The sequence below is a fragment of the Chryseobacterium salviniae genome (assembly GCF_035819015.1).
Classification (GTDB): Bacteria; Bacteroidota; Bacteroidia; order Flavobacteriales; family Weeksellaceae; genus Chryseobacterium; species Chryseobacterium salviniae.
This window is the reverse complement of sequence record NZ_JAYLAA010000017.1, coordinates 1-47972: the sequence shown is the minus strand read 5'-3', so window position 1 is coordinate 47972 and position 47972 is coordinate 1. Positions and strand designations below refer to the sequence as shown.

General features: G+C 37.1%; 49 protein-coding genes and 1 riboswitch. Of the genes, 25 read left to right on the top strand and 24 right to left on the bottom strand.

Translation table 11 applies throughout. The annotated features are described in order from the left end of the window. Positions 1-2353, top strand: a 2353-nt coding sequence (locus SOP96_RS03850; protein ID WP_326319870.1) for a T9SS type A sorting domain-containing protein, incomplete at its 5' end; no start/stop codon positions are given. A 290-nt stretch (positions 2354-2643) separates the two neighbouring features. On the opposite strand, the gene SOP96_RS03845 is transcribed toward SOP96_RS03850, so the two are convergent. The 3 genes from SOP96_RS03845 to SOP96_RS03835 are packed head-to-tail and all read right to left on the bottom strand — an operon-like array spanning position 2644 to position 3627. After that, positions 2644-3039, bottom strand: coding sequence for a DUF7674 family protein (locus SOP96_RS03845; RefSeq protein WP_326319869.1), 396 nt, complete (start codon positions 3037-3039; stop codon positions 2644-2646). Positions 3040-3083: 44 nt separating this feature from the next. Further along, positions 3084-3215: a hypothetical protein gene (locus SOP96_RS03840; RefSeq protein ID WP_326319868.1), complete on the bottom strand. Its 132-nt coding sequence runs from the start codon at positions 3213-3215 to the stop codon at positions 3084-3086. A 55-nt stretch (positions 3216-3270) separates the two neighbouring features. Next, positions 3271-3627 carry a DUF7674 family protein gene (locus SOP96_RS03835; RefSeq protein ID WP_326319867.1) on the bottom strand — a complete coding sequence of 119 codons (357 nt, stop codon included), beginning with the start codon at positions 3625-3627 and terminating at the stop codon, positions 3271-3273. A gap of 378 nt (positions 3628-4005) precedes the next feature. Here SOP96_RS03835 and SOP96_RS03830 point away from each other — a divergent pair, with 378 nt between their 5' ends. The 4 genes from SOP96_RS03830 (at position 4006) to SOP96_RS03815 (ending at position 9151) form a co-directional block, all read left to right on the top strand. Then, entirely contained in the window at positions 4006-5019 is a 1014-nt protein-coding gene (locus tag SOP96_RS03830) for a nucleoid-associated protein (RefSeq protein ID WP_326319866.1), read from the top strand. Between the two features lie 254 nt (positions 5020-5273). Beyond that, complete coding sequence (locus tag SOP96_RS03825) at positions 5274-7466, top strand: ATP-binding protein (RefSeq protein ID WP_326319865.1); 2193 nt, start codon at positions 5274-5276, stop codon at positions 7464-7466. Positions 7467-7494: 28 nt separating this feature from the next. Then, positions 7495-8046 (top strand): biliverdin-producing heme oxygenase, encoded by a 552-nt coding sequence (locus SOP96_RS03820; RefSeq protein ID WP_326319864.1) that lies wholly within the window; start codon positions 7495-7497, stop codon positions 8044-8046. 178 nt (positions 8047-8224) lie between these two features. Beyond that, a complete protein-coding gene (locus SOP96_RS03815) occupies positions 8225-9151 on the top strand; it encodes a malate dehydrogenase (protein ID WP_029294870.1) in 927 nt (308 codons plus the stop codon). Between the two features lie 149 nt (positions 9152-9300). Here the strand turns inward: SOP96_RS03815 and SOP96_RS03810 are convergent, their stop codons facing one another. Next, positions 9301-9840, bottom strand: coding sequence for a GNAT family N-acetyltransferase (locus SOP96_RS03810; RefSeq protein WP_326319863.1), 540 nt, complete (start codon positions 9838-9840; stop codon positions 9301-9303). A 42-nt stretch (positions 9841-9882) separates the two neighbouring features. Further along, positions 9883-10206: a hypothetical protein gene (locus SOP96_RS03805; protein ID WP_326319862.1), complete on the bottom strand. Its 324-nt coding sequence runs from the start codon at positions 10204-10206 to the stop codon at positions 9883-9885. A gap of 441 nt (positions 10207-10647) precedes the next feature. Here SOP96_RS03805 and pafA point away from each other — a divergent pair, with 441 nt between their 5' ends. After that, positions 10648-12294 (top strand): alkaline phosphatase PafA, encoded by a 1647-nt coding sequence (gene pafA / locus SOP96_RS03800; protein ID WP_326319861.1) that lies wholly within the window; start codon positions 10648-10650, stop codon positions 12292-12294. 194 nt (positions 12295-12488) lie between these two features. Here pafA and SOP96_RS03795 read toward each other — a convergent pair whose 3' ends face one another. The 7 genes from SOP96_RS03795 to SOP96_RS03765 all read right to left on the bottom strand — a co-directional run bounded on the left by SOP96_RS03795 (position 12489) and on the right by SOP96_RS03765 (position 16968). Further along, positions 12489-13085, bottom strand: coding sequence for a Crp/Fnr family transcriptional regulator (locus SOP96_RS03795; RefSeq protein ID WP_326319860.1), 597 nt, complete (start codon positions 13083-13085; stop codon positions 12489-12491). 246 nt (positions 13086-13331) lie between these two features. Continuing rightward, the gene (locus SOP96_RS03790) at positions 13332-13643 is read right to left on the bottom strand and encodes a barstar family protein (RefSeq protein WP_326319859.1); all 312 of its coding nucleotides are present in this window, start codon (positions 13641-13643) and stop codon (positions 13332-13334) included. A 2-nt stretch (positions 13644-13645) separates the two neighbouring features. Beyond that, a complete protein-coding gene (locus tag SOP96_RS03785; RefSeq protein WP_326319858.1) occupies positions 13646-14281 on the bottom strand; it encodes a matrixin family metalloprotease in 636 nt (211 codons plus the stop codon). Then, a complete protein-coding gene (locus tag SOP96_RS03780) occupies positions 14281-14784 on the bottom strand; it encodes a ribonuclease domain-containing protein (RefSeq protein WP_326319857.1) in 504 nt (167 codons plus the stop codon). The genes SOP96_RS03785 and SOP96_RS03780 overlap by 1 nt, the downstream gene beginning before the upstream one ends. Positions 14785-14948: 164 nt before the next feature. Then, a complete protein-coding gene (nadE, locus tag SOP96_RS03775) occupies positions 14949-15740 on the bottom strand; it encodes an NAD(+) synthase (protein ID WP_326319856.1) in 792 nt (263 codons plus the stop codon). Between the two features lie 56 nt (positions 15741-15796). Then, entirely contained in the window at positions 15797-16324 is a 528-nt protein-coding gene (locus SOP96_RS03770) for a GNAT family N-acetyltransferase (protein ID WP_326319855.1), read from the bottom strand. A 5-nt stretch (positions 16325-16329) separates the two neighbouring features. Further along, a complete protein-coding gene (locus SOP96_RS03765; RefSeq protein WP_326319854.1) occupies positions 16330-16968 on the bottom strand; it encodes a leucine-rich repeat domain-containing protein in 639 nt (212 codons plus the stop codon). A gap of 50 nt (positions 16969-17018) precedes the next feature. Here SOP96_RS03765 and gldB point away from each other — a divergent pair, with 50 nt between their 5' ends. The 8 genes from gldB (at position 17019) to SOP96_RS03725 (ending at position 23560) form a co-directional block, all read left to right on the top strand. After that, the gene (gene gldB / locus SOP96_RS03760; RefSeq protein ID WP_326319853.1) at positions 17019-17999 is read left to right on the top strand and encodes a gliding motility lipoprotein GldB; all 981 of its coding nucleotides are present in this window, start codon (positions 17019-17021) and stop codon (positions 17997-17999) included. Between the two features lie 62 nt (positions 18000-18061). After that, positions 18062-18388: a gliding motility protein GldC gene (gldC, locus tag SOP96_RS03755; protein WP_072885393.1), complete on the top strand. Its 327-nt coding sequence runs from the start codon at positions 18062-18064 to the stop codon at positions 18386-18388. A 123-nt stretch (positions 18389-18511) separates the two neighbouring features. Next, positions 18512-19651, top strand: a complete 1140-nt coding sequence (locus SOP96_RS03750) for a cystathionine gamma-synthase (RefSeq protein ID WP_326319852.1) — start codon at positions 18512-18514, stop codon at positions 19649-19651. Positions 19652-19737: 86 nt separating this feature from the next. Continuing rightward, entirely contained in the window at positions 19738-20178 is a 441-nt protein-coding gene (locus tag SOP96_RS03745; RefSeq protein ID WP_326319851.1) for a GNAT family N-acetyltransferase, read from the top strand. A gap of 74 nt (positions 20179-20252) precedes the next feature. After that, entirely contained in the window at positions 20253-20756 is a 504-nt protein-coding gene (locus tag SOP96_RS03740; RefSeq protein ID WP_326319850.1) for a DinB family protein, read from the top strand. A 188-nt stretch (positions 20757-20944) separates the two neighbouring features. Continuing rightward, positions 20945-21370 (top strand): IS200/IS605 family transposase, encoded by a 426-nt coding sequence (tnpA, locus tag SOP96_RS03735; RefSeq protein ID WP_326319849.1) that lies wholly within the window; start codon positions 20945-20947, stop codon positions 21368-21370. A 66-nt stretch (positions 21371-21436) separates the two neighbouring features. After that, entirely contained in the window at positions 21437-21985 is a 549-nt protein-coding gene (locus SOP96_RS03730; protein WP_326319848.1) for an L-threonylcarbamoyladenylate synthase, read from the top strand. 153 nt (positions 21986-22138) lie between these two features. Then, positions 22139-23560: a CCA tRNA nucleotidyltransferase gene (locus tag SOP96_RS03725; RefSeq protein ID WP_326319847.1), complete on the top strand. Its 1422-nt coding sequence runs from the start codon at positions 22139-22141 to the stop codon at positions 23558-23560. Positions 23561-23936: 376 nt separating this feature from the next. Here the strand turns inward: SOP96_RS03725 and SOP96_RS03720 are convergent, their stop codons facing one another. The 3 genes from SOP96_RS03720 to SOP96_RS03710 form a co-directional block, all read right to left on the bottom strand. After that, positions 23937-24977, bottom strand: a complete 1041-nt coding sequence (locus SOP96_RS03720) for a YncE family protein (RefSeq protein ID WP_326319846.1) — start codon at positions 24975-24977, stop codon at positions 23937-23939. A 13-nt stretch (positions 24978-24990) separates the two neighbouring features. Further along, a complete protein-coding gene (locus SOP96_RS03715; RefSeq protein ID WP_326319845.1) occupies positions 24991-26817 on the bottom strand; it encodes a TonB-dependent receptor plug domain-containing protein in 1827 nt (608 codons plus the stop codon). Between the two features lie 29 nt (positions 26818-26846). After that, positions 26847-27023, bottom strand: a riboswitch (cobalamin riboswitch). A gap of 401 nt (positions 27024-27424) precedes the next feature. Continuing rightward, positions 27425-27907, bottom strand: coding sequence for a cytidine deaminase (locus SOP96_RS03710; protein WP_326319844.1), 483 nt, complete (start codon positions 27905-27907; stop codon positions 27425-27427). 105 nt (positions 27908-28012) lie between these two features. Between SOP96_RS03710 and SOP96_RS03705 the strand changes: the two genes are divergently transcribed. From SOP96_RS03705 to SOP96_RS03695, 3 genes are read left to right on the top strand one after another with little or no spacing between them, the layout of a single operon-like run. Further along, complete coding sequence (locus SOP96_RS03705; RefSeq protein ID WP_326319871.1) at positions 28013-29065, top strand: NADH:flavin oxidoreductase/NADH oxidase; 1053 nt, start codon at positions 28013-28015, stop codon at positions 29063-29065. A 33-nt stretch (positions 29066-29098) separates the two neighbouring features. Beyond that, entirely contained in the window at positions 29099-29392 is a 294-nt protein-coding gene (locus SOP96_RS03700) for a DUF2752 domain-containing protein (RefSeq protein WP_326319843.1), read from the top strand. Between the two features lie 14 nt (positions 29393-29406). Next, positions 29407-29739 (top strand): CCC motif membrane protein, encoded by a 333-nt coding sequence (locus tag SOP96_RS03695; protein WP_326319842.1) that lies wholly within the window; start codon positions 29407-29409, stop codon positions 29737-29739. 76 nt (positions 29740-29815) lie between these two features. Here SOP96_RS03695 and SOP96_RS03690 read toward each other — a convergent pair whose 3' ends face one another. The 3 genes from SOP96_RS03690 to SOP96_RS03680 all read right to left on the bottom strand — a co-directional run bounded on the left by SOP96_RS03690 (position 29816) and on the right by SOP96_RS03680 (position 32594). Beyond that, positions 29816-31351: an endonuclease gene (locus SOP96_RS03690; protein ID WP_326319841.1), complete on the bottom strand. Its 1536-nt coding sequence runs from the start codon at positions 31349-31351 to the stop codon at positions 29816-29818. Between the two features lie 531 nt (positions 31352-31882). Continuing rightward, entirely contained in the window at positions 31883-32410 is a 528-nt protein-coding gene (locus SOP96_RS03685; RefSeq protein WP_326319840.1) for a DUF4136 domain-containing protein, read from the bottom strand. 1 nt (position 32411) lies between these two features. Continuing rightward, positions 32412-32594, bottom strand: coding sequence for a DUF5522 domain-containing protein (locus tag SOP96_RS03680; protein WP_029294953.1), 183 nt, complete (start codon positions 32592-32594; stop codon positions 32412-32414). 40 nt (positions 32595-32634) lie between these two features. Here SOP96_RS03680 and SOP96_RS03675 point away from each other — a divergent pair, with 40 nt between their 5' ends. From SOP96_RS03675 to hemL, 4 genes are all read left to right on the top strand, one after another. Continuing rightward, a complete protein-coding gene (locus SOP96_RS03675; protein WP_326319839.1) occupies positions 32635-32961 on the top strand; it encodes a hypothetical protein in 327 nt (108 codons plus the stop codon). Between the two features lie 139 nt (positions 32962-33100). Further along, complete coding sequence (locus SOP96_RS03670; protein WP_326319838.1) at positions 33101-34009, top strand: 1-aminocyclopropane-1-carboxylate deaminase/D-cysteine desulfhydrase; 909 nt, start codon at positions 33101-33103, stop codon at positions 34007-34009. A 67-nt stretch (positions 34010-34076) separates the two neighbouring features. Then, positions 34077-35135 (top strand): glucosaminidase domain-containing protein, encoded by a 1059-nt coding sequence (locus tag SOP96_RS03665; protein WP_326319837.1) that lies wholly within the window; start codon positions 34077-34079, stop codon positions 35133-35135. Positions 35136-35205: 70 nt separating this feature from the next. After that, positions 35206-36492: a glutamate-1-semialdehyde 2,1-aminomutase gene (hemL, locus tag SOP96_RS03660; protein ID WP_326319836.1), complete on the top strand. Its 1287-nt coding sequence runs from the start codon at positions 35206-35208 to the stop codon at positions 36490-36492. 43 nt (positions 36493-36535) lie between these two features. On the opposite strand, the gene SOP96_RS03655 is transcribed toward hemL, so the two are convergent. The 3 genes from SOP96_RS03655 to SOP96_RS03645 are packed head-to-tail and all read right to left on the bottom strand — an operon-like array spanning position 36536 to position 38310. After that, on the bottom strand, positions 36536-37018 hold the full coding sequence (locus SOP96_RS03655; RefSeq protein ID WP_326319835.1) for a hypothetical protein: 483 nt from the start codon (positions 37016-37018) through the stop codon (positions 36536-36538). An 11-nt stretch (positions 37019-37029) separates the two neighbouring features. Beyond that, positions 37030-37860, bottom strand: coding sequence for a GLPGLI family protein (locus SOP96_RS03650; protein ID WP_326319834.1), 831 nt, complete (start codon positions 37858-37860; stop codon positions 37030-37032). Beyond that, complete coding sequence (locus tag SOP96_RS03645; protein WP_326319833.1) at positions 37861-38310, bottom strand: hypothetical protein; 450 nt, start codon at positions 38308-38310, stop codon at positions 37861-37863. Positions 38311-38505: 195 nt separating this feature from the next. Here SOP96_RS03645 and SOP96_RS03640 point away from each other — a divergent pair, with 195 nt between their 5' ends. After that, a complete protein-coding gene (locus SOP96_RS03640; RefSeq protein ID WP_326319832.1) occupies positions 38506-38877 on the top strand; it encodes a helix-turn-helix domain-containing protein in 372 nt (123 codons plus the stop codon). Positions 38878-39895: 1018 nt separating this feature from the next. Here SOP96_RS03640 and SOP96_RS03635 read toward each other — a convergent pair. From SOP96_RS03635 to SOP96_RS03625, 3 genes are all read right to left on the bottom strand, one after another. Then, positions 39896-41062, bottom strand: a complete 1167-nt coding sequence (locus tag SOP96_RS03635) for a hypothetical protein (protein ID WP_326319831.1) — start codon at positions 41060-41062, stop codon at positions 39896-39898. 195 nt (positions 41063-41257) lie between these two features. Then, positions 41258-42475, bottom strand: coding sequence for a hypothetical protein (locus SOP96_RS03630; RefSeq protein WP_326319830.1), 1218 nt, complete (start codon positions 42473-42475; stop codon positions 41258-41260). A 30-nt stretch (positions 42476-42505) separates the two neighbouring features. Beyond that, a complete protein-coding gene (locus SOP96_RS03625) occupies positions 42506-45115 on the bottom strand; it encodes a TonB-dependent receptor plug domain-containing protein (protein WP_326319829.1) in 2610 nt (869 codons plus the stop codon). 185 nt (positions 45116-45300) lie between these two features. Here SOP96_RS03625 and SOP96_RS03620 point away from each other — a divergent pair, with 185 nt between their 5' ends. From SOP96_RS03620 to SOP96_RS03610, 3 genes are all read left to right on the top strand, one after another. Continuing rightward, the gene (locus SOP96_RS03620; protein ID WP_042719758.1) at positions 45301-45978 is read left to right on the top strand and encodes a response regulator transcription factor; all 678 of its coding nucleotides are present in this window, start codon (positions 45301-45303) and stop codon (positions 45976-45978) included. Positions 45979-46028: 50 nt separating this feature from the next. Further along, entirely contained in the window at positions 46029-47060 is a 1032-nt protein-coding gene (locus SOP96_RS03615; RefSeq protein WP_326319828.1) for a sensor histidine kinase, read from the top strand. A 131-nt stretch (positions 47061-47191) separates the two neighbouring features. Further along, positions 47192-47785 (top strand): IS1096 element passenger TnpR family protein, encoded by a 594-nt coding sequence (locus SOP96_RS03610; RefSeq protein ID WP_326319827.1) that lies wholly within the window; start codon positions 47192-47194, stop codon positions 47783-47785. Positions 47786-47972 lie beyond the last annotated feature (187 nt).

Genomic DNA, 47972 nt, shown 5'->3' with positions numbered 1-47972 from the left:
AACCAGAACATTCATTATTACGCAGCCTGCCAGTGCAGTAAGCGGGACAACGGTAGTAACCAACGTAGTATGTAACGGCGCTTCCAATGGAGCAATCAATTTAACACCAGCAGGAGGAACAGCACCTTACACCTTTAACTGGGGTGGCGGAATCACAACCGAAGACAGAACAGGGTTAGCAGCTGGAACGTACACCGTAACCATCACTGATGCAAACGGATGTACCGCAACAGTTAACGCCACAGTAACGCAGCCTACGGCTCTAAGTGCGACTACTTCCCAGACGAATATCGCATGTAATGGCGGATCTACAGGAGTAGCAACTGTTAACGTTTCAGGAGGAACAGCACCTTACACGTATTCATGGTCTCCATCAGGAGGAACTGCAGCAACGGCTACAGGACTATCCGCCGGAACCTATACTGTGACTGTTACAGATGCCAATGCATGTACATTAACCAGAACATTCACTATTACGCAGCCTGCCAGTGCAGTAAGCGGCACAACGGTAGTAACGAATGTAGCATGTAACGGCGCTTCCAATGGTGCGATCAATTTAACACCAGCAGGAGGAACAGCACCTTACACCTTTAACTGGGGTGGTGGAATCACAACCGAAGACAGAACAGGGTTAGCAGCTGGAACGTACACCGTAACCATCACGGATGCAAACGGATGTACCGCAACAGTAAGCAGAACGGTAACACAGCCTACGGCTCTAAGTGCGACTACTTCCCAAACGAATATCGCATGTAATGGCGGATCTACAGGAGTAGCAACTGTTAACGTTTCAGGCGGAACAGCACCTTATACATATTCATGGTCTCCATCAGGAGGAACTGCAGCAACGGCTACAGGACTATCTGCCGGAACCTATACTGTGACTGTTACAGATACTAATGCATGTACATTAACCAGAACATTCATTATTACGCAGCCTGCCAGTGCAGTAAGCGGGACAACGGTAGTAACCAACGTAGTATGTAACGGCGCTTCCAATGGAGCAATCAATTTAACACCAGCAGGAGGAACAGCACCTTACACCTTTAACTGGGGTGGCGGAATCACAACCGAAGACAGAACAGGGTTAGCAGCTGGAACGTACACCGTAACCATCACGGATGCAAACGGATGTACCGCAACAGTTAACGCCACAGTAACGCAGCCTACGGCTCTAAGTGCGACTACTTCCCAGACGAATATCGCATGTAATGGCGGATCTACAGGAGTAGCAACTGTTAACGTTTCAGGAGGAACAGCACCTTACACGTATTCATGGTCTCCATCAGGAGGAACTGCAGCAACGGCTACAGGACTATCCGCCGGAACCTATACTGTGACTGTTACAGATGCCAATGCATGTACATTAACCAGAACATTCACTATTACGCAGCCTGCCAGCGCAGTAAGCGGCACAACGGTAGTAACGAATGTAGCATGTAACGGCGCTTCCAATGGTGCGATCAATTTAACACCAGCAGGAGGAACAGCACCTTACACCTTTAACTGGGGTGGCGGAATCACAACCGAAGACAGAACAGGGTTAGCAGCCGGAACGTACACCGTAACCATCACGGATGCGAACGGATGTACAGGAACAGTTAACGCAACAGTAACGCAGCCAACAGCTCTAAGTGCTACAACTTCCCAGACGAATATCGCATGTAATGGCGGATCTACAGGAGTAGCAACTGTTAACGTTTCAGGAGGAACAGCACCTTACACGTATTCATGGTCTCCATCAGGAGGAACTGCAGCAACGGCTACAGGACTATCCGCCGGAACCTATACTGTGACTGTTACAGATGCCAATGCATGTACATTAACCAGAACATTCACTATTACGCAATCTGCTCCGATAGCTGCTCCGACAGGAGTATCACCTCAGAATTTTGCTCCGGGAAGTACTCTGAGTGCTTTGGTGGTAACCGGTCAGAATATCAAATGGTATGCTTCGTCTTCAGACGCACAGAACCATGTAAACAGTCTCCCACTCAGTACAGCTTTGGTAAATAATACCACTTACTATGCGACGCAGACAGTAGGTTCTTGTGAGTCTACGGTTTCTCTGGCAGTGTTGGCAATCAACAGTACGCTTGGTGTAGCTGATAATACAAAATCAAAATCTCAACTTCAGATTTATCCTAATCCTGTGAGAGATATTTTGAATATCAGCGGACAGGAAGTGATTACCAAAGCAGTAATTATTGCTGCTGACGGAAGAAAAGTAACTGAAAAGAAAATGCAGTCAGGAGAAAGAAGTATTGATGTTCAAGCTTTGCCTCAGGGAATGTATCTGATTCAGGTATTTACAGAAAGCGGTATGCAAACTTTCAAATTCATTAAGAAATAATTTTCATACTTCTTAGATCATTTTAATAAATGATTAAAAAAAGGGATTGTCTATTAATTTAGGCAATCCTTTTTATTTTCTAAGATAAAGTCTATTGAATATGAAATTTATTAATAGAGAATAACTTGTTGTTAATAGTGTTTTCAGCTGCTTTTTCAGGATAAAAATACATGAGAATTAATTATATAGTTTAATCTAAAGCTTTTCATACATGAATTTCAGATAATCAAAGGTTAATTTAAATAATTACGGCGAAACCAAAGGTTTCGCTGTAATTATTTTGGAATATTTTATTTACCAAAAAATATTTTATCCTGCTGTTGCTGATCTTCATAGATAAATTGGAAGCTTACCGGCATATTTTGATACAGAAGTTCCCAATGCTGAATTTTAGTATGTTTTTTAAAGCTTTCAAAGGATCTTACAAAAAGATTTTCAATAATATCCCTTATATAAGAATTGCCGTTTCGGTAGATCAGGTGCATAAGCTTCATGTGATGGGAAATGATATTTATCTTTGCCTCCAACAGAAGACTTTTTAAATAATTGATAGTTGCCTGAATAATACCTGCGAAATTATCCTGAATGGAAAGTTGTGAAATTTCGGTGCGTAAAGGCGGATAAAAAAACTTTAAATATTCAACAGCTATTTTTTGATCAATAGTTTGCATCGTAGCATTCATCATAATTAATTTCAAGTACTTTACTTACACGAAAATCGTACCAAAGTTTATAGAAACGCTACAAAAATAAAAGCCCCGATAATCACGGCAATATGTGTGGCAAGAATTCCGATATCATGTCTTTTTACTGAGTTTTTATATGTTTTCCAATCTGATATTCTTCTTATTTTTGATTTCATAAATGTTGTTTTAATTTTTTAATGTCTTGTATAAAAAAGCTGGGAATGTACTGAATCAGATACTATGACTATAAATCTGTCTGGCATACACTTTTTGAAGCATAGGGGAAAGATGGGAAAAAATCATATCGCGGTATTCTTTACTACAGAAAGCGGTGCAGCTGTCCAGTGAATACACAAAAGAATTTTCAATTGCGCTTTTCATCATGGTATCACCATTGCTATACAATTCGTTCATTTTTTCAACACATTTCAGTAAGCAGCTTGTATCATTCTGCCGGATCATAGTTTTCATCTTTTCCGTTAAAAAACCTATGATGTGATACGAGTTTTGGATTTTTGTTTCCTTAAGGTCGTTGCATATTTCGGGTATTGCAGCGGTTATTTCCTGAGTGGCCTGTAAATAGTTCATATATTTTGTGATTTGGTTACAATATTTTAATTAATGCACTTATAATGACAACCACCGGAAATATAATAAGAAGCAGATGGTATGTTTTTATGCAATCCTGGGCTTTGGACTTTCTGCTTTTGATTCGTTTTGAGGGATTGATCCGGTCTAAAGTCTTTAAGTTCATTGTCTTGATTTAAATATTCACAATCATAATGCCAAATTCCGGGCCTGTGTGGGATGTTGTTTTATATTGTTTTGATAATCAAAATATTATTTTATAGGCAGAGCGTCCGGCCAACAGAAAAACCATATCAAACTGATAAGGTTTTTGTCAAAATGAAATACTGTTAATTGTATGATATTATTAATATCTTTGCAGTCCAAAATATTCAGGAGATGTTTTCAAAAATCGTAATGCACAGAGTAGGAAATAAAATCAACGGAGAATCTTTAATGCTTTCTCAGGAAGAGCTGCAGTTGGATGAAGGAATGGCAGAGCTGCTGGAAAATTATTTTCTGGGTTCTTTTAAATCAGAAGAGACATTCCATTTTTACAGCGATTCTTATCTGGTGAATAATCCCGTGTACAGCTCTGTATCTGAAATTTTTGATGACAAAGCCAAGTTTCTCTGGGAAGCGGAAAATATTGCCAAACACCTTTTTGAAGCAGCCGAAAACCCAAGAGTTCAGGGAGGAGAATTATTCATTGTTTATTTTGAAGACGAAAGAGAAGGCACTGAAAAAGTGGACAAAATCGGAATCTTTAAAATGGAAAAAAGAGAATCTTTCCTTAAAATTTCTCCGCAGGAAGACCGTTTCGTGATAGAAAAAGACCAGGGAATCGGGCTCTCCAAAATTGATAAGGCTGCCCTTATTTACAACAACGATAAAGAAACAGGATATGTGCTTTCAGTAGTCGATAACAACAAAAATGGGGATATGTACTACTGGTTTGAAGATTTCCTGAAGGTAAAACAACGCGATGATGAATACTTTCATACTCAGGAAGCGCTTATGGTTTACAAAGATTACATCACCAAGCAGCTCCCGCAGGAATTTGAAGTTTCCAGGGCAGACCAGGCAGATTTTCTGAATAAATCCATCAATTTCTTCAAAGAAAAAGAAGAGTTTAATCTGGATGATTTTAATAAGGAAGTACTTCAGGATGAGCATGTAATAGAAAGCTTCGTGAATTTTAAAACCGATTATGAGCAGGATATGCAGATCAATATTGCAGAAGAATTCCCTATCAATGAAACCGCTGTAAAAAAGACCCAGAGGCATTTTAAAAGCATTATAAAATTAGATAAGAATTTCCATATTTACATCCATGGCGACCGCCAGAAAATCGCACAGGGAGAAGATGAAAAAGGGAAATATTACATGCTGTACTTCGAAAAAGAAGTGTAAGTATCTTTCTTGTTGGCCGATGTATTTCAGCAGCAGGCATGGCTATTTTAAAATAAGTCTAAATAAAAAAATGTATTTAACTGAAAATAAAGTATTTAAACTGAAATTAAAAGACGCGATTTTCTTATTTTAATCTTATTTATCCAATTTATAGTAAGAAAAATTCAATTTTTTTTATCGTGTGGTATGTCTTTCATTTAAAAAAGTATTTCAGCTTTAAAATTTTCTTTATATTTGGTTAGTCAAAGTATTATATGAATTTTGTAGAGTGTCATGAAGAGCCTATCCATATTCCGGGCTATATACAAAGTTTTGGCTATCTGATTGGCATTGACGCAGAATCTCATTCCATCACTTTTTTCAGCAAGAATATCGAGGATATTTTTACAATCGGAAGTTCCGAAGAACTTTTTGATAAAAAGCTTACGGATTTTCCGGAAATTTTCGGCAGTATTATTAACTCCGATATTTATAAATCCCTACCTGATTTTACAAGAAGAGATAACGAAACATTTTTCGATAAAGTCTTGATAGGTAAAGAACAGTATCATTTTTTTGCCTTTAGAAACAGGGGGAATATTTTTCTTGAATTTGAAAAAGTTCTTGTAAATCCCAACAAGCAGATTACCAATAAATACGATAATTTTTACATTGTTGAAAATGAACACGAAATTTGGGATCAGCTTCTTAATATATTATCAAAAATTGTGAATTATGACCGTATGATGGTCTATAAATTCATGATGGACGGTTCGGGAAAAGTTGTGGCTGAAAAAAACAACAATAATCTCGAAAGCTATCTTGGGCTTCACTATCCTGAATCCGATATCCCTATCCAGGCAAGGGAACTTTACCTTAAAAAAAGAAAAAGAATTTTCAGCAATGTGCATGCAGAACCGGTACCGCTGTTAAGCAAAAAGAAGGAAAATATAGACCTTACGTATTCAACCTCACGGGCAATGTCTCCCATTCACGGGCAGTACATCAAAAATTCGGGTGCTTCTTCAAGCTTCAGTGTTTCCATTATTATTGATGATTATCTTTGGGGCCTTGTCACCTGCCAGAATTCGGAGCCGAAGCATATTGACCTTGAAGACCGGGTTCAGGCCGGGATTTTCACGGCACTGGCATCCAATGCATTTTCATCCTTTAAAGCAAAAAGTGAGCTGAATTACCGCCTGGAGCTTAATGAAGAGGTGCTTCGCTTAAAATCTGAATTTTTAAAATACGATACTTTACTTGAATCTTTAACGGAGAATAAGACAGAGATCAGGAAGCTTCTTGAAGCCGATGGACTGGCAGTTGTTGCAGATGAACAAATCATTAAGGACGGAAGCACGCCGGATGAATCTGCTATCAGTAAAATTGCAAAATGGGCTCATGAAAATATTGAAGACAACATTTACCTCAGCAGAACTTTCCTGAAAGACTACGGCCAACAGCTTGGTCTGGATGAAAAGACTGCCGGTGTTATCATTTATTTCATGGAACGAAATAAAAATAATATACTGATCTGGTTCCGTAAAGAATTTGATGAACATATCAACTGGGCAGGAAATCCGGAAAAGAAAATTCAGGTAGTCAATGAAAACGGCGAAGAAAAAATGGTGGTTTCCCCAAGAAACTCTTTCAAAATATTTACCGAAGATATTAAAGGAAGCTCAACCAGATGGAATTCCAGGAATATCCTGGCGCTCCAGGCGGTACGGGATCTTATTTTAGAAGCATTACACAAAGATTATAATACGATTAAAAGGCTCAACGACGAGCTTAAAAAAGTAAATGAAGAACTCGACAGTTTTTCATACACCATTTCCCATGACCTGGGAACGCCGCTCACGGTAATGAAGCTGAACGCACAGATGCTTCTTAAAACTCTGATAGACGAATCTGAGAAAAGCCGCAACAAAATCAATTCCATTATTGAAGAGATCGACAGTATGGCGGAAATGATGCACGACGTTTTACAATTAAGCCGTGCCAAACACAGCGAAATTCAGCTTGAAAAGCTTGCAACGCTTCAAACCATAGAAAAGATTTGTGAGAACGCTAAAATTACTTTCGGCACTCCGAAAAGTGAAGTTATCATTAAAGCTTGTCCGGAAGTACTTGCTGATAAGACCATGCTCCATCAGGTATTTTTAAACATCATCAACAACGCAATAAAATACTCTTCCCAACAGGAAAAACCGGTGGTGGAGATTGAAGGTTCCGAACAGGGCGAGATGGTAATCTACAGAATCTCAGACAACGGAATCGGTATTCCTGAAGAAAACAAACATAAAATGTTTAAAATCTTTAACAGGATGGATAATGCCAAAAAATTCAAAGGTAACGGAGTAGGGCTATCTATTGTGCACAGAATTATGAAGAGAATCGGCGGTGATGTCGAATACGAAAGTTCGCCGGAAGGCACTTCATTTATCCTAACATTTAAAAAACCTTAATTATTATTTAGGGGAATATCAAATCCTTATGACTGTATCAGAATATCTAAAACAGCATACGGCATCTTACCACATTGCTGCCGAAAAGCTTTTCAACTCGCAAAAAATTTTCAATAAAACATTTACTCTTGAAGATTACAAAAAAATTATTCACACCAATTACCTGATGCTTCTGCATTCTGAAAATAAGATTTTCAAAGAACTTGATAAATATTCAGAAAAACTGCAGCTCAGCGACAGAAAAAAGCTTCCTTTAATTGAAAAAGACCTTAAAAGTCTTTTGCTGGAAAAAACTGCTGCAGGAAATGAATTGGAATTGACCAGCCTGCACGAAGCACTCGGAGCGATGTATGTCATAGAAGGCTCTACTTTGGGTGGGAATGTCATTGCCAGACAGCTTTCCAAAACAGAAGGCTTTGATGATGTTACCTTTAATTTCTTCGGCTGCTACCATGAAAATACCGGAGCGATGTGGAAAAATTTTAAAGAAACCCTTGATGCCGAAGTTCACGAAAACAAATACGATGAGGTGTTATCCGGGGCCAGAAAGCTTTATACATTCCTGCTCAACGTCAATTAAGCAGCTTTTATACGCTAAATAACATTTTAAAGATAATTAAATTCCTGAAAGATTGCTCAATTTTTCAGGAATTGTTAAATTTGGGAGCTTTCAATATAATGACAAAGCAATTCAGGAAATAAATCAGAATGAAGCCGCAAGGTTTTGCAATAACAAATTAATAAAAAATAAATAAATTATGAAAGTAACTGTAGTAGGTGCAGGCGCTGTAGGAGCAAGCTGTGCAGAATACATCGCAATGAAAAACTTCTGTTCGGAAGTGGTTTTGGTAGATATTAAAGAAGGATTTGCCGAAGGTAAGGCAATGGATCTGATGCAGACGGCATCTCTTAACGGATTCGATACGAAAATTACCGGAACAACAGGAGATTACAGCAAAACTGCAGGTTCTCACGTAGCGGTTATTACATCCGGTATTCCAAGAAAACCTGGGATGACAAGAGAAGAACTCATCGGAATCAACGCAGGAATCGTAAAAGAAGTTACTGAAAATTTAGTAAAGCATTCTCCGGAGGTAATCATCATCGTAGTTTCCAATCCTATGGATACAATGGCGTATCTTGTACACAAAACTTCCGGTCTTCCTAAGCACAAAATTATTGGGATGGGGGGTGCGCTGGATTCTGCAAGATTCAAATACAGACTGGCGGAAGCATTGGAAGCTCCTATTTCCGACGTAGACGGAATGGTAATCGCGGCGCACAGTGATACGGGAATGCTCCCTTTATTGAGCAAGGCTACAAGAAACGGGGTTCCTGTAACGGAATTCCTTGATGCTGAACAACAAAAATATGTAATCGAAGAAACAAAAGTAGGAGGTGCTACCCTTACTAAATTATTGGGAACTTCTGCATGGTACGCTCCGGGAGCTGCTGTTTCGGTAATGGTTCAGGCTATTGCGTGCGACCAGAAGAAAATGATCCCTTGTTCTTTAATGCTTGAAGGGGAATATGGACAAAACGACATTTGCCTTGGTGTTCCGGCAATCATCGGTGCAAACGGTGTTGAAAAAATCGTAAACGTAACCCTTACTGCCGAAGAACAATTGAAATTCGCTGAAGCTGCCAATGCAGTAAGAGAAGTAAATGGCGATCTTAAATTTTAATAGATAACTTTTTATATATCTTGTAGAAACTCCGCGCCCGAAGGGCGCGGAGTTTCTTTTGTTACTTATAAATTTTAATCAAAATCAAATTTTAAAACCAATAAATCTCTGTTATTTTATTTGGTGCGCTATCAGAAACTTGATCAAAGCTACATCATCAAATCATAGCTCATAAAAATCGCCGTTTCCACAGAGTCATTATACAATTTCGTGTTGATTCCGGTTATGATAAATCCTGCTTTCTGAAAAAATTTGATTGCGTGGTAATTGGTGTTCTGGGTTTCAGCTTCTACCATTCGGCATTGCAGATCACGGGCTTCACGGTTGATTGCTTTAATGAGCATCCTTCCTATATTCTGACCTCTGAACGATTCATGTACCAGAATATCTTTGATACAAAAGCTGTTATTCCACTTTCTGAAATCACATACAGCCCAAGCTATAAGCTCATCATCATGAAATGCACCAAAAGAATAGCCTTTATTTATGATGGAATTTAACCTTTCAAAATCTTCATCGCTGAAATTCCGGATTTTGGTGTAATGCTGTTTTTTTTCTCTTACACTGAATTCAAATGTATTTCCCGCTCCGATGGCTGAAACAACATATATTTTTTCGGTAGTATAGCCGCTTAAGCCCCATTCCAAAACGGGATTGCCGGAAAGATGCCCAAGTTTTCGGATTTCCATTGATAAAATAAAATATTGTTTTGATTTATATGAAATGAATATTTAGCGTGCAGCTTTTGTGCTGAACATATTACCGCCCGTTGCGTAAAGCAAAACCTGCAAAATGATGAGAACCGAAATTACCGCCACTCTGATCATGGCGTTTTCAGCAAACCGGTTTCTGATGGTTTCCATATAGTTGATTTTTTCAATGGCAAATTCCTTAAGTCGGTCAATATCCGTAAATTCATTTACCTTTTTGATCTCCGAACTGATTTCAGCTTCGTTGAGCGTGGTGGCAACATTGATCAGGTTGATATTGCTTATAAAAAGCCATGCGAACAAAAGGATGGAAACTGATAAAAGAAGTGGGCGGAGAAGTTTCATTTTTTCTGTTTATTATTAAGGATTTGATATTTCCCAAATTTAAGTAATTTGAAACAAACTCCATACAAATAATGTACCTTAAAGTTTTTGAAACAATTAGAGCCTGTTTAAATTTTATTAAATACATTTTATAGCTTCGTTTTAATTTTTTAAATTAAAACAACCTCTGTTTATTCTTAAATTTAACATTAAGAATTTCAGTAAGTTAAATTTATTCTGATTAAGGAATCAATAGATTGATTTTTATTAAGTTTTTTAAGCTAAAAGAGCTTAATTTCTTAATGGTAAAAAATAAATTTAACAGGCTCTTATTTACCGCTTTATATTTTAATCCATATCAGATAATACATAGTATCCGTAATCTGAAACTTAAATTTAAACAAAATTTCATACACCAACATTTCAAAACCCGTAAATTTGCTCACAATAAAATGTAATTCAATGCTTAGGAAAATTTCGATTGCTGCGGCAGTGATTCTGTCTGTTTCGGCAATCAATGCGCAGAAGATTAAAAATTCCGGACTGGAAAGGCCGAAATTGGTGGTAGGACTGGTGGTAGACCAGATGAGATGGGATTATTTGTACCGTTATTATAACAAATACGGCAATGATGGTTTTAAGAGATTACTGAATACCGGATATTCTCTGAATAATGTTCATATTCCTTATGTGCCCACGGTTACAGCATTGGGACATGCCTGCATTTATACAGGATCTGTTCCGGCCATTCACGGGATTGCGGGAAATGACTGGACAGACAAGGAAACGGGTAAAAATGTATACTGTACCACGGATGAATCAGTAAAACCAGTCGGCACTACCAATGCAAAAGTGGGAAGCCACTCTCCGAAAAACTTATGGTCAACCACAATCAGCGATGAATTGAAAATAGCTACCAATTTTCAGGGAAAAGTAGTAGGTGTTTCTCTTAAAGACAGGGCTTCCATCTTACCGGCAGGCCATACCCCGAATGGTGCTTTCTGGTTTGACGACTCCACGGGAGATTTTATTACGAGCAGCTGGTATATGAATGATCTTCCACAATGGTTAAAAGCTTTCAATGCCCGGAAAATGCCCGAAAAACTCATTGCTAATGGCTGGAATACACTTCTTCCTATTAATGAATACACAGAAAGTTCACCGGATAATTCTTCGTGGGAAGGATTATTGGGAAGTGCAAAAACACCTGTTTTTCCATACAGCAATTTAGCTGCGGATTATAAAGATAAAAAAGATAATATCCGTTATACACCATTCGGGAATACATTAACCCTGAAGCTTGCCGAAGCAGCAGTGGAGGGAGAAAAGCTGGGAAGCGACGATGTGGTGGATATGCTGGCGGTAAATCTGGCTTCAACAGATTATGCAGGCCATAAGTTTGGGCCTAATTCTATTGAAGTTGAAGATGTATATTTAAGGCTGGATCAGGATCTTGCACAGTTTTTCAACTATCTTGATGCTAAAGTAGGAAAAGGGAAATACACTGTTTTTCTTTCTGCAGACCATGGCGGGGCGCACTCTGTAGGCTTTTTGCAGGAACATAAAATTACTACCGGATTTTTTGGCGACGGAATGGAAAAAAATATGAATGAAAAGCTGAAAGAAAAATTCGGAGTTGACAAGCTTATTAACGCAATTGATAACTACCAGATCTATTTCGACAGAAAGCTTCTTAAAGAACATCAACTTGATCTGGATGCAGTAAGAGATTTTACCATTGAAGAAATTGAAAATGATCCGAATGATCTTTATGCCGTTTCGGTAACAAAGGTACAGCAATCTACTATTCCGGAACCTATTAAACAAAGAATTATCAACGGGATCAACAGACAGCGAAGCGGTGATATCCAGCTGATTTCGCACGATTCAATGCTTCCCCCATATTCCAAAACCGGAACGACGCACAGTGTATGGAATTCCTATGATTCACATATTCCTTTAATTTTTATGGGATGGGGAATTCAGCATGGTGAGAGCAATAAGGCATATTCTATGACGGATATTGCGCCTACGGTTTCTTCTTTACTGAGAATGCAGTTCCCAAGCGGAAACATAGGAAATCCAATCACAGAAGTAATTGGAAAGTAATCTTAAAAAACTGTCTTAATTTTTTACCGTAAAAGGTACAAAAGAATAAAAGAATCTCAAAGTCTTAAAATTTTTTGATTTTTATTCTTTTGAAAGCCTTACTGTTACGGAGGTTTGTAATAACTTTTATCTCTTTTGCGGTTACAATAAATTAGCATAAAAAATCCTTAGCAATTTTGTTAAGGATTTTTTATTCAGACAAATATTTTGGTGCCGTCTATTTTCAGCATGTTCTGTTTTTCCATCTTTTTAATTGCACGGATAACGGTCTCTATCCGCATTCCGGTGAGTGAAGCAAGCTGTTGCCTTGTATATGGAATATGGAAAGAAAACTGATCATTAAATCCGAAATGGGTTTTTACATGGTTTAAAATAAGATTGAGTTTCGTAACGGGATCCTGAAAAGAAAACGGAGCAGCAGTAATATGCTTATAACGCATGCGGTCTGCGGTGTAAGAATACATGCTGAAGATCAGCTGAGGTTTTCTCAGAAGAAGCTCAATCAGCTTGTTTTTTTCCAGTTTTATAATTTCGCAGTAGGTAACGGCAATAGCATTCACCGCATATTTTTTATCGTGAAAGAGGTAGGTCTCTGCAAGACAATGACCATCGAAAGGTATCCCGTGGATAAACTCTTTGCCGTCTTCCAGGAAGCTGCTTATTTTTACAGTGCCGGTTTTTATTTGCAAATAATACTTCGGAGTGCTCTCTTCTTCAAAGATATATTCACCGGAATTATAATTTTGTTGCTCAGCGCCATGGGAAAACAAGAGGTTTTCGCATATGATCATAATCTAACTGTTATTTGTTTGAGATAAAATTAACAAATAAACATGTTGATTAAAAATTTATTAATACCACATACATGCCTTATACAGGGAGATACAGAGAATAACTCTAAAAATTACATTGTCTATTATTAACGGTATAATAACAACCTTTTTGCTTATGATTGATCAGTTGATGCCAAACGGTAAAATTAAAAGGCAGCACACCAATCCGTATACTGCCATTATATTTTATGAAATTATAAGTAATTATTCATCATCATTTTCCGGTTCTTCGTCATCATCATCGTATTGCTCCAGAAAATAAGTAAAGGTAAACTCATCCATTTCATCTTCCGCATCTTCAAGTACGGTAAGAAGATCTTCAAAAAGTTCGAGCTGATCTACCGTCATATTAACGAACTCAACATGAAGCGGCATTTCAAGTCCGCCTGTGATCACATCCGAAAGGGCATCCAGGTTATCTCCGAAATGCTCGGGAAGCGGAAGCTTTTCCTTTAGTTGTGCATAGAAGTCATCATAATCTCCTATATCTGTAAAATCTATATATACTGTTTTCATATTCACCTGAATTTCCAGTTTTTATTAATTAAAATTTGCCTGCATTTTTTACAAAATTCCGTTTCTTCATTGGTGAGGTTTTTACCTTCCGCATCCCTCATAAAACAGCTTTTTTCAGGACAATGTTTCAGCCCCTGCGTGTGCCCAAGCTCATGTATTGCAACTTTAAAGAGCTGTTCATTCCGGTTTTCTTTATTGAGCCTGAAACTTGATGCAATGCAGGCCGTTCCCGGCCTGAACCCCAATCCCAAAATCCCGAAATCTTTTATATTTCCTTTTGTCGCACTAATGTCTTTAGTTGTTAAACCAATGGTTACAAAATTCTTCTTTGTATTCTTGCTCAGAAAAGAAATGATAGAATCTGCACGGTAACGATCTCTCGGTTGATAATAACTGTTTTTTGGTAAATCAATCGGTTTAAGTTCTTTTACTTGCGGATACACCTTTTTGATTTCTTTCACCAACAATTCTATATCTCCGGAATTCATGTCTTTAAAAGGCTGTACTAAAATCGTAATGGGTTCTTTCTCTAGTATGGCTTTTTCCTTTTTTTCCGAACACGAAGATAAAACATATAAAAGCAATATATAAAATAGAATAATCCTGAATCTGAGAAATTCTTTAATTATCTCTTTCATTACTGCTTTTCAAAACTTTTGTAATGGTTCTTTGTGAGATAAACATCGCCGTTTTCTGTGAAAATAATACGGTCTGCATTCCTGTTTCCGCAGTGATAATTGACATCTGCCTCAAAATAGATCTGCCCTTCGGGTAAGGCTTTTTCCCTGTTCCCGAACCGGTCTCCGCCGATTGCTTTTCCCTGCAATATTTCGCAAAGATTTCCTTCAGAAGGTTTCCATCCCAATTTTCTGGCTTCATTTTTAGTAATGTAATATTCAGGAAGCGTATGGTTTTTCTTAACAAACCGGATAACGGTATTTTGCTCCGTAAGCTGTTCTATGGATTGCTGCTTTACGGAAGAATTGTCTTTTACTGAAGATCCGGCGCTGCTGTATTCTACAACAGGTTTTGAATTCCCCGTTTTCTTATCCTCAATAAAATTCCGGTAAATATACATCACAGACATCCCGAAAAGAAGTCCGATACAGATGAAAAACAGAGATCTTATTTTACTGTTCATAGTTTTAATTTAAAAAAATATAACAATCTAAGAATGGAACAATGTAACAATTAAAAGATGTAATAATATTTAATAAAATAACTAAAGATCCTCAGAGCCTGAAAACTCACTTTATCACATTGGTAAACTGCTACATTGTTACATTATCAAACTGTTCCACTAAATTACCCTCTCCATTCTTCCGGGATATCACAAATCGGAATAGGAACCATTTTATGTTTTGCGGCCTTATGCATTCTGTCGAAAATCATGAATACTTCTTTATCGCGGCCTTCATATTCTTCCACTGCTTTAGTGCCATATTCTTTCTGAATTTTTTCAAGCTCGGGATACGTGGCTCCGATCTGGTCTTCATCAGTTCTGTCTGCGTCCCAAAGCCCGTCTGTAGGAATGGCATTCTGAATGCTTTCAATCAGGTTCAAGGCTTTCGCAAGCTCATATACTTCAGTTTTATAAAGATCGGCAATGGGTGAAACATCTACACCGCCGTCTCCGTATTTTGTGTAAAAACCGATTCCGAAATCCTCCACTTTATTTCCCGTACCGCAAACCAGAAGTCCGTGAAGCTGCCCGAAATAATAAAGCGTAAGCATTCTGAAACGAGATCTGGTATTTGCCAGCGCCAGATTATTGCTCCATCTTCCTTCCACATGATCGTGAACAATATCTTCAAAGCTTTCAAAAACAGGAGTCAGGTTGATGGTTTTTCCCTGTACATTAGGAAATTTTTTCTTCAGGTCTTCAATATGATCCTGAGCACGGTTTACCTGGTCTTCTTTTTGGCGGATAGGCATTTCCAAGAGTAAAACCTCAAGTCCCGTCATTGCGCAAAGCGTAGAAACCACTCCGGAATCCACACCTCCCGAAACACCGATTACATATCCTTTTACATTAGCATTTACGGCATATTCTTTCAGCCAGCTGACAATATGGTCGATTACTTTTTGTGTCTGCATTGTCTATTTTTTAATATGTTGATATTTTAATTTTAAAATTAAATGTTTTGAAAAGATTATTGAATATAATTTTTACGATTCAGTTCGTACCAGAAGCAGATGCCATCCGGTTCGGAAAACTCTCCGGTTTTTATGAAGCCCAGTTTTTTCAGAATATGGTTGGAAGCCTGGTTTTCAAAATGAGCATGAGCGTAAATAACATCAATTTTTAAACCATTAAAACCAAAATCAAGAGAAGCCTTTGCAGATTCTGAAGCAAACCCTTTTCCCCAGTATTCAGGCATGAAACGATAACCGAGATCATAAACGTTTTCGTAGCCGTTCACTTCCTGCGTAAGAAACTTCAACCCGCTCCATCCAATCAGCAGTCCGCTTTCCTTTTCAATCACGGCAAGTCTTCCTACGCCATAATCTGCATATTGCTGCCGGATCACGGTGATAATGTTTTCAGTTTCACGGATGTCGGTAAGTGGAGGCATTCCGATGTATTTCATTACTTCAGGATGAGAATCCATGAGAAACATGCGTTCTGCATCGATTTCTTCAAATTTTCTAAGGATCAGTCTTTCGGTTTCCAGATACATGATGATTACTGTTGTTGAAACCCAAAAATGGTCACGTCTTTAGCTCCTTTTTTAATGTCGGCTTCCCGGATGGGATTTTGTTTTACATTCAGAGTTTCTAAATTCAGATTTTGAGAAATGTCCAGTTTTTGGATAAGATTATGTTCCAGGTTTATATTTTTGAGTTTTTTAAGGCCGCTGATATCAATGGCTTTAATTTTATTTAAAGATACGGTTAATTGGCTAATTGCGGGGGTTGATCTGAACAAAATATTTTCAATGCCATTGTCATCAAGATACAGTGAGGTTAGGTTTTTGAGGTTTTCAGCACTGAAGGAAGAAGTCTTGCACCGGGTACAGGAAAACAGCTGAAGGTGATCGGCATTTTTCAGTGAAAGTATTGGAATAGCATTGTCATCCAGCACAATCATTTTTGCATTTTTAAAATACCTGAGATCTTCTGCTGTTGTAATGCCTTTTCCAACCAGAAAAAGGTTTTCAACACGGTCGGCTTCAAACTGAATGATATTCCCGTCTTTATTAAGATCAAAATTTTCGATCACGGCTTTCTCAAAGTTTTTGTCTTTGAAAACAAGATTCTGACCATTGAGAAACGGGAATGCCGAAATCAATAGCAATGCGGATATTATTTTATTTTTCATCATCGTTTTATGTTTAAATCATTATTTTTGTAGACTTAATTTCATGTAAAAATATGAAGATTTTCAGAATTACTGCACTTTCAATACTGATCTTTTTAGGATTAAATTCCTGCACAAAAGAACCTGAAAATAAATGGAAGGTTGAAGTGAAAAATCCTGCGGAAAAAGTAGAAATTACCGATATTTCTAAAAAATTTTATGACCAGAATTTTCCATTGGCGCAATTTAAATCAGAATTTCCGTGGTTCCAGGGTACGGTAAGTGATGCCGATTTTGTAAAGCGCAGAGCAGATCAGGAAGAAATAAAAATTTACAAGGAAGCTATTGCTAAAATAGATGAAAAAAAGCTTCATGCAGACCTTCAGGATCTTTTTTCCCATATAAAATATTATTTCCCCGCATTCAAAAGCCCTAAAGTATTTCTCTTTTCATCGGCTTTACAGATGGTTCAGGATCCTATTTTTTATGATCCGAAAGGAAATCTGCTGTTTATTGATGTTACCGGCTTTATGGGAGAAGGAAACCCCAATTATAAAGGACTTGAAATGTATTTTCAGAAATCGATGAACCCCAATAATATCGTTCCTAAAGTAGCGCAGATCTTCGCAGAAGGCTTTGTAAAAGAATCTCCCGATCATCAGAAATTTATTGATATGATGGTTCTAAACGGAAAAATTATGATTCTTAAAGATGCATTTCTGCCGACTTATCCGGACTACCTGAAAATGAACTATACCCAGAAGCAATACGAATGGGCGATAGCCAATGAAGCCAATATCTGGAATTATTTTGTGGAAAATAATATCATTTTCGGGGACGATCACAGGCTGGAAGACCGTTTTATCGCTCCCGGGCCCTTCTCAAAGTTTTATACGGAAATTGATAATGAATCTTCACCGCAGGTCGGGATTTTTACAGGATGGCAGATCTGTAAGGCTTATCTTAATCAAAAGCCGGACGTAAAACTTCAGGATTTCCTGAATACCGATGCAACGGTTATTTTTAATCAGTCGGGATATAAGCCGAAATTATAAAAAATGAAGCCGACAGAAATATACGGCTTATACATATAGAAATTTAGAACAAATAAAATGTTATGAGAAAAACTCAGATTACCATAGATGTGGAATTGGACGAAAACCATATCCCAGAAAATATAACCTGGAACGCTCAGGACGGAGGAATCGAGAAGGAGGCAACAAAAGCAACGATGATTTCGGTTTGGGACGACAAAGCCATGGAAGCTTTGAGAATCGATCTTTGGACCAAAGAAATGCCGGTAGACCAGATGAAAATGTTTATCCACCAGATTTTAGTTTCTCTTGGAAATACCTACCAGAGAGCAACTGGTGAGGAAGATGTAGCACAATGGATGGAGGAAATGGCGGAAGAATTTGCTGTAAAATCGGCGATAAAAATGTAAAAAAGCTATTAGCATTTGGCAATCGGCAATTGGCTTTACTAAATGCTTATAAAATAATTATAAATTTTTGGTTTTTGGTTTAATGCTAAATGCCAAAAGCAATAAGCTTAAAGCAAAATTATTATGAATTTCAATACAAAAGTAATACACGGTGGGCAACACCACGAATCGGCAACAGGTTCTGTAAATGTTCCTGTATTTTTAACATCAACATTCGCACAGAAAAGCCCGGGTGTACATTCCGGGTACGAATATTCAAGAGCAGCAAATCCTACAAGGCAGGCTTTGGAAGATTCTTTGGCAAGCATTGAAAATGGAGCAAGAGGGCTGGCCTTCGGGTCAGGTTTGGCAGCCATCGACTGTGTTTTAAAATTATTAAATCCCGGAGATGAAGTTATTGCAGTAGATGATCTATACGGAGGAACCTACAGAATGTTTACCAGGCTTTTCGAAAAATATCAGCTGAAATTTACCTTTGTAAGCTTTGATGATGCTGCAAAAATTGCTGATATTATTACTGATAAAACAAAGCTGATCTGGGTAGAAACGCCAACCAATCCTCTGATGAAACTTGTTGACATTAAGGCTGTGGTAGAAATAGCAAAAGGAAAAGATATTCTGGTTGCTGTTGATAATACCTTTGCGACACCTTATCTTCAGCGGCCTATAGATTTAGGAGCGGATATTGTAATGCACTCTGCAACAAAATATTTGGGAGGGCACTCCGATGTTATCGCAGGTGCTTTGGTTGCAAAAGATGCAGAGCTGGGAGAAAAACTTCACTTCATTCAGTTTGCCAGTGGCGGAATTTTAGGGCCTCACGACTCTTATCTTGTATTAAGAGGAATTAAAACATTGGCATTAAGAGTTCAGAGACACTCGGAAAACGGAATGGCTGTTGCCCAATATCTTGAATCTCATCCTGTCGTTGACAAGGTGATCTACCCGGGTCTGGAATCTCATCCGCAATATGAGCTTGCCAAATCCCAGATGAAAGATTTTGGAGGAATGGTTTCTTTTACCTTTAAATCCGGTAAAAAAGAAGATGCCATTAAGTTTTTAGAAAGAGTAAAAGTATTCACCCTGGCTGAATCATTGGGTGGAGTAGAATCTCTGGCGAATCACCCGGCTTTGATGACCCACGCTTCCATCCCTGCGGAAAAACGGGCAGAGCTGGGAATTACCGATGATCTGGTACGTTTAAGTGTTGGAATTGAAGATGCAGAAGACCTTATTGCAGATCTTGAAAGAGCTTTTTCTTAAATTAAACTTGATTTTATAAAACACTTTATCAAAGCTATTTCTTACAGCTTTTATCTTTGACAAAGTATTTCAAATTCAAATAAAAAATGACAAGAAAAGCAACCAACACAGATGTACAGCAACTGGCTGAGCTGTTTGATCAGTACAGGATATTTTACCACAAAGCATCTGATATTCCGGCAGCAGAAAAATTTTTAAAAGAAAGAATCGAAAATAATGATTCCGAAATTTTTGTCGCTGAATATAACGGAAAACTGGTAGGTTTCGTACAGCTTTATCCGCTGTTTTCTTCTACAAGGATGAAGCGTTACTGGCTGCTGAATGATTTATTTGTCAATGAACAACATCGCGGAAAGGGATATTCAAAAGAACTGATTGAGGAAGCCAAGAAAATGGCAAGATTTACCAATTCATGCGGAATTCTTCTGGAAACCGGGAAATCCAACGATATCGGAAATAAATTATATCCTGCCTGTGGATTTGAAATCTATGATGAGGTAAATTTCTACGAATGGACGAATGAATAAATGAATATAACAATGAAATAATGTAACAGTTTACCAATAATTAATTGCTACACTGTTAAGATAAATTATTAACGATGACTGATTTTCAAAAATATATACAAAGATATTTAGACTTAATTCCATCCGAAAACTGGTTGGAAGAATTAAAAAAAAACGGAGAACAAACGGTTGAGCTCTATGCGCAGCTTTCGGAAGAACAATCACTGTTTGCTTATGCAGAAGGAAAATGGACATTGAAAGAACTGCTTTTGCATTTATCAGATACCGAAAGAGTATTTCAATACCGAATTCTTGCATTCTTAAGAGGCGATGAAAATGAGTTGCCGGGCTTTGATGAAGAGCTGTATGCGAGCCAGTCTTTTGCCAATGAAAGAAGTCTTGATTCTTTGGTGGAGGAATTTCAGTTAGTTAGAAAATCTTCTCAGATTTTACTGGAAAGTGCCCAATCTTCAGCCTTACAAAATATTGGTACCGCAAACGGGAATCAGATTTACGCAGAAACAGTAGGGAAGTTGATTGTCGGGCATAATCAGCATCATCTTAATATTATAAGGGAAAGATATTTGCCGGAGTTGTGATATTCAAAGTAAATAATGAAATTTCTTCGGTTTTAGCTTGTTATTTCTTGCTTTTGATTTCAAATTTGAATAACGTGGTCAAAGATATCAATAGAGACGGGCTTTAGCCCGTTTCTCATTTTATTACATTCATTTGGGCTTTAGCTTAAACTTAAAATAAATCTTTATTTTTGGCAAAACAAACACAAATGGCCTTTATTAAAGTTTATATCCACGTCGTTTTCTCAACAAAAAATAGAATTCCCTATTTAAATACTTCGGCATTAAGAGTAAAAGTATGGAAGCATATTAAAGAAAATGCTTCAGAAAAAAGAATTTTTGTGGATGTTGTTAACGGTTATTCTGATCATTGTCACTGTTTAATTTCTTTAGGCTCAGATCAAAATATCGGAAAAGTTATCCAATTGCTGAAAGGAGAATCTTCTTTTTGGATCAATAAAAACCAACTCACAAAAATTAAATTTGCCTGGCAGGAAGAGTATTTTGCCGTTTCTGTTTCAGAATCCATGGTTGATACAGTAAGGAACTATATAATCAATCAGGAAAAGCATCATCAACAGAAAACATTTGCTGACGAATGTAAGGAGTTTTTAGACAAATTTAATTTTAAATAAGCTTTGGCTGAAGCCAATTGAATTTTTTATCTTTGAAAGACGGGCTAAAGTCCGCCTCTATTCATTATGGAAAACATTGTACAAATACTAAAATCCGGCGGCATCATTGTATATCCCACAGATACCATCTGGGGAATCGGTTGTGACGCTACCAATATAGAAGCGGTCAACAAAATTTTTGAAATCAAAAAACGGGAAAAAAATAAATCCATGATCATTTTGGTTGAATCTGAAAAAAGACTGCAGGATCTCGTCGATGTTCCGGAAATGGCTTGGGAAATCATCGATTTGAGCGAAAAACCGGTTACGATCGTCTATGAAAATCCGAGAGGGCTTCCAAAAGAACTGTTGGCAGAAGACGGAAGCATCGGAATCCGGCTGGTAAAAAATGATTTTTGTAAGAGACTCATCACCAAACTTAATAAGCCATTGGTTTCCACTTCTGCGAATTTCAGCGGCGAAAAAAGTCCTTTGAAATTCTCTGATATTTCACAGGAGATTATTGATCTGGTAGATTATGCGGTAGAAGAAGACAGGGAAAAAGTATCTCAATATTCCGGTTCTTCAGTCATTAAAATCTGGAGTGACAACAGAATAAAAGTACTGCGCGAATAAGAAAAAAGATTTATTTATCTTTGCAAAATCATTCAACCATTAAGAAGTCGGAAATTAAGTTTTACACTAAAATCTGATTTCTTAGTGGTTTTAAGTTAAATAATAGTTGAGCTTTAATTTATTATTTAACAGTATCATTTAACATCTAAAAAAATGTTCATCAACCTAAATCAAAATAAAAACCTTAAACTTTTTAAAATAATTTCTGAAGTCGCAGAAAGAAACGGCCAGTCGGTGTACATCGTAGGCGGCTACGTTCGTGATTTGCTGATGAAAAGAAAAGCTTCCACAGATATTGATTTTGTAACCGAGCAAAGCGGTATTGAGCTGGCCCAAAACGTAGGAAAAGAAATTGATCCGAAGATGAAAGTTTCCATATTTAAAACGTATGGTACGGCCATGATCAGGTACAAAGACCTTGAGCTTGAATTTGTAGGCGCCAGAAAAGAAAGCTACACGGAAGACAGCCGCAAACCTGAAGTGGAAGGCGGTACCATTGAAGACGATCAGAAAAGACGCGACTTCACCATCAATGCAATGGCTATTTCTTTAAATAAAGAAAATTTCGGTGAATTAATCGATCCTTTCAACGGAATGGAAGATCTCGAAAAAGAAATTCTCAGGACACCGTTGGAACCAGCTCAAACCTATTCTGATGATCCGTTGCGTATGATGAGAGCTATTCGTTTTGCTTCTACATTACAGTTTCAGATTGAAGAAAAATCCCTGGAAGCTATTAAGCAGGAAGCGGAGCGTATTAAAATCGTTTCCATGGAAAGAATTATGGTGGAATTCAATAAAATCATGCTTTCCCAAAAGCCCTCTGTTGGGCTAAGGCTGATGGAAGAAACGGGCTTAATGAAACTGATTATCCCTGAGTTAATCGATCTTAAAGGAATTGAAGAAATAGAAGGGCAAACCCATAAAGATAATTTTTACCATACCCTGGAAGTGGTAGACAATATTTCAGAAAATACCGATAAGCTCTGGCTTCGCTGGGCAGCATTGCTTCATGATATCGGGAAAGCACCAACTAAAAAATTTGTGGAAGGAACAGGCTGGACGTTTCACGGACATGAGTTTTTAGGCGCAAAAATGGTAAAAACTTTATTTCAAAGACTGAAGCTCCCTTTAGGCCCGGATATGAAATATGTTCAGAAGATGGTAAAGCTTTCTTCACGTCCGATTGCTCTTATTACTGATGATGCTTCAGATTCGGCATTGAGAAGGCTTTTATTTGATTCCGGGGAAGACCTGGAAGATCTTTTTACGCTTTGTAAAGCAGATATCACCACCAAAAATTCCAAGAAGCAGGAAAAATTTAAAAAGAATTTTGAATATGTAGCGGTAAAAATTAAAGAAGTGGAAGAAAAAGACCAGGTACGAAACTTTCAGCCGCCGATTTCAGGAGAAGAAATTATGGCAATGTTTAATTTAAAACCAGGTCGCGAAATAGGAATTTTAAAGGAAAAAGTGAAAGAAGCCATCCTGGAAGGTGAAATTGGAAATGACAGTGAAGAAGCAAAACAATTCGTTATTGCAGAAGGAGAAAAGCTGGGCTTAACACTTGTTTAAATGTATTTCGGGCCATTCGATTATATTATCCTGACAATCATTGCAATTTTCAATGTTGTAGTGTTGAAATATGAAATCATAAAAAAACGCAATTGGATATTGTATCTGGTTGCGTTTTTGCTTTTCGGCATTATCATTCCCTTTTTTTCTATTTATTCCGAGGTTCAGAAAGCCATAAAAGGCCAGCTGTTTGTTGATAATTTTACATTGCTATATACCTATTTCAGATTTCCAATCTGGTGGCTGATAGGCTTGGTTGAATTATTTTGGTTAAAGTATACTTTTAGAAACAAAAATCCGGGCGGTTTCGAAGAAACCGCCCGGAAAAAACACAAATGATGAAAAAATAAATTGTATTAAATAAATACAAAAGTTGTTAGTTCCAGTATGCTCCATTAGTACCTTTACCGGCAGTAAAAGTTTTCAGGAGAGATCCGTTGGTTGCATACACGCTGATCTTGCTGTCTTGGGTAAATCCGTTCGCATCCGAAACAAAAATTCTATCGTTTACCACGCTGAAACCATATAAGTTAGAATAAGGATCAACACTGTTGTTTACAATAAACAGAGGGCCAGAAGGGACAGTGGTAGCTGTTAAATCCATTGCGTATACCTTTAGTCCTGAAGTGAAGTAAAATTTACCTTTTTCAATTTCAAGATTCGTAGCATCGCTAATTCCTGTCAACGTAAAAGTTTTGGTGATGCTTCCTGTGTTAGAAATCTGGTAAATATAAGAATCCGCAGTTCCTGCGGCAATTGCATATACCGTTCCGTTGCTGGCAATCATTTTATTGATGTTTCCGTTTGGCACTGTGATGGTAGACTGCACTTCATTATTAGATGTCGTGATATAAGTAATCTTATTTCCGAAACCGAAAGACGCATTTTGTACAAAAATATTATTTCCGGCTTCCACCACTCTTTCAACAGTATCTGTAAAGTTGATTTTTTTAACAAAAGATAAGTCGGAAGCTTTATAAATACTTACAAATTTATCGCCTCCGTATTTATCATTCGTTACATAAATATTATTGTTCGCAAAAGCCATATACCGCGGCGAATTCAACTGAGCAGTAATTTCCCCGGATCTTTTAAAGTTGAATCTGTTGACAACCTGAATTTTATTGGAATTATTCAGCAAAAGATAAGCATTATCGCCACTAAAACTGATCATCTGCAAAACGTCACCAAGATTAGAATCTCCGTTGTTGGCAGAAAAAATATTATCCTGCTTCATATTCAGGTCAGAAGAAATATACGTTACATCAGCATTAGGCTTACCGAAATTTCCCTCGTTGCTTAGTAAAAATCCGTTTCCGTAGTACGTTTCATCAATTACATTGTCATCACTGCTACAAGAAGTGGTAAATAGCAATGCAAACGCAAAAGCAAGGGTCAGAAGTTTAGTTATTTTCATAATATGTTAAATGTTAAAAATTAATATTGATATAGATGCTGTAATTTCTTTTAGGCAAAGGATAATAAGAAACAGTCTGATAAACAATGTCTGTAATATTATTTACCTTAAATCCTAAAGTGTAATGGTTTAAAAAATTTGCGGAGACTCCGGTGTTCAGAACAAAATAAGGATCAATGGCATCTGCTCTTTTCTCATCGGTAGTGGTATAAGTAAGCCCATTGAAAAGCCCTTGAACATACACACTCAGGAAACGGTAACGGTAATCAATATTTCCGGTAGCTTTATGCAGCGGAACGTACATCATCTGCAATCCCGTAACTTTATTGGTAGATTTGGAGTACGTATATCCGCCATTAAATGTAAAATGATGATCCCTAAAATTTTTCTGATAAGTAACCCGAGAATCAAGCCCGTAAATTTCTACACTGTAGGTATTAAATGCAGCCCAGTATCCTGCAGCCGTCGGAAGCCAGTTGATATAATTTTTAATATCCATATAATATGGACTCACGGTTAATTTCAAATCTCCGAATGTAAATTCATGATCCATGTCCACATTGGTTGAGGTTTCCGGAACCAGATCCGGATTTCCTCCCTTTTGCCAGTATAAATCATTAAAGGTGGGGAACTTAAAATTTCTTGAAAAGCTTGCCCCAACCTGATACCATTTCACAGGCTGCCATTTTCCTGAAAAAGAATATAAAAAAGGAGAAGATATATTTTCTACAAAATCTTTTTTAATACCGGCTTCAAAACGGAGATCAGGAGTCACAAAATATCGGATAAGGCCCGCTGCAGAGCCAATATTTCTGCTGATGTCGCCGATGCCTGATTGATAGCCCGATCCTTTATTCACCTGAAATTCTCCAATCGCATTCACGTTAAGTTTCGGCGTGATAAAATAATTAAAATCATTTCTGAAAATATAATTCTTACCTTCTGCGCCACTTTCCTTCGGTTTGTCAATGTCTCCGAAATACTGGAAATTATCCTCCGTGTAAGCCGCTTTCAGGCTGTTGGAAAAATCATTTTTTGTAATATCCCAGGAAAGAAGGCTGCGTAAAGTCTGGGCTTTATACTTTGTTTTGTTGCCATTTTCCGTGAATATCGGATAATGCTGGGAACCGTCAAATATTTGGTTTTGCCACGAGATCGTTTGATGCGGCGCAATTTTATATGAAGCTCCGATGTTGATCGACGAATTGTAAAATCTACCGTTTCTGTTGATATACTCCTTCTCCGGAACCTCATAATCATTCTGGCTGATAACATAATTCCCCGAAACCTTTACGCTGAATTTCTCATTGCTGAAAGAAGTTCTCAGGAAATTATTAAAGGTCCCGAAAGACGCTGCTTCAGAAAATAGGGAGGTGTGAAATCCTTTATTAAATTCAAGATTATTGTTAAGGTGAATACTTCCTCCAATCGCCGAACTTCCATACTGCACGCTTCCGCCGCCGGCTTTCACCTCAAGTTCATCGTACCCGAAAAGCGGAATATTATTCACATCACCCTGCCCCAAAAACGCTGAGTTAATATTGATTCCGTTCCATACAAAAGCGGTATGGCCTGCACTCGTTCCCCTGAAAGAAGGCGATGAAACTGCACCGCGCCCATTTTCTTTAATATAAAGCTGAGACTGGAACCGCAAAAGTTCAGAAAGATTGGTGGCATTTTTTTCGAAATCTTTCGGACGGATCGTATTGACATTATGAAAAAGCTTTACTTTATTCATTTGATTGTCAAATATATACACCGTATCAATGGCTTTCTCCTGTGCAGAAAGAAAGCAGCCGTAAGCCGAAAAAATCAGTACTAAAGATTTTTTTATATCCATTCTATTTTACTTTTCCTCCGAAAGCAATGTATTTAGTTATAATTCTGGCAGGTCTCCTGACTTTCGCGTTTCTACACCTTCCCGTTTGCACAGTGGTTTGTCGTAGAAACTTTTTTTGCGATCTACAGTTGCGGGGACAGTCCGGGATTTACACCCGATTCCCTTTTCATTCCAAATGATTGGAAACCAAAATTTTTTGCAAAGATAAACTTATTCGTCAGAAATGCAAAAAGAGAGAAATAAATAAAGTACAGGATGAAGTTTAGCCTGTCTTATCTAATTTTCAGGAGCCGGGAACCTGCTTTCCACTGCAATTCCTCATTCCGCGGCTTCGCCGCTCCATTCCGGGATTTTCGTTTCAATCAGGGCTAGGGTAGCAGGACAGGTGGCTTCGACAGGCTCAGCCACCATAGAAATCCCAGTCTTTGTAAGTAATAGTTTTACGGCAAGAATTCCCCTCCTCTGGAGGGGTGGCAAAAATTCAAAGAATTTTTGACGGGGTGGTTAATATGCTAATTCCAAAAAGCCAATGGTAAACTGTCAATTGTCAATTTTTAAAATTCATCATTCACTAGCCAAGCGAAACTCATCATTCATCCAAAAAAATCTACAAAAATGTACCATCAAAATAAAAAGGCAGCAGATCCTTAATCGAATGCACCTTTAACACTTCCTCATTCATGCTCGAGAAATAAAGATCAATATTTTCATTCTGTTTCGTCTCAAACTCTATTAAGCTTTGCCTGCACGCTCCGCATGGAGGAATGGGCGGATTTTTTTCCGGAAATTCCCTGTGTCCTCCCACGACAAATATTTTTTTAATCTTAACGTCAGGAAAATTGGCAGCAACCCAGAATAAAGTTGTTCTTTCAGCACAAAGTCCCGATGGAAACGCCGCATTTTCCTGGTTGTTCCCGGAATACATTTCGCCATTTTCAAGCAGCACAGAACATCCTACCAGAAAGTTGGAATAGGGAGCGTATGCATTTTCGCGCGCTTGTTTTGCTTTTTTAAACAATTCTTTTTCTATATCGTTCAGTTCACTGCTATTCTTAAAATATTCGTAACTGATCTGAGTTTCTTTTTTCATATATTGTGGGTTAAAAAAAGGGGGATAAAATTACTTCTTTTTCATGAGGTGGGCAATAAAGGCCTGTTCTTTGCAATTCTCAATTTTTAAAAAAATAAAATGAACATGTTATATACTCCAGTTACATTCAGAAATGTTGAATTGAAAAACCGTTGGGTGATGTCGCCGATGTGCATGTATTCCAGTGAAGACGGACTTCCGAATGACTTCCATTTTGTTCATTACGGAAGTCGGGCACAGGGTGGGGCAGGACTTCTTATATTAGAAGCAACCGGTGTGGAACCACGTGGAAGAATTACCAATCACTGTATGGGATTATGGAATGATGAGCAGGCAAAGCAGCTTCAGAAAATTGTTGAGTTTGTTCACAAACATTCAGAAAGTAAAATCGGAATTCAGCTTTCACATTCCGGTAGAAAAGGTTCAACCTGGAATACCAAACAAATTTCCATTGAAGAAGGATGGGAAACCATTGCGCCAAGCCCCATTCCGTATCATCCTACGGAAAGAATTCCTCATATGTTAACGGTTGAAGAAATCAAAGAGCTGGTTCAGAATTTTAAAAATGCTGCCAGAAGAGCGGTGGAAGCAGGTTTTGATGTTGTTGAAATTCATGCGGCCCATGGTTATCTGATCCACCAGTTTTTATCTCCGCTTTCCAATATCAGAACCGATGAATACGGAGGAAGTTTTGAAAACAGGATCCGTTTTCTCATTGAAATTGTAGATGCTGTCAACGAAGAACTGAATGACAATATTGCTTTATTTGTAAGGATTTCCGGAACAGAATATGCAGAAAACGGTTGGGAAATTGAAGACAGTGTCGAGTTGGCAAAAGTGTTGAAAAATCATTCCGTGGATCTTATTGATGTTTCGAGCGGCGGAAATATTCACGGTGTAAAAATTCCTCTTTTTGAAGGCTACCAGGTTCCGCTGGCTTCACAAGTAAGAAATGAAGCCGATGTAAAAACCGGAGCGGTGGGACTCATTAAAAAAGTTTCACATGCCGAAGAAATTCTTCAGAAAGGAGATGCCGATCTTATTTTTATTGCCAGGGAAATTTTGAGAAACCCTTATATTGCAGTTCAGGGTTCCTTTGAAATGAAAGAAGATTGCTTTTTCCCGCATCAATATTTAAGAGCGAAAATATCTTCTTAATTTTTATATATTTGATTCACAAAAAATAAAAATATGAAAGCTGAAGATTTCATGCTGCCCTGTCCCATCAAAAAATTCTTTGGTATCGACTGTTTCGGATGCGGTACCCAAAGGGCTGTCTTGATGGTTTTTGAAGGAAGGTTTGCCGAAGCTTTTCATATGTTTCCTGCGGTGTACACGGTGCTGCTGTTTTTTTTGGTGGTTATCTTAAACTTTGTAGACACAAAAAGGAATTACTCAAATATTTTGATATTTTTAGCTATTTTAAATGCAATAATTATGGTAACTTCATATTTTTATAAACATCTGTTTTTAAATATACATTAAATAAATTATAAACTATGGATCAACAAAAATTACCCAACGCAACCGCTGTCCTGATTTTAGGAATTGTATCAATCGTAGGTTGCTGCTGCTACAGTATTCCCGGGCTTATTGCAGGGATCATTGCCCTTGTTCTTGCTAAAAAAGACGGGCAGCTTTACAAAAATAACCCGACATTGTACTCTAATTACGGACAGTTGAATGCCGGTAAAATTATGGCCATTATAGGGATTATATTAAGCGTATTGTATGCTGTTTATATTGTTGTATTAATCGCAACAGTAGGATGGGATGCAATGAAAGATCCTGAACTGATGCAGGAAAGAATGCGAGACCTGTTAGGCCAGTAATTATTTACAGTAAGGAAAATTAAAGAAAGCCTTCATCAAATCCGATGAAGGCTTTTATATTAAATGGATATCAGTTTTACTTTACGATAAACTTCAGTACGGAATTGTCCATTTTCAGAAGATAAACTCCCGCAGGAAGATTTTTTATCTTAATGGAATTTCTGCTATTTTTAAAAGGCTGTTCAAACGACTGCACTATTTTTCCATTGAGATTATAAATTTCAGCTTTCATAATGTTTTGTGTTTCCCCTTTTACAAAAATTTCATTATTCTCAATTGGATTCGGAGAAATCAGCAGATTCTTATCTAAATTTTCTTTAGTAGAAATGTTCTGTATCTGTCTCGATGCACCGGAATAACAGGTCCAGCTAAGGTTATCAATTGCCACTCTGTTGCTGGCTGAATTATTTTCCAGCGTTATCGCTACGTTTCCGGAAATGTTGATATTATTAATTGTAGTAGTTGTAAGATTCGTGCTGTATGGAACGGTTCCTACGGTTGTTCCATTTACTTTTACATTAAACGTACCGTTTGATCCTGTAAATTTCAATTGTGTAGTTACCGTTAATGATCCGATTCCGTTGGCAGAGCTTCCGGATGTTAAAGCACCGTCTCTTACGGTAATTGCCTTGGTAGATATGGTTTGGTCGGTTCTCGCATCAGTGGCAGTCCACGAAATTCCACCGTTGCTCCATGTTCTCGTTAAATAAGATGAGGAACTAGCTGTAGGGATATTTTCAAAAGTTTCATTAGCGCAGCCTGTTGTGGTTGGAGGATTTGTGGTTCCGCCACCGCCTGTAGATCCTGATCCCCAGATTGAGTTAACGTAATTCGGATTGTCGATGAATGGATTCCGGTTTCCCTGAAAAGTGTATGAAGCATTATTCCTGTTGATTTCCGCCTGCGATACCGGATCCTGATTGTGCCATGCCAGCAAAACATTCAGCTCCCAGGTCTGCAATCCGGGAAAGGTTGAATTGCCCAGCATATTTCCCGAAGAAAAAGAAGAAAGTTTGCTTTGATAGCGCGTTACAAAATAAAATATCATTCTCGCTACATCTCCTTTGAATTCATCAATCGGCTCAAAAACTGTTCCGGCATATCCGGAAGAAACCGAATTCCCAAGCTTGGAACCGTTTTTAGAAGTGAATGTTGCCGTGCCAACTTTTCCAAAAGGGTAATTGGAGCGCATTCCGTTTACCTTTCCGTCGGTGGCCCTGATAAAATGTACATCGGAAACCATGGGTGAAGCTTCATTAAATAAACTCTGAGGAACAATGTGCTCTCTGTTGTAGCAGTTTCCTTCTACAGAATACGTTCCGCACTGATTGCTTCCGGGCGTATATTTGTAGGGATCTGTACCTGAAGGTTTTTCAGAATAAATATCCAGAATGGATCCGTCATTTTCATAATTCTTATCAATGTCCGTAGTTTTATAGGCAGTCCACAGTCCGCTATATCCCTTGTCCTGGTGTCCGTTGGTGATAATTGTGCTTAAAGCTGTTTTCAATGAAGCGCCCGATAAACCGTTTGCCGAATTGTAATATCCGGATGGCGCCTGTGCATTTGCCAGAATAGATGCAAATACAGTAATGAATAGTGATTTTTTCATGTCAATATTTTAGGTGGTAAGATTAAGGCAAATTTATGAATATGAAATTACGGAATTGTTAAATTTTGTTTAATATCAATGAAATATTGTTTAGATTTTCACGAGTAAGTAATTTTATAATAACAATATTGTAATATAATTATTAACTTAATTTCATTGAAGTTTAAAAATAGAAATAGCCGTTTGCTTGAAGGCGTAACCTCAAAATACTATATATTTGAAGCACGATAGTCAACAGTTTAAAAAGAATTATGAAAAAAGAGTTCGTACATTATTTTGGTCTTATTTCTTTAATTATTACAACATTCGGTGTTATTAAGTTTATTAAGAACAGTAATGATCATAAAGAATGTGATACTGTAGTGCATACATTTACGAGAAATCATACGGAAATTAGAGAAGTAAAACATATTTGTCACGAAAAATACAATTTCTAACCACATAAAAAACACGCCAATTTTTATAATTTTGTCTAAATAAAAAACCGATACAAAAAATGTATCGGCTTTCATATATAATGATTGATTTAAATTATTTTCTTTGCGGAGGATAATTATTCATGATTTCGGCAACAATTTCAGGAATCTGCTTTTGCTTGGCTTTCGGGCGGTCTACTGATATTCCGCTTCCGATTCCCTGCCAAACCAGTTTGTTGGATTTTGCATCTACCATATCAACAATAATGGCTCCTTCATTATAATTGCTGCTCCACGTTCTGTTCATCCCGATTCCCCATCCGAAAGGGCCTCCCCATCCCCAGGCTCCGTAAGGAGAGCTGGTGGTAATATCGGTGATCTTTTTATGATTGGCTTTTACATTGATAATTAAATCCGGATTTTCTCCAGACTGAAGGCCTTTCATTTGAAGCTGCTTAGACAATTCATTCAGAACTCTGTCTTTGTCGATGTCATTCAGTTTAAGATCATCAATTCTGAGCTTGTAGGTCCTGTAATTGGTGAAATTGGCGGTTTGCGCATAATCAGAACGCACGTTAAAAGGACTGCAGGATGTTAAACCCAAAGTAGCCGAGGCTAACAAAATAAAAATATATTTTTTCATTTTACTTATTTTTTTTATCGTTTTTAATAAATGTGTCCGTTTTTTTATCGTATCCGTAAGGACAATGTCTACAGCCACTTTTACAGCAATGCCCTCTTTTCAGATGAAATTTTTCTGTAAAAACCTTATACCCCTGCTCGTTGTAGTAAAAATCTTCACCTTCTTTGATGTCAAAAAGTGCCATAGGTTAAATCGCTAAGTCAAAAAACTTTATATTTGTTATCATGATAATTGTATGCCAAAAACTTTTGAAATTCCTAAAAATCAGCGGCATCGCTCTTTTTCCCTTTATCCTCATAAGGAACTCCGAAGATAGGAAAAATAAAATATTGATCAATCATGAAAAAATTCATTTAAGACAGCAAATGGAAATGCTGATTCTGTTTTTCTATTTATTTTATGTTATTGAATATTATTACTGGCTTTTTAAGTTAAAAAATCCATATCAGGCCTATCAGAGAATCTCCTTTGAAAGAGAAGCCTATGCCAACGAACATAATCTGAATTACCTTAAAAAAAGAAAATTCTGGAGCTTCAGAAAATATCTTTAATAAAATTACAAATTGCCTTACTATGGAGTGTGGTTTAAATTCAGAAAAATTAGATTTTTATTAAAATGACAACGTTAAATTCATAGCAAAATTAAAAAAAACAAAAAACATTACTTTTGTACAACAGATTCAGGCTAAAATGATAGTACCGCTTCCCACAAAAAAGATCCCCATTCAGGAAATCCAGGTTGGTAAAAAGATTAAACTCTTTATTAAAAGAGAAGACCTTATTCATCCTGAAATTTCAGGAAACAAATACTGGAAGCTGTTTTTTAATATCAATAACTATTTAGCCGAAAAACCACAAAAACCTTACATCATTACTTTTGGCGGAGCATTTTCCAATCATATTGCAGCGGTTTCCGCAGTTGGAAATCAGTCCGGGATTCCCACATTAGGCATTATCAGGGGAGAAGAGCTGAAAGACAAATGGCGTGAAAACCCAACTTTGGTTTTTGCCAGAAAAAACGGAATGAACCTACAGTTTGTAAGCCGTGAAGAATACCGTCACAAAGAAAAGCTTACCGAATTTTTACAGTCGGGGTTTCCTAATGCGCTTATCGTACCTGAAGGCGGAACCAATGAAGAAGCTGTACAAGGCATAAAATTAATGTTGAATGACGAAACAAAAGATTTTGATTATCTTTGCATCGCAGTAGGAACCGGAGGAACCATTTCAGGAATCTCGAAATTCTGTGAAGAAAATCAGAAAGTTATAGGTTTCAAAGCTGTGATGGATAATTCCCTCGAAGAAACGATAAATAAATTAACTTCGAAGAGAAATTTCAGTCTGATAGATTCTTCCTTCGGAGGATATGGTAAAATAAAAGACGAGAATATCCGTTTTATCAATGATTTTAAGATGAACTACGGAATTCCGCTGGAACCGATCTATACAGGAAAAATGATGCAGAAGGTTTTTGAGATGATAGAAGAAAAATATTTTCCTGAGAACAGTAAAATTTTGTGCTTCCACACCGGTGGATTACAGGGTATTGAAGGGGCAAACTTACTGCTGGAAAAACAGAACAGAAATTTAATTAGATAAGTAAAATTGAAAAATATGAAACACCAAGTGTTCCATCTTTCATTTTAAAACAATAAAAAATTATAAGATGAAAAGACTTTTCTTATTCCTAAGCCTTTTAATTTTATCAAAATTCTCAGCTCAGAACTGGGCTACTGAAGATCAATACATCCAGAAATTCGCCAAATATGCCGTAGAAGAAATGGAAAAATACAAAATTCCCGCTTCTATCACCCTTGCACAGGGACTTCTGGAAACGGGTGGCGGACAAAGCCGGCTCGCACAGGAGGGCAAAAATCATTTCGGAATCAAATGTAAAGAAGACTGGACCGGAAAAACCATGAAACACACCGATGACGCTCCCAATGAATGCTTCCGGGTGTATGACGATCCCCGTCAATCGTATGAAGACCACTCCATATTTTTATCAACAAGAAAATACTACGCCAATCTTTTTAACCTTGATATGAAAGATTACAAAGCGTGGGCAACCGGACTTAAAAAAGCAGGATATGCTACCAACCCTCGTTATGCTTCCATATTAATCGGTAAAATTGAAAAATACAGATTGTATGAATTCGATAATACCAACTCGAAGGAAGTTCTCTATGCTGTTCTTAAAATGTATCCGAATCTTAAAGACGACAGAAGCTTCATGGCACAGCTGGAAACAGAAAAGTACACCAAAAAACCGAAGCAGCCGGTAATTGTTGAAGTGCCTTACAAACAGACTTCCTATGCCCAACAGCAGAAAAGAGTGGAAAAAATCAAAAGCAGAGCCGAAGTCCTTAATTCTATACTCATTAAAAGCCACCCGAACGACGGCCTGAAATACATTGTCATCCCTGAAGATACCAAACTGGAATTTATTGCGAAGAAATTTAAAATAAGCGAAAGCAAACTGGTAAAATGGAATGAGCTGGAAGGTGATGTGCTGCACAAAAACGATATTGTTTTCCTTGAATCTAAAAATTCCGACGGAAATACCGCAACCTATAAAGCCGAAGCAGGGGAAGACATGCATGATATTGCCCAGAAATTCGGAATCAAATTAAATAAATTATACGCTAAAAACAGGATGGATGAAGGACAAAAACCTTCAGCCGGACAATTGATTTATTTAATTGACAGAAAACCTAGAAATTAATCGTTGATGGTTGATGGTTGTTGGTTGATTGTTAAACTGGCAGCTATCAACTGTCAGCCAACTACTGAATATGAAATACCAAAGAAGTTCAGCTTTATTCGATGAAGCGTACCAATACATTCCCGGAGGGGTAAACTCGCCGGTCCGTGCATTCAAATCTGTAGGAGGAGTGCCGGTTTTTATGAAATCTGCAAAAGGTGCATACCTTACCGATGCCGATGACCATACGTATATTGATTATATCAATTCCTGGGGGCCTGCTATTTTAGGCCATACGCATCCCGAAGTTTTGGAGGAATTAAAAATCCAGGCTGAAAAAGGGTTTTCCTTCGGAGCACCTACAGAACTGGAAACCGAAATCGCTAAATTCATTGTGGAAAACGTCCCGAATATAGACCAGATCAGAATGGTTTCTTCAGGAACGGAAGCCTGCATGAGTGCTGTGCGCCTGGCAAGAGGTTTTACAGGAAGGGATAAAATTGTAAAATTTGAAGGCTGTTATCACGGCCATTCAGATTCATTTTTAATAAAAGCGGGGAGTGGTGCTGCCACTTTCGGAAACCCGAATTCTCCGGGAGTAACGGCAGGTACGGCAAAAGACACGTTGCTGGCAAGGTATAATGATTTTGAGCAGGTTGAGGATTTGTTCAGGCATAATCAGGGTGAGATTGCTGCGGTAATTATTGAGCCTGTAGCCGGAAATATGGGCTGTGTACTTCCTGAAAACGAATTTCTTCAGAAACTAAGAACGATTTGTGATGAAAACGGAGCGTTGTTGATTTTCGATGAGGTGATGACCGGTTTCAGGCTTGCTTTCGGAGGAGCGCAGGAACTTTTCAATGTAAAAGCTGATCTGGTAACGTACGGAAAAGTAATCGGGGGCGGACTTCCGGTAGGTGCTTTTGCCGGAAGAAACGAAATAATGGATCATCTGGCTCCTAAAGGGGGTGTTTATCAGGCAGGAACACTCAGCGGAAATCCTCTGGCGATGAGAGCCGGGTTAAAAACACTTCAGTTGATTAAAAATGATCCTGAATTTTTCAACCGCCTGGCAAAAACAACCGAAACACTGGATTTTGAAATCGGAAAAATTTTAAATGAGAAAGGAATTCCTCATAAAATTAACAGAAAAGGATCGATGATGTCTGTGTTTTTCCATACGAACCGTGTTTCTAATTTTGATGAAGCACAGGAAGCCAATCATGCCTTGTTTAATAATTTCTTCCACCAGATGCTTGCCAACGGTATTTATCTTTCGCCAAGCGGATATGAAACCTACTTTATCAGTGATGCCATCAAAGATAAAGAAATTGACATGACGCTGGAAGCCGTAAGAAAATTTGAATATCTTAAATAACAAATAACCTCTTTCAAAAATTTTGAAAGAGGTTTGTTTAAAATTATGCACACTGAATTCCGCATTCTAGTGAACAAAGTAAAACACCTGTTGAAGTTGGCTTGTCATAACATCCATTAGTTCTGTGGCATTTCGTCACACATTGAGTATGTGTCTCACTAACAGTTTCTAAAGCCTTGTCTAGACCGGATAAAAGACTTTTAAGATTTTTTATTGTAGAATCTGAAATTTTTTTATCTCCATCATTTGCATAATAAGTTGCAATTGGTTTTTCATTTTTATCTAATACAACTTTAAAATAAAAACCTTCGCCGCGAGAATTTTCTTTGTATATAACATAAAAAGCATGACCTGCAGCTTCAGAGTTTTTGGTAAGAGCAATGAATTTTTTATCTTTTGGCTGTTCATTTTTCTTAAACGAGCTGAAATATTCTTTATCATTTCTAATTAAGTCAGTAATATTTGCTTTAGTTGTAGCAAACGTGCATAGTAAAAGTAAAAATGCAATTAAAAAATTATTTTTCATAATAGTTGTATTTAAAGTTCAATTTTGTTTTCTTTTTTATATTCTTCGATCATTTTTTTTTGGGTTTCACCAAGTACTTTCCTAATGTCAATAATATTACCATTTGCATCTTTTTTTTCATAAATCTGGTTACTATTCATCATCTCAAACATTCTTTTTAAAGGAGCTTCAGCATGGTTCTTTCTCATTTCAATAAATTTTTCTTTTGAGGTTTCAATATATTTTCTTTTAGTAATATAATCATCAATAGAAATTTTATTTTCTTTTGAAATACCGGTTGCTAAAAAATGATGATCATTTCTTTCATCAAATATTTCGAGAATTAAACCAGGTAAACCACAAAATTTATATGGTCCATCCTGAATGGGTAGTTCTGTTGTAAAATATGCATAATACTTCCTTCCTGCATAATTTGTGGAAGCTGCATAAACCTTAAACCCTAAAATTTTTTTATTTTCTTTTTTAGCAATTTCCCATTTAAAATCAGGATTCTCCTCATACTTATATTCATGCTCATCAAATTCATCAGAATAGTAAATGATTTTTTTAGATGATATATCTTTTTTGATATAACAGCTTAGCAAATCCCCCGGTAATGCTTTAAAATTTACTTTTCTACCAAGTTTCTGATCTGATGCTATTATGGAATCAGCTAAATAAGGTGCTTCACTAAAAAATGTAGAGGTGTTCTCTTTAATGTTTAAAAAGGTATTTTGTGAAGTTATTTTAGCACTATCTTTCATTATTCGTTTTGAATAAACATATTGTACCACCAATGATTGTGATCCCACAGTAGATGAGAAACATAGGAAGAAAAGAAATAGTATAGTACTTTTTTTCATTTATGCGCCGCTACATTCTAATGCACAATCTAAAGCACATAATGCTGTACCTGCTTCAGTAGGTTTATCATAGCAATGCCATGTTGATGTACATCTTGAAAGACAATTCCCAACAGTAGAAACTGGCCCAACGGCAAGTGTCCTTACCGTATTGGCGTTTGAAATAATGTTTTGAATATTTTGATTGATTTTTACTCGGTTAGCGAGTAAAGCTTTTTCCAAAGATTTATCATTTCCCAAAACCTCAATTGATAATGAAGATAATTTACCTAGTAAGCTTTCTCCCACAGTAACTTTCAAATCATAAACCTTACTATTGTATTCTTTTTGAATAATAACAGTACTGGTCTTAATTTCTTTTAAATCATTTTTATAAAAGACGTTATTGTCATTACAATAATGAAAACTAAAAGCCAATAAGGCAAAAAATAAAAAAAAATGTTTTTTCATCGTAGTTTAAAATTTTTAGTTAATAAATTTCTTGCTTATTATGAATTACGTATTTCATAAAGCATTTAACATTATCAATATTGATTTACCAAATATCTAAAAAAAATTAGTAACACTGATGTGATATATTTGCGATTTTTTTGTAATTATTTTGTGCAATTTGCGCAATTTTTTAGATATTTGTAAAAAAGCAATATGATGATATATGAAAAGTTAAGAAGCATTAGAAAACAAAAGGGTATATCCCAGAAGAGTATGGCAAAAATATTATCAACAGATACGTCAAATTATTCTCGTAAAGAACGAGGAGAGACGAAAATTTTTAATGATGAATGGGAGAAAATAGCAGCAGCACTTGAAGTTCCTGTAGAAGAAATTAAAGAAAGTTCAAGAAACTTGGTCAGTAATGAGAATTCAACTTTCAATGATAATTCTGGAAATTATAACAAATATTATTCTTTTTCTGAACATGTAAATGATTATATAACTTTGTTAAAGGAGCAAAATGAAATGTTAAAAGAGGAAAATTTAAGGTTGAAAAAAGAACTTGAAAATTTTAAGAAATAATAATAAAAAGGATGAGGTGTAAACTTCATCCTTTTTATTTAATCTGAAATCATAACATGAAAAATTCATAATATCAGCAGAAGGCTGTATAAAATTTCGGACAGTCTCTTTATTAAGACTTTTTCATTTTTTAGTAATAATTGTACAGCATATTGCTTGACGTCATCATTTAATTTGCTCCAAAGGAGCAATATCTCTGTAGATCAATATAAGCATCTTGTAATACCAGAACTCCTTTGGAGTTCTATCTTGTTATAGCACACCTTTTTATTTCATTCTTCATATACCGAAATTGTAAATTTTACAAATGTTTTACCGGTTCCGAGAGGTTATTCAACCTATATTTTGACGTTAATTGACCAGGCAATGTGGTGTTACATGTATCCTGAGAGGTAAATTATAAGTCCTGTTTTATGTTTTAAATATCCGGAGGGTTTTATGATATGTCTGCTGCGGTATTTTACGTGTCCCGATAGGTTATTCAACCTGTATTTTGACGTTCGGCACATCATGGATCATGTTCATTACCCCGGCAATGAAGTGCTATACCAATAAGTAGGGGTAAACTATATTTCCGGTTTTATGTTTTAAATATCCGGAGGGTTTTATGATATGTCTGCTGCGGTATTTTACGTGTCCCGATAGGTTATTCAACCTGTATTTTGACGTTCTGCACATCATGGATCATGTTCATTACCCCGGCAATGAAGTGTTATACCAATAAGTAGAGGTAAACTATATGTCCGATTTTATATTTTAAAGGCCTGGAGGGATTTATGAGGTTTCTGCTGGGATATTTTACATGTTCCGATAGCTTATTCAACCTGTATTTTAACGTTCATTACCCCGGCAACAATGCGTTACACGTATCCGAAGAGGTAAACTTTAGGTTTGGACAGATGTTTTAAAGGTCTGGTTTATTACGTTCGCTGACATATTCTACCGGTTCCGAAAGGTCATTCAAAAAAAACAGCACCTGAAAATCAAGTGCTGTTGTTGGTGTAATTTTAAATAGATTTTATTGTAGGGTAGACCATCCAATCGCCCACGCAGGACTTGCAAGCTTGTTTCCTGCACCTGTAGCATCTTGTTTTTCGCTGTACGTTGATGGAAGAATGGTCACAGCAGAACCATCGGTTGCGGTTGCTGTCATTTTGTTCGTAACGGTCGTGTCAAAAAATACATCTGTTATTTTGCTTTGTCCGTTGATATAGGCTACGGTGGAATTATTTTCAAGGCTGAAACCGTCTGTCCATTCAGAAAGCACTACATTTTCAAAATTGGCATACGTCCCGGAATAGAGCCTCACCGCCTGCGATTCTCCTGACGTACCACCGAGAAGCGTAACGTTTTTAATGGTTGGGTTTGATCTTGGGGATGCGTCAGCATTTACAGCATTGTTGATCCCTTTAATTCCTGTATTTCCAGCACCGCTGGTTCTTCTTTTTGTGTATATATTGGTAGCCGTTCCTATCCATCCGTCTGTCCAGACAAACGCATCATCTCCGTTATTTATAGAAATAATATTGGAAAGGCTTACGGTTCCGCCGTAGATCTGGATGCCGTCTTCTGCACCATTTACTACAGCTATATTTTCAACTTTCGTATCGCTGCCCACACCATATAGTGACAGCCCGTTGAAGTTTTTATCAGCTGCAAAAGTAATCCCCGCATTTTCAATTCTTACATACGTTAACGATCCTGAATTATCCGTAGCGACAGTTCCGCCATACGAAGCATTTCCTGTTTCTGTTGTAGCCGTTGATCCTGTATTGATGGGTGCTTTGCCACAAATCATGACGCCTCCCCATGTTCCGGCCGTTGCCGCGGAAGAATTGAAAGTGACCGGAGAAGCCGGCGTTCCATTGGCATAGATCTGTCCGCCCTGTTCAATTATCATATAAGATTCTGCTCCTGCCGTAGCGACGATTCTTGTTCCTGCCGGAATCACAAGCTTGCCGCCGGATTTTACGCGTACAGCACCGTTGAGCACGTAAACTTTTGTTGGGTCAAGCGTAACTACCTGCCCGTCGGTAACTTCACCTTTGAAATTTGCCGGATCCTGTGCAATTCCCACTACTGCAATTCTGGCTGTGTCTTCATCTTCCGAACATGAATGGATAAAAGCGGATGAAAAGCTAATGACGGCAGCTGCAATGAAGAGCTTCAGATAGTTTTTTCTCATAATATTGTAAGGTTATTATGCTTAATGGAGTTTTTAAATGCTGTTTTATTTTCAGAAGACCAAATTACCATTTTTCTCGGTATTTCCATAATTCGGATCGGCAGAAATGCTGAATTTGGTAAATAAATGCAAAACGGCATCGGAAAAAATTTCCGATGCCGTTTTTTTAATTTGATATGAATAACTAATTACTGATTATTGAAGTGCTGATAAAAGATTTGTTCCGTCAACGGTAGCCCATGCTCCGGCAGTTAAAGAAACTTTTGTAACCGTTGCTGTGTTTGTAAATGTTTTTCCGCCATTCGTTTGCGCATATCCCCAAACACCTGCATTATCAGAATTTACGTAATTGATAGGAGAAACAGAAACTTTAGTAGGATTTGCATTTACCTGGTTGGTGTTGGTAGCATCATCCTGGATAAGAACTGCATAAGCATTTTTACCACCTGTGTTTTTGTATCCGCTGATATATACATTAGAGAAAATACCTGTTCCCTGTCTTTTGAACTGGATTGCTGAAATTTCAACAGAACCTGCAACTTCAGGATTGGTGTTGGTGTCTCTTATTAATGTTACGTTAGAGATTTTAGGAGCCGTATTGTCAACATTTGCAGAAGCCTCGATCTCCATTCCGAAGTTACCTGTTACAGTCTGGAAAGCGTACCAGTTTGTATTATTTTGTCCGCTCCATGCATCCTGCCAGTCGAATGAATCATCATAATTACCATACGCTACAAGATTTTTTGCACTTACAGTTCCACCAAAGAATTCAAATCCATCATCTGTTCCTTTGTAAGCTACCAGGTTTTCCAGGATAGTACCGTCTCCAACAGCATAGAAAGTGAAAGTATTTGTTTCAGAAGTTCCGTCGCTGATTTTCTTACCAGCATATTCTACTCTTACATATTTTAGGATACCTGAGCTAAAGTTAGCATCGTTTCCACCATATGTAATTGCATTTCCATCTTCAGATACTGCAGAAGCATTTCCATTTACAGCTTTGATAGGAGCTCTTCCGTAAAGTGTAATACCACCCCATCCACCAGGAGTTTTGGCTGTAGTTGTGAAAACGATAGGCTCATTAGCAGTTCCTAAAGCAATTATTTTTCCACCTTGTAAAACAACTAAACTTGATGTCACATTTGTAGACACCGTAAATGTTGCTCCGGCTTCGATAGTAAGAGTTGCCCCGTCTGCCACTTTTACAATACCTTCTAGTGTATAATTACCTTTTTTTATGGTTAAATTAGAAGTAATTTCACCGGATAATTTTGCTCCGTCTGGTAGAACTCCCGCAGTAGTTCCCGGAGTATTGACAGTACCATTACCGCCGTCCTCATTTACTTCGATAGTACATGAAGAAACGCTTAAAAGTAGTGTTAAAGATAATAGGGTTAAGAGATTTCTTTTCATTTTATATTAAGATTTTATTTTATAAGTTATTTAAAAAGTATATCCTACGGTAAGGTTGAATGTTGTTCCTCTGAAATAGTTGACAAAAGTGTAGTTGTCATCAATTTTTACAGGGTAATAATTTTCGTCATTAAGTTCTATACGGTATTTAGAATTCAATATATTCTGAATGCCGACTTTTACGTTCCAGTTTTTGGTAAGTTGGTTTTGATATACAAAGTCCAGCTGATGGAACGGTCTTTCATAGTATTCACGTGATCCTGAAGATCCCACTGCAAATATTTTAGATCCTGAAACATTATATACCAGCGAGAATGTTTTGCTTAGGTTTTGCGAATTTTTATATTCATATTTTAAATCTGCATTGATCGTATAGGGAGCTGCTCCCTGCAAACCTCTTTTCTTAAGCTGGTCGTTGGTAAATCCGTCTGGTCTTTCAAGTTCCAGCTGTTGCTCACTTCTTTCAACGTTAGAATACATAAAAGTGGCATTGGCTCCCAAAGTAAATCGGTCTAATGCTTCGGAAAATCTGCCTAAATTTAAAATTCCTTCTAATTCTATACCCGCAATATCAGCTTTTATTGCATTATAGAATGTAATGACAATACCACTTGCATTTCCGGAGTTTGCAATAGATCTTTCTATGGCTTTGTCAATTCTTTTTGCAAATAAATTAACAGCAAACATCTCTTTATTCGTTGGGTAGTATTCCCATTTAAGATCAATATTGTAGTTTTCACTGTTTTCAAGATTACGATTACCTACAACCGATGAATTGTCGGGATTAATATATTCAATTGGCATAGTTTCAATAAGAACCGGTCTTGTAATAGTTTTACTTAAAGATAGTCTTAAGTTGTTTTTAGAGTTGAGTGCTTTTTTAATTGCTAAGGAAGGTAAAAAATAGTTTTTGTTAGGCGTTAAACTTTGAGTATTAGAATCACCAATGTTATTAAACCTGATTATTCTCATATCATTTTCAAATCTTCCTCCTAATAAAATATCCCATGTGTCATTAGGCTTGTAATCTATATTGGCGTATCCTGCATTTACAAACTGATAAATATTTGATCTGTACTGATATGCATCACTACCTTCATTGTAGAATAGATTTCCGCTATTTATAGAGGCATCCAGAACAGATTGAGGGCGGTCTATATTAATAAATGCCTGGGAATTTCCTCCGCTACCCGGATTTCCAAAAATAAAACGATAAGAAGTTTTTCTCACATCTGAAAAACCGTTATACCCTACAGCTAATTGTAGTGGATAGTCATTACGTTCTCCCTTTTCTCCCAAAAATACTGAATACTCCCCATAAGCTGATCCGTAAAATCTGCCGTCAACATCCAGATACTGTCTGATAAAGCTGTTTCCTCCGTAAGAAATAAGAGCATTATTAAAATCTTCAGGTAGGGTAAGTTCAAATATTTTTCGGTCCGGCTGGCTATAATTATTCATAACATAACTTGCCCCTGCTTTAAATTGATGCCTTTCTCCTATTTTCTGAGACGCCGTTAGCTGCAAATCTAAAAATCTTGAAATATCCTGCTGGTTTGTTCTGAAAAAACGAATATCCTGATTGGAAAAGTTTTTATACCCGATATTATCTTCAATAATATTATTTGAATTTTGAAGGTAAATGGCATTCAGGTTTACATTAGTACCTTTATTTTTATATCCTAAACCTAATAGTACAGATGATTCTAATTCGTACTCATAAATTTTTCTGTTAAGACGATTACTAGCTTCAATCTGCTTACCATTATCTCTGAACTGATTATTTTCACCTTCACGATAAGAGTATTTTGACGATTGATTCAAGGAAAATAATAAGCTTAAATTGCCTGTCTCACCTGCTTTCATTTTTTGTGCAGTAGTAAATCCTATACCTGTGTTAGGCATTGGTTTTATATTGTCTACATTCCAGGAATCTTTGAAGGAAGATAAAGACTGCTCTTTTGAGAATACATATCCATTAGGCCGGGAGTCTCTTACTTCACTTGGCAGCCTTCTGTTTCTTGAGTTCAACCCTAAATATCCCTCAATACCATCTGCTCCTTCAGCTACCTTAAAATTATCCCTGAATGTACTTAATGTATTTACTCCTACGCTGAACTCAATTTTACTAAACGGTTTATCAATAGTTAATGTTTCAATGTCGAAGGTTGCCCCTGCAAAATCTCCGTAAAGATTGGAGTTAAAAGTCTTATAGATATTTAGCTTACCAACAACATCTGTTGGAAACTGTTTTAAAGCAATGATTTTTTGAAAAGGATTGTTAGAGGGAGATCCGAGCCCGTTGATCAATAGATAGTTATAACGTTCTTCAAGGCCACGTACGAAAAGACCACGTCCTTCTACAGTTGTAATACCCGTAACTTTCGTAAGACCTTGTTCTATGTTGGAAATTCCTTTTCTTGAAATTTCTTCAGCACTTACAGCCTGTTTCTGAATGATTGCTTTTTTCTGCTCTATCATTACAGCAGCTTCAGTTTTCTTATTACTGTTGCCCTGAATCACTACACCTTCGATTTTTTTCTCGTTTTTTACAGTGTCGTTTTTAGTGTCCTGAGCGTAAAGTACAGTTCCTGATGTTGTTAAAAACAAAACTGCGATACTTACTTTTCTAAAATTCATTTCGTTTACTATATTACTTCGCTGCAAAGAAATAAAGAATCTGCTTCGTTTATGGTTTAGGGAAATTTAATTTTTTCTTAACTAAACATTAACAAAAGGATATAATTGTTAACTTTATGTGAACGATATCCCTTTTATTAAACTGTGATTAAAATATTATTAACTTTGACTCGTAAAAATTAGAAATGAACCAAAAGAAAATCCTCTTAATAGACGATGAATTGGATATTTTAGAGATTCTGTCTTACAATCTGGAAAAGGAAGGCTACGATATTTATACAGCCACAAATGGTAACGAAGGTATCGACAAAGCCAAAGAAATTGTTCCCGATCTTATCCTGTTGGACGTTATGATGCCGGAAAAAGATGGTATCGAAACATGTCAGGAACTTCGTAAAATTAAGGAGCTTCAGAAAACACTCATCGTTTTTCTTTCTGCAAGAAGCGAAGAGTTCTCTCAGCTGGCAGGTTTTCAGGCAGGTGCCAACGATTATATCGTTAAACTCATCAAACCGAAAATCCTTATTTCCAAAGTAAATGCTTTATTGCAGCTTACTTCTCAGGTTTCGGACAATTCCAAACTTATTGAAATCGGTGATCTGGTGATTGATAAAGACAATTTCAGGGTATCAAAAAGCGGACAGCAGTTTCTGCTTCCGAAAAAAGAGTTTGACCTTCTTTATCTACTTGCCTCCAATACGGAGAAAGTATTCAAAAGAGAAGAAATCCTGGAAAAAGTCTGGGGAAATGACGTGATCGTAGGAGAACGAACGATTGACGTACATATCAGAAGATTAAGAGAAAAATTAGGAATCAATACGATTCAGACACTAAAAGGAATTGGGTATAAACTTATTGTTTAATACTCAGTTTCATTTTCTTACCTTTACATCAACCCATAAAAATTGTAAAATTGAAATTTTACAGACTTACCCTCGTCGCCTCTTGTCTTCTGACATTGGTGATGTTTCTTTTAGTAATCATTTTCGATTCACTAAAAGATATCTATTACAGTACCCCTTTCTTCAAGATAGGCCTTTTCATCTGCCTTGTCCTAATCTTTATTATTAACTATATTGTTTTGGAGCTGCTGTTCAATTATTATGGTAAAAAGCAGGTACGCGGTTTATCACAGCTTTTGCCTCAGGAAATTGTTCATAACGACGCAGAAAATATTACCATTAAAGAACTGGGAGAACGTTTTTCCGATCTTAATCAGCAGAAAGTTACAGAGCTTGATATGATGAAAGAAATGGAAAGCTATCGTAAAGAATACATCGGAAACGTATCTCATGAGCTTAAAACGCCATTGTTTTCCATTCAGGGATATGTGGAAACCCTTCGCGATGGCGGGGTGGACAATCTTACCATCCGCGATAAATATTTAGAAAGAATTGATAAATCGGTTGAAAGGCTTATAGCCATTGTTACCGATCTCGATATGATCAACCGCCTGGAAGCAGGAGAAATAAACCTTACCATCTCAAAATTTGATGTAAACCTTCTCATCAGGGAAATTTTTGACCTCCTTGATCTTGAAGCCGAAAAGCACAATGCTACCATGCAGATCCAGACCCTGCACCAGCAGATTTTTGTGGAGGCAGACAAACAGAAAATCTCACAGGTATTTATCAATCTTATCTCCAATGCCATTCATTACGCCAACAGACAGGAAGCCAAAGTAGTGGTAAAGACCAGCATCCTGAAAAATAAAGTTCTCATAGAAGTTATTGACAACGGAATGGGAATCAAAGCCGAAAGCCTTCCCAGGATTTTTGAAAGATTTTACCGAGTAGAGACAAGCCGCAGCAGAAGGGAAGGAGGTTCCGGATTAGGACTGGCCATTGTAAAGCATATTCTTGAGGCCCACAATGAAAATATCACCGTAGAAAGTGTTTATCTTGAAGGAACAAAATTCAGCTTTATGCTTGAAAAAAGTAAATAATTTTTTGCAAAATGTATGAAAAAAAAATATTTTAAAAAATCCTGAAATATTTTTTTGTCACATCTCATTTATTTTATATTTGCAACAGAGATTTATCATAATAACAAAGGCAAAAAAGTAATTTTAAACTGATGGTTTACAAAATCCGCGTAATATTAGATGCGAAAGAAGATATTTTCCGGGATATCGAAGTTAAAGGAAAACAGACGCTGTGGAACTTACATTTAGGAATTAAAAGCGCGTTCAGCTTGCAGGGAGACGAGCTTTCAGCTTTTAATTTGCTGGAAGAAGACGGAACGATCGTAAAAAGTGTTCCGTTGGAAGATATGAGTGACGACGGCGATGGAGAGATTATGTCGGATGTTTACATCGATGAAGCTTTCGGAGACAAAGGTGATAAAGCTCAGTTTCAGTACGGACTTCTTGATCTTTGGGAATTTTTCTGCGAACTCATCGAGATTATTGATGAAACAAAAGGTGTAAATTACCCGATTACCGTATACCGATTCGGAAATGTCCCTTTAAAAGCACCAAGCAAAAGCGGCTCCGGAGGATCCAAAAAGAAATCGGCCATGCCACTGCTGGATGATGATTTCAGCTTTGAAGATGACTTCAACGTTAGCGGAAACTTTGCAGATGAAGATGACGACAATTTTGATGACGAGGAAGAAGAAGATTACAATGACGATGTTTTTGATGATGAAGATAATGATGACGAAAGATAATCAAATAACAAATTAAGATACAGCTCTGAAGAACATTCAGGGCTTTTTTATTGGGAAATTTTTCAAGAAATTGTTAAGCTTTTGAACCGTGTTGAATTGTATTGATAAATTTTTTGAGGAGCTTTTTCCTGCTCTCCGCACTCGCTATTTTTCAGGTTTCGGGTGGCGCGGCGAAGCCGCGCCACCC

What these genes read in the sequence shown, in the direction of transcription:
- SOP96_RS03845 (WP_326319869.1), bottom strand. Translation starts at nt 3,039, where the DNA reads ATGATGAATGCTACGATGCAAACTATTGATCAAAAAATAGCTGTTGAA.
- SOP96_RS03840 (WP_326319868.1), bottom strand. Translation starts at nt 3,215, where the DNA reads ATGAAATCAAAAATAAGAAGAATATCAGATTGGAAAACATATAAAAAC.
- SOP96_RS03835 (WP_326319867.1), bottom strand. Translation starts at nt 3,627, where the DNA reads ATGAACTATTTACAGGCCACTCAGGAAATAACCGCTGCAATACCCGAA.
- SOP96_RS03830 (WP_326319866.1), top strand. Translation starts at nt 4,006, where the DNA reads ATGTTTTCAAAAATCGTAATGCACAGAGTAGGAAATAAAATCAACGGA.
- SOP96_RS03825 (WP_326319865.1), top strand. Translation starts at nt 5,274, where the DNA reads ATGAATTTTGTAGAGTGTCATGAAGAGCCTATCCATATTCCGGGCTAT.
- SOP96_RS03820 (WP_326319864.1), top strand. Translation starts at nt 7,495, where the DNA reads ATGACTGTATCAGAATATCTAAAACAGCATACGGCATCTTACCACATT.
- SOP96_RS03815 (WP_029294870.1), top strand. Translation starts at nt 8,225, where the DNA reads ATGAAAGTAACTGTAGTAGGTGCAGGCGCTGTAGGAGCAAGCTGTGCA.
- SOP96_RS03810 (WP_326319863.1), bottom strand. Translation starts at nt 9,840, where the DNA reads ATGGAAATCCGAAAACTTGGGCATCTTTCCGGCAATCCCGTTTTGGAA.
- SOP96_RS03805 (WP_326319862.1), bottom strand. Translation starts at nt 10,206, where the DNA reads ATGAAACTTCTCCGCCCACTTCTTTTATCAGTTTCCATCCTTTTGTTC.
- pafA (WP_326319861.1), top strand. Translation starts at nt 10,648, where the DNA reads ATGCTTAGGAAAATTTCGATTGCTGCGGCAGTGATTCTGTCTGTTTCG.
- SOP96_RS03795 (WP_326319860.1), bottom strand. Translation starts at nt 13,085, where the DNA reads ATGATCATATGCGAAAACCTCTTGTTTTCCCATGGCGCTGAGCAACAA.
- SOP96_RS03790 (WP_326319859.1), bottom strand. Translation starts at nt 13,643, where the DNA reads ATGAAAACAGTATATATAGATTTTACAGATATAGGAGATTATGATGAC.
- SOP96_RS03785 (WP_326319858.1), bottom strand. Translation starts at nt 14,281, where the DNA reads ATGAAAGAGATAATTAAAGAATTTCTCAGATTCAGGATTATTCTATTT.
- SOP96_RS03780 (WP_326319857.1), bottom strand. Translation starts at nt 14,784, where the DNA reads ATGAACAGTAAAATAAGATCTCTGTTTTTCATCTGTATCGGACTTCTT.
- nadE (WP_326319856.1), bottom strand. Translation starts at nt 15,740, where the DNA reads ATGCAGACACAAAAAGTAATCGACCATATTGTCAGCTGGCTGAAAGAA.
- SOP96_RS03770 (WP_326319855.1), bottom strand. Translation starts at nt 16,324, where the DNA reads ATGTATCTGGAAACCGAAAGACTGATCCTTAGAAAATTTGAAGAAATC.
- SOP96_RS03765 (WP_326319854.1), bottom strand. Translation starts at nt 16,968, where the DNA reads ATGATGAAAAATAAAATAATATCCGCATTGCTATTGATTTCGGCATTC.
- gldB (WP_326319853.1), top strand. Translation starts at nt 17,019, where the DNA reads ATGAAGATTTTCAGAATTACTGCACTTTCAATACTGATCTTTTTAGGA.
- gldC (WP_072885393.1), top strand. Translation starts at nt 18,062, where the DNA reads ATGAGAAAAACTCAGATTACCATAGATGTGGAATTGGACGAAAACCAT.
- SOP96_RS03750 (WP_326319852.1), top strand. Translation starts at nt 18,512, where the DNA reads ATGAATTTCAATACAAAAGTAATACACGGTGGGCAACACCACGAATCG.
- SOP96_RS03745 (WP_326319851.1), top strand. Translation starts at nt 19,738, where the DNA reads ATGACAAGAAAAGCAACCAACACAGATGTACAGCAACTGGCTGAGCTG.
- SOP96_RS03740 (WP_326319850.1), top strand. Translation starts at nt 20,253, where the DNA reads ATGACTGATTTTCAAAAATATATACAAAGATATTTAGACTTAATTCCA.
- tnpA (WP_326319849.1), top strand. Translation starts at nt 20,945, where the DNA reads ATGGCCTTTATTAAAGTTTATATCCACGTCGTTTTCTCAACAAAAAAT.
- SOP96_RS03730 (WP_326319848.1), top strand. Translation starts at nt 21,437, where the DNA reads ATGGAAAACATTGTACAAATACTAAAATCCGGCGGCATCATTGTATAT.
- SOP96_RS03725 (WP_326319847.1), top strand. Translation starts at nt 22,139, where the DNA reads ATGTTCATCAACCTAAATCAAAATAAAAACCTTAAACTTTTTAAAATA.
- SOP96_RS03720 (WP_326319846.1), bottom strand. Translation starts at nt 24,977, where the DNA reads ATGAAAATAACTAAACTTCTGACCCTTGCTTTTGCGTTTGCATTGCTA.
- SOP96_RS03715 (WP_326319845.1), bottom strand. Translation starts at nt 26,817, where the DNA reads ATGGATATAAAAAAATCTTTAGTACTGATTTTTTCGGCTTACGGCTGC.
- SOP96_RS03710 (WP_326319844.1), bottom strand. Translation starts at nt 27,907, where the DNA reads ATGAAAAAAGAAACTCAGATCAGTTACGAATATTTTAAGAATAGCAGT.
- SOP96_RS03705 (WP_326319871.1), top strand. Translation starts at nt 28,013, where the DNA reads ATGTTATATACTCCAGTTACATTCAGAAATGTTGAATTGAAAAACCGT.
- SOP96_RS03700 (WP_326319843.1), top strand. Translation starts at nt 29,099, where the DNA reads ATGAAAGCTGAAGATTTCATGCTGCCCTGTCCCATCAAAAAATTCTTT.
- SOP96_RS03695 (WP_326319842.1), top strand. Translation starts at nt 29,407, where the DNA reads ATGGATCAACAAAAATTACCCAACGCAACCGCTGTCCTGATTTTAGGA.
- SOP96_RS03690 (WP_326319841.1), bottom strand. Translation starts at nt 31,351, where the DNA reads ATGAAAAAATCACTATTCATTACTGTATTTGCATCTATTCTGGCAAAT.
- SOP96_RS03685 (WP_326319840.1), bottom strand. Translation starts at nt 32,410, where the DNA reads ATGAAAAAATATATTTTTATTTTGTTAGCCTCGGCTACTTTGGGTTTA.
- SOP96_RS03680 (WP_029294953.1), bottom strand. Translation starts at nt 32,594, where the DNA reads ATGGCACTTTTTGACATCAAAGAAGGTGAAGATTTTTACTACAACGAG.
- SOP96_RS03675 (WP_326319839.1), top strand. Translation starts at nt 32,635, where the DNA reads ATGATAATTGTATGCCAAAAACTTTTGAAATTCCTAAAAATCAGCGGC.
- SOP96_RS03670 (WP_326319838.1), top strand. Translation starts at nt 33,101, where the DNA reads ATGATAGTACCGCTTCCCACAAAAAAGATCCCCATTCAGGAAATCCAG.
- SOP96_RS03665 (WP_326319837.1), top strand. Translation starts at nt 34,077, where the DNA reads ATGAAAAGACTTTTCTTATTCCTAAGCCTTTTAATTTTATCAAAATTC.
- hemL (WP_326319836.1), top strand. Translation starts at nt 35,206, where the DNA reads ATGAAATACCAAAGAAGTTCAGCTTTATTCGATGAAGCGTACCAATAC.
- SOP96_RS03655 (WP_326319835.1), bottom strand. Translation starts at nt 37,018, where the DNA reads ATGAAAAATAATTTTTTAATTGCATTTTTACTTTTACTATGCACGTTT.
- SOP96_RS03650 (WP_326319834.1), bottom strand. Translation starts at nt 37,860, where the DNA reads ATGAAAAAAAGTACTATACTATTTCTTTTCTTCCTATGTTTCTCATCT.
- SOP96_RS03645 (WP_326319833.1), bottom strand. Translation starts at nt 38,310, where the DNA reads ATGAAAAAACATTTTTTTTTATTTTTTGCCTTATTGGCTTTTAGTTTT.
- SOP96_RS03640 (WP_326319832.1), top strand. Translation starts at nt 38,506, where the DNA reads ATGATGATATATGAAAAGTTAAGAAGCATTAGAAAACAAAAGGGTATA.
- SOP96_RS03635 (WP_326319831.1), bottom strand. Translation starts at nt 41,062, where the DNA reads ATGAGAAAAAACTATCTGAAGCTCTTCATTGCAGCTGCCGTCATTAGC.
- SOP96_RS03630 (WP_326319830.1), bottom strand. Translation starts at nt 42,475, where the DNA reads ATGAAAAGAAATCTCTTAACCCTATTATCTTTAACACTACTTTTAAGC.
- SOP96_RS03625 (WP_326319829.1), bottom strand. Translation starts at nt 45,115, where the DNA reads ATGAATTTTAGAAAAGTAAGTATCGCAGTTTTGTTTTTAACAACATCA.
- SOP96_RS03620 (WP_042719758.1), top strand. Translation starts at nt 45,301, where the DNA reads ATGAACCAAAAGAAAATCCTCTTAATAGACGATGAATTGGATATTTTA.
- SOP96_RS03610 (WP_326319827.1), top strand. Translation starts at nt 47,192, where the DNA reads ATGGTTTACAAAATCCGCGTAATATTAGATGCGAAAGAAGATATTTTC.